Genomic DNA, 46,735 nt, shown 5'->3' with positions numbered 1-46,735 from the left:
CATTGAGACATAATATATAAAGATGTTTGGAAAATGTCTAAAATCTTACTACAAAGTGTAGCAAAATACTCTACATTTTGTCCAAATATGAGTGGCACTTTGATTTTTAAAATATTCCTTATTCTCTCGCACTTTGCTTTATTTGAATGATTTTCAATACACTTTGATTTTAGACAATACTATACAGAATCTTTAGAAAATAGCGACTATAACAAACTTTATAAAGAATATAGGCAAGAGGTGTTAGCTTCTATAAAGGAAGCCAAACAAAGTTTAAAGCTAAAGACAGATGAGAAAAATTTTTGGGAATATTATGATATGTGCAAGTCAAATTGTGGAACATCTGGTATGTATCGTCTCTATGTTTTTGATAATGAGAATCTTCAATCAGTCTATAATAAAATTCGTAATCCTCAAAACTTTATGAGTGAAGAGGAAATTAAGCAGAGGGGCATAGAATCTTTAGTTAGAATTCTACCAAAGATAGATTTTCAAGAGATTATACAAACTTCAATTGATTATGATGGGAGAAGGTGCTACATGTATGACAAACAAGGGACATTGTGGATTAAAAAGGTTGCAAATCCGTGTGGTTGCAATATCGCTTTTTTTCAGAATCCAAAAGGTGTCGAAGTTTTAATGGATTGTAATTGGGGATATGATTTTGATTAGAAGCACTACAAAAAGATAAATATAGTTTAGAATTTTTAGATGATACTTCAATTCAATAGTGTATGTTTGAAAACTGCCAAAAATATGTTCTGTGTCTAAAGGAATAAAACAAACCCTACAACAAAGGCTTAGAAATATACAAAGGATAAAAAATGAAACACATATTCTTACACTCACTCTTTTTGCTCACATTATTAAATGCAAATGAAATCTCATCACAAATACAAAAAGAGATTCAGAGCGACTTAATGACTATATCCACAGATGCCAAAGACAATCAATGTAGCATCTCTATCAATAATAAAATAATTTATCAAAGAACTTGTGAATTTGAATATAATCCAAGCTTGATTTTTTATGCAAGACTTCAAAATTGGAATGATGTTTGGGTGTTCCAAGATACTCCTATGGGAAATGCTTGTGATGGTGGTATTTTGAGAATCTTTGAGCGAAAAAATGGAGAAAAGGAAATCTCATATCGTGGTGAAATTGATTTTTGCGGTGGTCCAAACCCAAGCTTTGAGCTAAAAGGAAATACCCTTAAAATTATTGATGAATATAGTGGTAAATCGCATTATCTTCAAAAAGGTCAATTAGGAAAAATAAATGAAAATGGCACATTGTATCACTTTAAATGATATAAAAGAATCAAATCTAACAGAACAATAAACCTTCTTAATCTTTAATGACTGCGTTATTTATTTGCCTATCTTGTATGTCAAATTGAGAAGTAAAGTTAATGGCAGTGATGATTTTATTTGTATCTATTTGCCTAAGATTCCATTGTCGTCTTTTACCAACAAAAAAGTTACAATAAGTTTGCACGATATAAGAATACTCGTTTAAATCAATGTGAATTATATTTGTTCCTCTTATTTTAAACCATTTTCTAGTCATATTATCTTGAGTTGGAAATGAGGGTTCAAAAAACGTTCTATCTTGCTGATATATTTTATTGCATAAGCTATAAATAAGATTCACATATTCAACAAAAAGATTTTCATTCAAAGGCTCTTTCTCCTTACACACAAGCTTCTCCACTATCCCCATTATCCCTTCTGCATCTGTAATATTTGGCAACTGAAAATACAAATCAGGTCTGTAAATTTTAACAAGTAGAATAAAAATAGCGTGTCGTATATCAAAAATAGATTCTTGATTATTGTCTTGTAATTGTTGTATTTCTAACAGCTTAATTTGAGGGAGAATTTTCTGTAATTCTCTCAAAGTAAAATTATCTGCTATGAAAATATGGGCAAGATTCGTTTGTATTCCTAACTGCTCTTGCAAATATTCACAAAATCTCTGTGGAGAGGGATTAGGTAAAATAAATTCTAAATCAAAAAATCTCCTAAGATAATTCTCTGTATCAATTTGCCCATAAATAGCTTGAATGGATTGAGAGAGCTGCACCTTATCAATAGAAATCACAAAAACAAGATGAGGAATCCCAAAGAGGTGTTTAATATTCTCTAACATTTCAATCGCATAAGTTGGACGGCAGCGATCTATCTCGTCTATAAAAATAATAAAAGGCTGTTTCTCTTTTGCGCCTACAAGTTCAAAGACTTTTGTTAGATTCTCTTTTAACTGCTCTAAACATTTCTTTTCTTGTGAATAATGTTCAATTAATACTTTTGCACTATCCTCTACTAATACTCGTGAGAGTTCTTTAAATGATTCATTATCTATTGCAATTTTATTCAATAAGCCTTTCACACTTACCTTCAATAAAGCAGGTAATGTTCTTTTAAGATTTTTTGCACAGACCCTATTGCTTGATTAAATTCCTTATTTTTAACTTTATTTTCTTTTAGATACTGATTCAATTCTCCTAAAAGAGAAATCAAAGGCTCTTTGGTATAATCTTCCTCCCAAGCACTGAAATAAAGATTGGGAATCTTACAATCCTTATCAAGCATATTTTTCCACATCTTAATAAAAGTTGTTTTGCCATTTCCCCATTGTGCATTGAGTGCAAGAATTAAGCCTTGTGAATTTATCTCTGAATGCCTTAAAATATGAGTTAAATTGATGGCAATATCTTTTCTGTTGAGTTTATCATTTTCAAAAGTGCAATTCTTATTTTCATCAAAAAAAGTATCTTTTACTATCACTTTAAATTCCTTTGAGATTATGATAACTCATTATAACACAAGAGGGAATCAAAGCCATTAAATCCTAATTTACGCTTGTTGATTCTTAGAGCTCAAACACATTCAGGAATTTTTGTGCTCTTTGGCTTTTGGGTGCGGTAAAAAACTCTTGTGGCGTAGATTCTTCTACGAGCTTGCCCTCATCAAAAAAGCAGATTCTATCTGCGACTTTTTGAGCAAAGCGCATTTCGTGGGTTACAATAAGCATTGTCATACCCTCATTTGCAAGCTCTAGTATTACTTCAAGCACTTCTTTTACCATTTCAGGGTCAAGCGAGGCGGTTACTTCATCAAAAAGCATAATTTGTGGATTCATACACAGCGCACGCACGATAGCTACGCGTTGTTTTTGTCCTCCGCTTAACTCTTTGGGCGAAGTCTGTATTTTGTGTCCGAGTCCTACGCGTTCCAAAAGTGTCCGCGCTTGTGCTATTACTTCGTTTTTATTGCGTTTTTGCACTTTTGTGGGACCGAGCAAAATATTTTCCATTACGCTCATATGAGGGAATAAATCATAGCTTTGAAACACCATACCGATGTGTTGGCGGATTTTATTCCATTTTGTTTTTGGCAGATTAATGATTTCATTATTAAATTTAATTTCTCCACCTTGAGTAGATTCTAATCCATTAATGCAGCGCAAAAATGTGCTTTTGCCACACCCACTAGGTCCTAAAATCACGATGACTTCGCCCTTTTGCACTTGCATAGAAATGTCATCAAGCACAAAATGCACTCCATTATAAGTTTTTTTTAGATGAGATATACTTAAAAGTGGTGTGTCTTGTGTTGATTTCATTGATATTTTTTCTCCAGCATTTTACTTAGATATGAAAGTGGGTAACATAGGATAAAATAAGTGCAGAAAATCCCCCCATACACCCAAAAACTTGCATTTGGATTAGATTTGTTCAACTCTATGATTTGCTGTCCGACTTTGAGCAAATCCACAGCTCCGAGTAATGCCACAAGCGAAGTTGTCTTAATCATACGCGTTGAGAGTGAAATGATTGAGGGTAAAAGGCGGCGGAGTGCTTGAGGGAAAATGATATAGCACATAATTTGCCATTGTTTCAAACCAAGTGCTTTGCCACTTTCATTTTGATGTTTGGGCAAAGAAGTGATAGCTCCACGCACCAAATCTCCCACTTCAGCCACGCCCCACAGACTAAAGACGATAATCGCGCTTGTTATGGCACTAAGATTTATGTCAAATTGTTGTGAAATCCCAAAAAACACAATAAAAAGCCACGCGAGGATAGGGATAATACGCACGCATTCAAGATAGAATCTACATATCCCGCGTATAATGAGGCTTCGTCCAGTCATCACAAAACCTAAAATAAGTCCGCCAAATGTAGCAAAGATAATAGAGATAAGAGCAATTTCAAGTGTGAGAAGCACACCTTGCAAAAGCCGAGCGAAGTTTGAGCCAATAAAAAATATTTCCATTATAACACTCGCTTTTTATAGAATCGCTCAAGGAGTGAAAAGCCCACAGAGAGTGGTAAAAGCACGATGAGGTAGCTTAGCACAAGCAGAGTTAGGGCTTCATTTGTTTTGTAATAATGTGTGATAATATCTTTGGTTACAAACATAATATCTGCCAAAGCGATGACGCTTACAACTGAAGTTTCTTTCAAAAGAAAAATGACATTTGCACCCACAGAGGGCAAAGCAACACTAAGGGATTGAGGCAGGATAATATAAAACATCATTTGATGAGATTGCAAGCCTATGCTTTGTGCGCTCTCAATTTGTGAGTACGGAAGAGATTCTAAACCTGTGCGGAAACTCTCGCACATATACCCACCGCCCAAAAATGCTAAACCTGCGATAGCACACACATATTCGTTGAGATTTATGCCTATGACACTATGCAATCCATAGTAGAGAAAAAAGAGCTGGATAAGCAGTGGCGTGTTACGCGCTAACTCCACATAGAGCGCTACAATGGGGCTAAGAAGTCGCACTCTTAAAAAGAGAATCCACGCTGCAATAAAGCCAATGATAAGAGAGAGTGCAATGCCAAAAAATGAGATATATAAAGTCAAAGAGAGAGCTTTGGCAAACATCGGCACACATTGACGCATAAAATCAAAATCTAGCATACTCTTCCTTTGGTATAAAAAGTGGCATTATATAGAGAATTGTTAAATTAGGTTAGAATCATATATCTAAAAAATCAAAGCAGATTTTAAAGAAAATTGAGAGGATAAACATTGCCAACTCATAAGATTCAAATGCAAAAAATGCACCTCATTCACCCCTTTGCACCCGTGTTTAATAAGCATTCGCGTGTGCTGATTTTAGGTTCATTTCCCTCTGTGATTTCACGCGATGAGCAATTTTATTATGCACATTCGCGCAATCGTTTTTGGCGTATTCTTGCTACACTTTTTGCCCCTGAAATTGACATAAACATACAAAATAGAGATGTCAAAAAGCAATTTTTACTCACATATCGTATTGCCCTGTGGGATATTGTGCGTGAGTGCGATATTTATAATTCTAGTGATAACACTTTGAGTAATGCCAAGCCTAATGACATATCAGTGATACTCTCAAGTGCAAAAATCAATGCTATTTTTTGCAATGGACGCAAAGCGTATGAGCTTTTTATGCGATTTTTTAATGCACAGATGTGTGAGCAGATACAAGTCTTTTTGCTTCCCTCATCAAGTCCGGCAAATGCGCGTTATAGCTATGAAAAGCTTGTGGAATCGTGGCAGATTCTGCGAGAATATGCACTTTTAGAGAATCTAGTCCAAAAAATCTAAAAATAAAGTCTTACGCCCAGCATTGAAGTGGGTTGCAATGAAGGAGACATATCATTTTTAAGCATCTGCACTCTTGCAAGAAAGGCGAGATTTTGTTTGAGATTGATACTCAAAGTACTATCAAAGGATTGACTAAAATGCGTGAGCGTGTAGGATTTGAATTTATATTCAAAAGTCGCTTTGAGGCGATTATTATCTGATAAGACAATCCCAAGCACTTGGTTGAGGGCAAAATCAGAGCGATTGAGTATATCAAGGAAAAAAGTCGGCTCAAGCAGATAATATCCATATCCAAATGATGAAAGATTCAAAGATAGTCCCCCGCCAAATGCTGCAAAATAATGCAAGGCATTATCATTGAAGCTCCGATTGAATCCGCTTTCTAGCCGATAAGAAAAGGGTTTGAAAAATTTGCTTATTGGCGCGATTGAGGCGACTGAAAGGATATTAAGTTCATAGAGTTTGAGCTTAGATTCTTTTAAGCTTGTGTCAAAGTAAGCAAGAGTGCGCATTAGCTCAATTTGTGCGCCTTGAAGATAGCCTTTGTCATTATCGGTAATATCGTGGAAAGTGATTCTAAAATCAAGTGCGGGGTGCAACCCTTGTTTGTTGCCAAAGAGCAAAGGAGTGATTCTAAGGCTTTGGTTGCCCTCAAGCGGATTAGATGGAGTAGGTAAAAAAGGTGGCTTGCTCGCACCAAGTGTTGAGCGTGTGGAGGCGAGGTTATGAGCAATTTGCGTGTATTGCTCTTTATCAAGTTTGCCTTTAAGAAAACGATATTCGCTTAACTCAAGGGCAGATTCTAAAATATATTGCTTATTGTGTAAATTTAAGTGAGGATTCTCTACAATATCTTTGGGTTGTTTTGTGCCTTTAGCCAGAGATTTGGCGAGTGAGACTTGTGCATTGCTCATTACTTTTTCATAAGAAAGCAGTTTAGCTCGTTTGCTTGGACGATAGGTGATATGCGTAATGAGATTGGCTTCTTGTAAGGCAAAGAGTGTTTCAGGGGGATTGACTTGATAGATAAATTTATGCCGCAAGGCAAGGCTTGGACGCGCTACTTCAAGTAACCACAAAATATTATAAGAGCAATTACGATGAAAAAAATAATACCAGCTAAATGCATCAGTAAGTTCCCAAATATGATTATAAAGCTGTGTGATTTCCTCTTGAGTGAGATTGAGCTCATATTCCCACATATCGCGGGATTCTGTATTGGAGTATTCTTTGATTTTATCATAATAGGGCAAAATAGAATAACTCCCGGTATGCAATCCAAAAAGCCCCTTGAACGCAAATCCGATAGCATTTTCCTCTCTTGGGTCTGCATCGGCTTGATAGTTTATTGCAAAAGCGAGAAGTCGGGATTGAAAGGTAGAATCTAAAAGTAAAAATGTATGTCCAAACATTGAAGCAGGGGAGTTAATATGAGCTGAAGGAAAGATAATACTTGCCTTTGTAGGCGCGATATAATCACGCATTGCTTGAAATTCGCTACATTGCACTTGTGGGAGGGAAGTAAAGGTAAGATGTTTTGATAAAAAAGCAAACCGCGCAGGAAAGCGACACAGAGCGTGATAATCTTGTTGTTCTATGGAGCGGACAGGAAGTTTAATGTTATTTTCTGCAAAAAAACGAATCTGCTTTTGAGCTTTTTGTAAAATCTCTTGTGGAATCTGCACAGATTCTTTTGATTGATAAAATGCGCGAATAGTTGCTTCAAGCTCATCTTCTGCGAGATTCTTTGAGGGTAGGTGAGTGAGAAAAAAATAAGGTGAGATGATTTCACTTGTTTTTTTATCAATATGCAAAAGGTCTTTCCATTCCTTAGAATCTGCGAGGTTGAGGGATTTAGCTTTTTCAAGGAGAATATCAATAGAAGTATTGTGAGATTCTAATATGGGTGTTGATGAAAGAGTATCTGCTATAAGTGTATGTATGGAGCATACATAAACAGAAGAGATGAGAATAAAAAGCCGCCTAAAAATATGAATCCTTATAACATTCATATCCCCCACACACTTTGAGTGTGGCAGGGAATATCTTAAAGAGTAGCAGCTCCATCAAGCACATCTGCACTTTGAGCATCTTTGCTTGCGTAGAGCTTGTTGTAGTTTTCTTGGAGTGCTATTTTAAAAGCATCTTTGTCCGCTACATTTAATAATTCTACAAGCGTATCAAGGTGTTCGCCTCTGCCTTGAGCTATTTCTTGAGAAAGAGCATCCATATTTGCAGCTACAAATTCTTGAGTGCGGCTATCCATAGCGACCTTACCACTTTTACAGCCAGAAGTCCCTGAAGTGATACCAAAAGTTTGTGTCCCAGAAGTGTGGTTTGTGGTTACTTGAAAAAGATTCCACAAAATACCTTGTTTATCAATAAGATATGAGCCAAGTCCGCACCCTGTATTGCTATTTGCTGCAGCAAAAGCACCACTTACTAGGCTTGCACTAAGAGCTACACTTATAAAAACTTTTTTCATTGCTTGTCCTTTTTTGTGAAGATTGTTTCATTAGAAACGAGTTATTCTATACCCATAAACATTAAATTATGTTGAATAACACGATATAGTTTTTGAAGCAAAAGAAGTCTTAATTGCAAAAGCGTTTGAGGATTTCACTATAAGATTCTATGCGTCTATCGCGTAAAAAGGGCCACATACGGCGTACTTTCTCACTCGCTTGTAAATCAATTTCTACTACAATCATCTCCTCTTTATCTTCGCTTGCTTGCGCTAGAAGTTCCCCTTGTGCCCCAAAGGCAAAGCTATTGCCCCAAAAGCGTATGCCTTTACCTACCTCGCTATCATCTTTTTCAAAGCCTACGCGATTAATGGCAATTGTTGGCAATCCATTTGCAATGCTGTGTCCTCTTTGCACAGCTATCCACGCTTCTTTTTGCCGCATTTTTTCCTCTAAACTATCCTCATCAAACCACCCAATAGCAGTGGGATAAATAAGCATTTGCGCCCCCTTGAGTGTCATAATGCGTGCTGCTTCTGGATACCATTGGTCCCAGCAAATAAGCACACCAAGTTTCCCCAAGCTTGTAGATATGGGTTCAAAGCCTAAATCACCGGGCGTGAAATAGAATTTCTCATAAAATTGTGGGTCATCAGGAATGTGCATTTTGCGATATTTTCCAGCAATAGAACCATCAGTATCAAAAACAACAGCAGTATTGTGGTATAGCCCAGCAGCACGCCTTTCAAAAAGTGAAGTAAGTAGCACAATTTTATACTTTTTGGCTAATGCGCTAAAATAGGCTATATCTTTATCAAAATCTGCTGCATAATCAAAAAATCGTGGATTCTCACTTTGACAAAAATATTCGCGCGTATGAAGTTCTTGCAATGCCACAAGTTGTGCATTAGCATCTGCTGCCTTACTTATCATTGCAGCAGTTGATTCCATCATTGCCTCTCTATTCCCCTTGTAGGCTTGCTGCACAAGTGCTACGCGGAGCACAGAGGGTGTTTTCATTAAGAATCCTTACTCATAATATTCACTATCAGGGTTTTGATAATCGTCATCATCATAGGCATTATATGAATAATCCTCATCATCGTAATCTTCAAAATCCTCATTATCAATGTTTTCGTAGTCATTGTATTCATCATATTCGTTCATTTTTAATACTCCTTAATTATATCTTGGATAATTTCACTTGCAATGATAAGCCCAAAGCTTGCTGTAACTCCACTAAAGCTACCTAATGGACCACATTTTGCACCCTCAGAGCTAAATATTACCTTAATAGCCTTTTGAATATTGACTTTTCTTAAATGAGTGCGCAATTTTCGCGCAAATTTATCGCCGTAGCTTTTCCACACATTATTTACTCGGATAAAAAGAGGATTTACTCTTTTTGCACTTCCTGTGGCAATAATATATTTTCCATAAGGCTTGTTTGAGGCAATTTTGGCAATTTCTACTTTTGCAATAATATCATCAACAGCATCAACAATATAATCAAACTCCATTATGTTAAATCGCTCTAAAAATGCCGCATCTACACATTCTTGAATGGGTGTGATTCCTTGATAAAGTCGTGCAAATACTTCCACTTTTGGCTCACCTATGTGTTCTGCACCAATTTGGCGGTTTTGATTTGTAATATCAAAGCAATCTTTATCTACAATTGTAATATTTTGTAATCCACTTCTATAAAGACAATCCACGACAAAGCCTCCCACGCCACCTACGCCAAATACAACTACTTTGGTATTTTGTATGCGCTCAAAATTTTCACCAAAAATAATGCGCGAACGCGTGTATCTGTCAATTATCATATTTTCATCAATAAGTTCATTCATAATCGTATCCATTCACAAAGAGATGAGCTATCCTCATAGCTTGTCATATCAAGCTTAATAGGCGTAATAGAGACATAATGTTCGTGTGTTGCCTTAAAATCAGAACCGTAACTATGAGGCATATCACTTCTTTCTTCCCATTCTAAAGGGTGTAGCCCTAACCAATAATATTCTTGTCCTCGTGGGTTGCGGTGTAAATGTGCATTATCGGCATAGATTCTATAACCCATTTGTGTGATTTTGTAGCCCTTACATTCTTTGGGTTTAATATGGGGAATATTGATATTAAGGAATTTGCGCTCTCCTAAAGGGAATCCTTTAGTAAAAATAAGTTCAGTAATTTCATAAATACATTCTTTAGCGAGGGAAAAATCAAAATGTTTGGAGCGATTTTTATCTGGCATAAGCTGTGAGATAGCAATGGCAGGCACACCTTGTATGCACGCTTCCATAGCACCCGCTGCAGTGCCTGAATAAGTAATATCTTCTCCCATATTTGAACCAAGATTAATGCCTGAAATAACCAAATCTGGCTTGCACGATGATTGATAAAGTGTATTGAGTGCAAGATACACACAATCACTTGGTGTGCCATCTTCAAGCTTGTAAAAATCATCATCAAGTCGCACAAAACTAAGTGGGCGCGTGAGTGTCAGCCCGTGCCCACAGGCTGATTTTTCGTTTGCAGGAGCGACAACCATTACCTGTGCTATGTCTTTGAGGGCATCTTTGAGCGCAAGAAGTCCGCTTGAATCAAAGCCATCATCATTGGTAAGGAGAATGCGTTTCATTCAATATCCTTAAAATAGTCTTGCAAAAGAGTAGTCAAATGGACACAAACAGCTTTGTCAAATGTTTGGAGTTCCTTTTGAATCTGCTTTTTCATACGAGTAAATTCTGCTTTCGCACCTTCTAAACCAAGTAGATTCACATAGCTATTTTTATGTGTATCATTTTGCGTTGTCTTACCCGCTTGTTGTGTGTCAAAACAAGTATCAATAATATCATCGCGTAGCTGAAAATACACGCCGAGCTTTAGCCCAAACTCATACATTGATGAAGCAAAATATGCTTTTGCATTTGAAATAATAGCACCAAATTGCAAAGAAGTGGCAATGAGTTTGGCAGTTTTATTTGTATGTATAATTTGAAGTTCTTGTAATGAAAGTTTTTTGTCCTCAAAAGCACAATCTAAGCTCTGTCCAAGCACCATACCGCCAATACCAGCATTTTGTGCGAGAGATTCAATAAGGGCGAGTTTAACTTGTGGGTCAAGCCGCGCTTGGCAAAGCAAAGCAAAAGCGTAGGTATTTAGCCCATCACCTACCAAAAGTGCAAGCGTTTCATCATATTTTGTATGCAGTGTAGCGTGTCCGCGTCTTAAAGGCGCATTATCCATACAGGGTAAATCATCGTGTATGAGTGAATATGTATGGATACATTCAATACTTAGGGCGGGCAAAAAAGCATTTTTTATAAGTTGAGGAGCGAGAGCATTAACCACGCAAAATACGAGTGCAGGGCGGAATCTTTTGCCACCATTTTTCATCATTTCCCATAAAGCTGTTTGATAATATGGGTGAAAGCTTGGAATCTGCGGTTCTTGATTGATAAGAAATGCCTCAAAATCATTAAGAATCTGTGCAATGCTCATATTCACCCCTAGACTTTAACGAATATCTCAAGATTATCGCGCACGATAAGTAGCTGTATTTTGCCCTCAAATCTGTCATCAAAATGTGTTTGAGAGAGGAGAAACCTCAAGTGTTCAAAGCGTTTGCTTGCTGTATCGGTGGATTGTGTAATGATAGGTTCTTTATTAATCCACAAGATTCTATCTCCTGCGCGCAATTCATTGAATCTCCCTGCTTTGTCAAGATTGATAGATTGAATAATCATTTGATTGTCTATATCAATGCCAAAGCGCTCAAGAAAGGTATCTTTAAGCAAAAAGCCGCCATAGCGTTGATTGACTTTGACTTTGACTTTGAGAGTTTTACCATTGCGCAAAAGAGCAACTTGAGCAAGGGAATCTTTTTTGAGATTGCTCATTACCCATTCTGCTTCATCGCTGCTTTGCACTTTAGTGCCATTAATAGAGAGAATCTTATCTTGGGGTTTGAAAGGATTTTGAGACATAAAAGGGTCAATGCTTCGCACAATGGCTTCATTATGCTCAAAGCGAATGCCTAAATCGCCATAATAAGGAGATTTTTGTGCGAGAAACCTATCAATATATTTTTTTTCAATAAAACTGCCATTGCCCACGCCCAAACCATAGATTTGATAACAAATGTTACCCAAAACGCCATTGGCTGATGTGGCAGTAGAAAATCGCGCATAATTTAAGAATCCACTTTGACGCTTGGTAATATGCCCTATTTGCACTTGAGGAGATGAAGAGATAAAAGCAAGCCTTTTGTCATTAAGTGTGCGTTTATCAAGTGTGAGGAGAGCATAACTTTGCTTCGTGCGCGGCACATTAAGCAGATAAAGCCCGATAAATGGGTCAGCTTTGAGAATCTTTACATTTTTTGGCGGTATAGGAGAATAGAGAATATGCACTTGTTTTGAACCATTTTTAAGACTAATAGCATTACTTGAACCCACAGGTGTGCTCGCTGCTTTAAAATATTTGATACAATGGGAATAATCATATCCCCAAAGTAAGGGAGAAAAAAAACAAAATATAAAGCCAAGAGTGAGCTTTAAGGAGAAGTTTTTAGCCATTTGGTTTCCCACCAAAGATATTTAAGTCCCCGCCTAATCCATTAAACATATCCATAGCACTTGATTGGCGATTATTTTCTACACTTTTATGGACATCATTGAGTGCGCTCATTAAGAGAATCTGCAAAGATTCTTTATCTTCAAGCAAACTATCATCAATACTAATGTCAATGACTTCACCATTGCCATTGCAGCTTACGCTTACAAGCCCACCACCACTTTTGGCACTAAGAATCGTCTGCTCATTGCGTGCTTGTAAATCTTTGATAGTATCTTGCATAGAGCCAAGCATTGCTCCAAGTTGTTTTGCATCAAACATCGTTACACCTCATTTGTAATAGATAGAATCTGATTGTGTTCATTGACTTGTACGATAGTAGGCTTATAGTGTTCAAGCTCACTTTGAGTGTATGTAGCATAAGCAATGATAATGATAATATCGCCTATTTGAACTTTGCGTGCAGCAGCACCATTGAGGCAAATTTCACCCTTTTTATCGCCATAAATGACATAAGTATTAAAACGTTCGCCATTATTAATATTTACAATCTCTACTTTCATACCCGCTAGAAGATGAGCACTTTGAGCGAGCGTTTTATCAATTGTGATTGAACCGACATAGTTAAGATTCGCATCACTGACTTTAGCGCGATGAATCTTTGAGTAAAGCATTTCAAACTGCATTTAATGCCTTATATTTATATTTTGATATTTAAGATATGTGATTTTATCATACAATATGCAATATAATCATTAAGAGCTTTCAAGTAGTCAATTTTTTATTGATTTTTCCATATAAGAATCCTATTATCAATATGTGTATTTGGGATTTCTTCTAAAATATGTATATCTTTATGAAATTGTAACTGATACTCTTCAAGCGCATAGCTTTTAAGTTCTTTTGGCGATATATTATTATAGGTGATGTAGCCATTGTGTGCATTGGTAATAAGATATTTTGTATATACATCTTGTATGTCTCTGTGCAATTCGCTAAAGGCATAGTTGCTTATGAATACATCATATTCTTTTTCTTTCAAAGTTATATCTTCAAGTGTAAGGAAATTGAGTGTTGAATGTATATCATCATAATGGCTTAAATATTTTTGCGTGAGTTTGAGTGCAGCATTTAAATCTACAAAATCATAAGATTTTGGCGTGAATAAGCTATGAATAACCCTTGCTTGTCCGCCATACCCTACACCTACTTCACAGATTCTTAGATTGTCCAAAGCACCAAAATGAAGCATTAAATCTGATAACACCTTGACATATCGTAATGTGCTTGGAGTTATCTTGCCAATGGGGTTATAATTATATATTGCCCCCCCCCCCGTATAAATCATTCCTTTTGAAGTTCTCAAAATCTTGCATACTAAAACAATTTCTTTGTAACACCACATTGAGATATTGCTGCCCTAACTCTGGGCTTATATGCTCTAAGATAGCAGTATAGATAGGATTTGTCCTAAAATGCTCAAATACTTTAGAATCTTGCGCCGCTAGAGCACAAAATTGAGGATAATCCATTGATGAGGAAATGCTTGAATTTCTCTCACTCTCTAATAATCCTGAATGCTTCTTAGCACTTAAATTTTTTAAAATAAGCTTTAATCTTGCATATAATTGCATTACCACTCCTTTATTTTGTGTGAGGCAATATTAGGAAATTAAAACTTAAATGTATATTAAGATAAAATGCTCATCATTTCTAGCTCTTGGGGTGAAAATCCAGCTTGTAATCGTGCTTCATAGTGAAGAACTTTTGAGATAGGGCGAAATGCCTCAAAATGCTTGAGGATTGCCACAAAATCCTGCGCACTTGCTTGAGTATTGGCAAATCTCCACCACTTATCCCCTTTTTTCACGTGTTCTATTTCATCGTGCAAAATGATTTGAAGAATCTCAAGCACTTTTGGCGTGAGAGAATGCTCAAAAGCTTTTACTTTGTTTGCCACAAAAGGATTTGCATCAAGTCCATTTGCTTCTAGTCCTCTATGAAGCAAAGCCATTCTATTGCTAAAATCAGGCGTTGCCACCTGCGCGTCAAAAAGTTGTGAATGCACAGGAAAATCTCCATATTCATAGCCAAGAATATTGAGACATTCTCGCAAAAGACGAAAATGTAACGATTCTTGCAACGCTACTTCAAGCCAATCATCATAATAGGATAGAGGCAGATTCTTAAAACGTGTAAGCGCATCAAGGGCTAAATCAATCGCACTATATTCAATATGCACAATAGAATGCAGCACCTTGGCAAAAGATTCTATACTTTTAATATGCTTGGGGCGGCGAATTTTAGTTGGGTGGATAATTTTACAAAATCCCGCATAAGAGGGAGATTGCAGTGCAGAAGGGTTATGATGTGATGAGGATAACATTTGCTCACAAAGTAGATGTTTGTGAGAGGTAATGACTTCAAGGTAGGATAGTTTAGATTCTATGCTTGGAGCATTGAGGGCTTCAAGGCTAAGGGCAAAGAGATTCATTACTTGCGCTCAAGCACCTCAAATGCAGGAAGAATCTTCCCTTCAAGCAGCTCTAAACTCGCTCCACCGCCTGTGGAGATAAAGCTCATATTATCTCTCTCTCCTGCTTTATCTATCGCATCAGCAGTATCGCCCCCACCGATAAGACTAAAGGCGTAAGTATCACTCACGGCGTGAGCAAGGTTAAATGTTCCGCGTGAGAAAGCTTGTATTTCATAAATGCCAAGTGGTCCATTCCAAATAATTGTTTGAGAATCTCGCACTACTTCGCTAAAGAGCTTGCTTGTCGCAGGTCCCATATCCACTGCCATAAAACCCTCTGGTATATCTTGTGCAGGTGTGATTTTGATATGACGATGTTCTTTAATATCATCGGTGCTCACGACATCTACGGGCAGATAGATTTTGACTTTTCCCTCCTTTGCTTTATCAAGTATTTTTCGTGCATCACCTACCAAATCATCTTCCACAAGAGATTTTTGCATATCAAAGCCTCGTGCTTTGAGAAAAGTATTGCTCATCGCACCACCTATAATAATTTTATCTACAACATTGAGGATATTGTGCAAAAGTGCGAGTTTTGAGCTTACCTTGCTTCCACCAACGATAAGTAGCACAGGTTTGAGCGGATTTGCCATTGCTTTGGCAAACGAATCAATTTCTTTTTTGAGTAGCAATCCCGCTACACGTTCTTTAGCATATTTAGCAATACCACAAGTGCTTGAATGTGCGCGGTGGCTTGTGCCAAAAGCGTCATTGACATATATATCACAAAGAGAGGCGAGCTTGGTAGAGAGTTCCTCATCATTTTTTTCCTCTCCCTCATAGAATCTAATATTTTCAAGCAAAATGACACTACCCTCGTTTTGTTGTTGGAGATTCTCTACATTTTCTATCGTTTCTGCAAAAGCTATATCGCGTCCCAAAAGTCGCTCTACGCGCTTGAGGACGTGTTTAAGCGAAAACTCTGCACTGCGCCCTTTGGGACGTCCTAAATGGCTTACAAGCACTATATTTTTTGCGTGATTATCAATGCAATAATTGATAGTGGGTAGTGCTTCGCGAATACGCGTATCATCTGAAATATCAAAATCCTCGTCCATTGGCACATTAAAATCCACACGAATAAGCACCCTTTTGTCTTTAATATCAATATCGCGCACACTTTTTGTATTTTTCATTAATTCTATACCGGCTTCTCTCATTCCTTGCTCCTTATATTCTATAAAAATAAATGCAGTATTTTATCATATTTTTATATATGCGTTATGAGTGCTTTGTTATCCTTAATAAACAATGATATACTTTAAAAATGAGAGAAACGATGAAAATTTATCATATTGAACTTTTTGGCATTATACAAGGAGTGGGGTTTCGTCCATTTGTGTATCATCTCGCTCATAAAATGGGTTTAAGAGGCTATGTGCAAAATCGCTATACCAGCCTTTTCATCTGCGTTGAAGTGCCCTCACGCACAATACTTGATGAATTTATCAATCATATTCTTGCCTCTCCTCCCCCAAATGCGCGCCTCACCCAGCATTCTATCACGCTTATAAGCACTCCACATATTTTAGGCGATTGCTTTGAAATTAGAGAATCTCAAAATGATTGCTCACTTTTGCCAACACTTTTGCCGCTTGATACGCGCATATGTGAGCAGTGTTTAGCAGATATGAAAGACAGAGGGCGATTTTTTAATTATGCTTTTACTACCTGCACAGAATGTGGAGCACGATATTCTATTATCCATACTCTGCCTTATGATAGAATCCACACTTCTATGCGCGATTTTGCTTTGTGTGAGCAGTGTCAAGGCGAGTATGATAATCCTTTGAGTAGGCGATTCCACGCTCAACCTAATTCGTGTCATCAATGTGCTATACAAATGCGTGTGATTGATGAATATGGCACGATACATTCTTTTAGGCAATCTCAAGATGACATAAAGCTTTTAGAGCTTGTAGCACAAAAAATCAAAGCAGGTAAGATTGTTGCCATAAAAGGTGTGGGAGGATTTAACTTAGTGGTAAGCGCAACTAATGCCCAAGCAATCAAAACATTAAGGGAACGAAAAAATCGCTCACACAAGCCTTTTGCGGTGATGTTTAAGAATCTCCAAGATATAAGCTCTATTGCTTCTATAAATGAGCAAGAAACAAGGGCATTATTATCCCCTCAAGCACCCATAGTGCTTTTAGAGCGAGATTATCAAAGAGCAGGCATTATCAATGAGGAATGTCTTGAGCTTATTGCGCCACAGATTCAGAGTGTGGGGGCGATTTTACCCTATAATGGCATTATGCACCTACTTTTTACATTCCTTGACACACCTCTTATTTTTACAAGCGCTAATGTGAGCGGTGAGCCAATTATCGCTGATTTAGATGCACTCCAGCAAAAGCTCGGTGGGGAAAATGCAGTGTATGATGTTATACTAGATTATAATCGCAGCATTTCTAATCCCATTGATGATAGCATAGTGCGTTGTATGGCGGGAAAAATACGCCCTTTGCGTTTAGCAAGAGGCTATGCACCTGCATTTTTAGACTTTAAATTGCCCATACACGATTCTATGCAAGAATCTACACAAAAAGATGCTCAAAGCATTATTATGGGCGTGGGTGCGCAACAAAAAGCCACTCTTAGCTTTATACATAAAGGAGCAAATACCCATTATCAAGCTGTGATAAGCCCATATATTGGGGATTTACATAATGTAGATTCGCTTTTGCGTTATAAAGCACATTATGATTTTTTTACTCATCTCTACGCACAGCCCATACGAGCACTAGGTTGTGATTTGCACCCAAACTATGCTTCTACGCATTTTGCCGCAGAGATTGAGAATGTGCAAAAATATCCTCTCTCTCACCATAAAGCTCATTTTTATGCACTTTTGGCAGAATCTAGTGGTTTGGAGGAAAATGGGATTGGCATTATATGGGACGGCACAGGGCTAGGTGAAGATGGGCATATTTGGGGTGGAGAATGTTTTATGTATGAAGCGTATTCACAAAATAATTTTTGCACAATGCGCAGAATCTGCCATTTTGAGGAATTTACACTTTTGGGTGGTGAGAGTGCGATAAAAGAGATTGGTAAATGCGCCTTAAGTCTCCTCTGGCACTATGATGTGGCAAATGTGCAAGAAAAAGTGCATTTTGCTCCCACAGAATTAACACTTTTGCAAAGTGGTTTTAAAAGCGGGATTTATCCGCTTACAAGTTCGGTGGGCAGAATTTTTGATGCGGTGGCTTATTTGCTTGGGCTTTTAGAGGTGCAGAGTTATGAGGGGCAAAGTGGGGCAATGATAGAATCTTGTGCATTGCGCGATTATGTAAAATATGAAAGCGAAGTAGAGCCTTATGAATTTCATATAAATCAGGATATTATTAGCCTTAGGGGCATTATTCAAGGCGTGATTGATGAAAAAAACACACACGGCGTTGATAGGGCAGCTCATCGCTTTTTGCACACACTTGCCCACATTGCACTCTGCCTTGTGCAAAAATATCAGCAACAAAAAAAAGAGCCTTTAAAAGTATATTTGAGCGGTGGTGTGTTTCAAAATAAGTTTCTTTGTGATAGAATCCACACTTTATTTACAAACAACCATATTTCGTTTTTTATGCACGAAAAGATTCCGTGTAATGACGCGAGTATCAGCTTTGGACAAGCCCTCTTTTGTGCATTAATGCAAGAAAAACAAGGAGACAATAATGAATCTAAGCCGCAATGAGCGATTAGAAAATAATCCAAACCTCAATAAAAAATCCATTCAAATAGTCAGCAAGATTCTTTCACAAAATGACCTCAAAGCACAGGAGTTGCGCGAAAAATATAAACAATTAGGAGTGTATGTTATCAATCTTATGAGTTCGCCCGGCAGCGGTAAAACGACACTTTTAGAATCTTTGAGTCGCTTTAAGGACTTTAGATTCTGTGTACTTGAGGGAGATTTACAAACAAATCGTGATGCGCAAAGATTGCAAGAAAAGGGCGTGAGTGCGTATCAGATTACCACAGGAGAGGCGTGTCATTTAGAAGCGGCAATGATAGAATCTGCTCTTTATGAGCTCCAAAAGCAATGTGATGTTTCCACAATGGATTATTTGTTTATTGAAAATGTAGGCAATCTCGTGTGTCCTGCAAGTTATGATGTCGGGGCACATCTTAATATCGTGCTGCTCTCAAGCCCAGAGGGCGATGATAAGATTCTTAAATACCCCACAATGTTTATGTGTGCGGACGCGGTGATTGTGAGCAAAGCAGATATGATGGAGTATTTTAGCTTTCATTTAGAGCGAGTAAAAGATGATTTAGCCCAGCTTAAAGCAGATGTGCCACTTTTTTTGACAAGCGCTCAAGAGATTGAGAGTATCGCAAAAGTGCGGGATTTTATAGTGCAAAAACGCGCACAAAATTATCAATCACAACATCAATTCTAAGGAGTTAAAAATGTGTCTAGCTATCCCCTCTAAAGTTACAGAGTTAAAAGATAATAATATGGCAGTCGTAGATACGCTAGGTGTAAGTCGTGAGGCAAGTTTGGATTTGCTTGGAGAATCTGTGAGCGTAGGTGATTGGGTGTTGTTACATATTGGTTATGTGATGAGTAAGATTGATGAGCAGAGTGCGAGAGAGAGCTTAAGGCTCTATGAACAAATGCTCCAAGCTATGCAAGAAGAAGAAAATGAGCGCATAGAGGCAAATAGATGAAAATTTTTATTGTGAATCTTAAGCGTGCAAGTGAGCGTAAAGCTCTTATGCAAAAGCAGTTTGAAAAAATGAGTGAGCAGCAAAAAGAGCAGTTTGAGATTATATTTTTTGACGCTATTGACGCACAAAATGGAGAGCACCTTGCCTTTAGCCAATATTCTAAAAGGGCAAGTATTGGTTTTCGTGGAAAAGAGATGAGTGATGGAGAGAGGGCGTGTTTTGCAAGTCATTATAGCTTGTGGCAAAAATGTGTGCAGCTCAATGAACCCATAGTAATTTTAGAAGATGATATGGTGATTTTAGAGCATTTTTGGGAGCAGCTTACGCATATAAGTCAGAGTGAATATGTATATGTGCGATTAATGTTTTTAGAGGAGCAAGTCAAAACTTTTGTATTGCCTGAAGGTTTTTATGTAACTTTTGAGACAATAACGGGAACACAGGGGTATTATCTTACACCTATGGGTGCGCAAGCGTTTTTGCATTCTGCTCAAACTTGGTATCGCCCAGTAGATGACTATATGGGTATGTTTTATATTCATCATATTCCTTCTGTTTGTATAAAACCTGTGTTAGAAGAAATGGAGATAGAGACTACAATCGCAGGACGATGGGCTAAGCCACCATTGCCTTTAAAAATTATAAGGGAATGCACAAGATTATATTTTCAATTCAAGCGATTGATGTTTTTGAGTTTTAATAAAAAAAGTCTGCTTATGCCAAAAGAGGCTTTAGAATCTATTACGGGGGGGGGGGGGTATAACTATATGCTTAAACGCCAAAAATCTCATATAGAATCATTTAATCTTATTGAAAATTTCCGCGATAAAGATGTGATTCTCGCTTATGCCAAGTGCATTGGGAATCTCGCACATTCGCTTCGTGAGCCACTTTACATTATGGAAGTATGTGGGGGGCATACGCATACGATTATGCGCTATGGATTGCATCATTTACTCCCTAAAAACATTGAGTTTATACACGGACCGGGCTGCCCTGTGTGCGTAATGCCTAAAAATCGCATTAATCAAGCCTATGAAATTGCCATGCAGCAAGATGTGATTTTACTCACTCTTGGGGATATGATAAAGATTCCCGGCAGCAATGGCTCTCTAGCAGATGCAAGGGCTAAGGGAGCTGATGTACGTTTTTTGTATTCACCTTTTGAAGTGCTAGAAATTGCAAAGGCTAATCCACATAAGCGCGTAGTGTTTTTTGCTATTGGTTTTGAGACAACTACGCCTATGAGTGCTGCTTTGATAGAAAGAGTGCTAGAATCAAAGCTTACTAATGTGTTCTTTCATATTAATCACGTGCTTGTGCCTCCACCTGTAAAGGCGATTTTGGATTCTAAGGAATGTCGTGTCAATGCGTTGATTGCTCCCTCTCATGTAAGCGTGATAAGTGGGGCAAAGATTTATACAGATATTTTGCACTCCTTTAATCTGCCTATTGTAGTAAGCGGATTTGAGCCTGTGGATATGATGGAAAGCATTTATCGTCTTGTAAAGCAAAAAGTAGAAAATAGAGTTGAACTTGAGATTCAATATAAACGCGTAGTTACAATGGAGGGTAATCTCAAGGCTCAAGCAATGATGGAGAAGTATTTTCAAACAAGGCAAAGTTTTGAATGGAGAGGGCTTGGGTGCATAGCGCATTCTGCATTAGAACTTAAAGAGGAATATGCGTTTTTAGACGCTGAAAAGATTTTTGATAGCATCTTATGTAAAGAATCAACCCCGGATAATAAGGCGTGTCGTTGTGGGGATATTTTGCGAGGTGTGGCAAAACCACTTGATTGTAAGGTATTTGGCAAAGCTTGCACACCAAGCAATCCGCTTGGAAGCTGTATGGTTAGCAGTGAGGGGGCGTGTGCAGCGTATTATAAATATGGTGGCGTGATGTAGCCAATGAATACATCTTTGCAAGAAATCCTTATAGAATCTGCACAGCGGTATTATGAGTATTTGGATAATAATGATTTGGGTTTAAGTGAAATTGCTATTGCGCGTTATGAATTGGGCAATGATGAATTAACACTCTGGCTTAAAGGCAATGTAGTAGATATGGATTTAAAGCTTGGTGGTGCTTTGCTTTTGCGTGTAGGAGAGGAGTTTTATAGCATTGCCGAAGGAGAGGAGATAGAATCTCGTTTTTATGATGATAAACAAAAGGTGCTCCATCTCGCTTTATCGCCTCATATTGTGGTAGTTTTTACAAAGGCACAAAAGGAAAACATTACATTTTCACTTTTGAGTGATTTGAAGTTTTTAGTCAAAAATGTAGAGGATTTTTTTAGTAAATACGGACACAAGGTTGCCCTGCCAAAATCTATTGCATTCAACGAAGTGCCACATATTACGCGTTTAAGCAATGAGCAAAATCAAGCTTTGTCTATGGTGCTCACAAGTCCTCTAAGCTATGTGTGGGGACCGCCGGGCACAGGCAAAACTCAAGCGGTGCTTTTTGAGGCACTTTTGTATTATATCAAACAAGGCAAAAGAGTAGCCGTTGTCGCCACTACAAATAATGCGCTAGAGCAGGTTTTGCGCACACTTATTCAACAATTTGATACACTAGGATTGGAGCGTAAGAATATTTTGCGATTGGGCACACCTACATTGCGTTATATGAATGAGTTTTCGCAAACTTGCGATCCGAGTATATTGCAGCAAAAAAATGCAACAACTTTGTTTAATTTCCAAGATACGCTCAAAACTCGCCTTAAAAATGCTTTTGTGGTGGGAGTAACGCTTGATGGATTCATTAAACGATATGAAAGTTTGGAGCTTAAATTTCATCATATTTTTTTAGATGAATGCGCCTATGCACCGCTGATTAAAACCTGTGCATTGTGTATTGATGGCACACCTCTTTCTTTTTTTGGCGACCATAAACAACTCTCTCCTGTGTGTGAAATGCCTCCTCGTGAGCTGAACAAGGCAGAAAATGAGAATGCGTATTTATGGAATCTCTCTGCACTTTTTATAGAATCTCTAGGCACACCTATAAAGGAGACTATCAAAGCATATCAGCAAACCTGCGATATACCAACATTTACTTTTATGCGTATGAGTAAGCTAAGCAGAACACATCGTTATGGCGACAATCTTGCGCATATTCTTGATGAATATATTTATCATATAGGCTTAAAGGGTAATGATGAGCAAATGGAGATTCTCGTGCTTGATAGTGGGAGTAAAAGTGAGCAGGATAAGCATTTGAGCGAGAATGAAGCGCGCGCGTGTGAGCAGCTCTGTGCGAAGCTAAAGGGTGCAGATTATGCAGTGATTACACCTTTTGTTAAGCAAAGGCAGCGGCTTACGCGTCAAATGTCAAGAGAGAGAATCTTCACTATCCATAGCGCGCAAGGGCAGGAATTTGATAATGTCATTTTCTCTCCTGTGAGTTTGCATTATCATCTCACAGATTCGCGTCAAACTCACGCGCTTTATGCGCTCAATGTGGCGATTTCACGCACGAAAAAACGACTTTTTATTGTGTGTGATTATGCTTTTTGGAGTAGGCAGAGGGGGCAGCTGATTTGCTCACTTTTACAAAGTGCTCAAAAAATCAACAATTTTTAGAATCTAAAAAAAGGAGTAACAATGAAAGAGCAATATATTACTCTCTCACAGGGTAGTGGAGGGATAGAATCTAACACACTCATTGAAGAGGTTATGTATAAGATTTTAGGCGAGATTATTGTAGATGGTGGCGAAGACGCTGGAGTGTGTGAGAGCAAAGGAAAAATAGCCCTAAGCACAGATAGCTATGTAGTAAGCCCGATATTTTTCCCCGGAGGCGATATTGGCAAACTTTGTGTGTGTGGCTCAAGTAATGATGTAGCAATGCGTGGCGCAAAACCGCGCTATCTCTCGCTTGGGCTGATTTTAGAAGAGGGTATGAAAAGGGCAGAGTTGGAGCAAATCTTGTATTCTATCAAGGCAGAGGCTCAAAAGACGAGTTTAAAGATTCTCTCTGGAGATACAAAGGTTGTGCCAAAAGGTGCAGCGGATAGAATCTACATTAATACAACAGCCATAGGAGAGTTGTATGCAAATTGGCGTGTGAGTAATTTGCAAGAGGGCGATGAGATTATTGTCAGTGCGCCTATTGGGACGCACGGAGCTGTGATATTTTGCGCAAGAAATGAGATTGCATTGCAAAGTGATTTACAAAGTGATTGCGCACAATTGTATCCAATGATAGAATCTGTGCGAGATTGCCATATACACATACACACAATGCGTGATGCGACAAGGGGAGGATTAGCTGCAGTGCTCAATGAATGGAGTAGGGCAGCAAGTGTGGAAATAATGCTTGCAGAGGAGAGTATTCCTGTATTACCACAAGTTCAGGGTGTATGTGAGATTTTAGGGCTTGAGGCACTAAGCTTGGCAAATGAGGGAGTATGCGTAATGGCTGTGCCACCTAAAGAGAGTAAAAAGATATTAGCATTGCTCAAATCCCACCCGCTTGGCGCGAATGCTTGCATCATTGGGCATATATCGCGTAAAGTGCAAGATATAAATCAAGCACACGTTATTTTGTGTAATGCGTGGGGCGGAAAACGATATGTGGAATATCCACAAGGCGAATTGCTCCCTAGAATCTGCTAGACTTTAGAATACTCACTTAGAATGATTCGCGCGGTCGCGCTTCATTTACACGCAAATTGCGCCCACGAAAATCTTTTTCATTAAGCGCGTCAATGGCTTTAGATGCAGCTTCATCAGCGATTTCTACAAAACCAAACCCCTTTGGTTTGCCACTCTCTCTATCATTAATAAGCTTAACAGAAAAAACTTCACCGAATTGAGAGAAAAGCTCCTTAAGCTCATCGTGTGTAACTGCATAAACTAAATTGCCTACATAAAGTGTTTTCAAAGGAACTCCTAAAAAAAGTAATCAACCCCCCTGATTCCAAGGACATTTGCGTATGCTATATTTTATTTACTTACAAGTTTCTTAAAAAGATGTGATTGTATCATTCGTTGCGTAAAACTTGCAAGGTATCTACTAAAGAAGCTTTTTTCGCAGGATAATAAGAGGAGAGGCACACGATACAAATTGCCCCTAAAATCGCAAGAGAGAAGTCAATCAAGGATAAATCTAGCGGTAGTTTAGAGCTGCCATATACATCTGCGGGAAGTGAGATAATAGGAAAAGTATCAAGCACATACATTGCCACACCCGTGAGAATAATCCCAAGTGCAATGCCACTTAAGCCAATAGTGTTACCTACCCAAAAAAATATGCTCTTAATCTCATTTTTACTTGCTCCAAGCGAGAGAAGTAGTGCAATTTCTTTGCGGCGATTCATTACAACCATAAGCAAAGAACTAATAATATTCAGAGCAGCCATTACGATAATAAGCATAAGCACAATAAAAAGTGCGCGTTTTTCAAGCTCTAGGGCAGAGAAAAAATTGCCATTTTGTTGCCACCAGCCCTCAACTCCAGCACGAGAAGGAAATTGTGTGTTAAGAAAATCAGCAATGCTATGAATATCTTGCATAGGATTTGGCGTGTATATGTGAATCCCATCATATATGCCCTCGTCTAAATGTCGGATTTTTTGCAATGCGCTTAAATTCGTATAAACATAAGCTTCATCATATGCTCTCAAGCCAGATTCAAAAAATCCTGCAACATTAAAACGTTTATTAATGGGCGTATAACTAAATCCAGATGGTTCAAGCTGGGTGAAAAATAAATCAAGTTTATCACCAGATTCTAATCCAAAATTCTCCTCCATACTTTTTCCTACAAGGATGGAAAATTCTTTTTGCATAAAAGATTCAATATTTTTTTCAAATGCTGCATTGGAGTTATTTTGAGATGTAAAAGCTTTTTTGACAACGGCATTGAGTTGAGATTCTGCTTGCATATCTACACCAAAAACCATAGCTGCACTCATTGTATTGCCTATCTTACCCACAGCTTGATAACGCAAATAAGGACTAAAAAGAAATTGAGGAAAATGCGTTTTGAGTGCCTGAAGTATGTTATCATCTACCCCCTCATAAGTAGTAGAATATATGCTAAGAGGATAATTCATTATAGAGAGTTTGCGTTCAAATTCTTTTGTCATACCATTCATAATCGCCATTGCCACACACAGCACCATAACGCCAATGCCTACGCCAAAAAATGCTAATAAGGCTGTGATAGAAATAAAAGGCTGTGTTTTATCAAAGCGCAAATAACGAGGCAAGAGATAAAAAATAAGCGTTTTCATTTATGCAAGCAATCCACTTTTAGGTCCGCTTTTGCCGTGGCATACTTTGTATTTTTTGCCACTACCACAAGGACAAGGGTCATTGCGTGCAATTTTACTTTTTTTCACAGGTGTGGAATCCAAATTAGTATTTAAATCTTGCAAGTTTTCCTCAAGCTCTTCTTGCATATTTTGAATCATCTTTTCTGCTACTTCTTCTTCTTTGTCTCTTAATTGGATAATTTGAAGCATTTTGGTTGTTTCAAATTTAAGATTCTCTACAAATTCCAAGAAAAGATTATAGCTTTCTTTTTTGTATTCAACGAGCGGGTCTTTCTGATTGTATCCGCGAAGCCCTATGCCTGTTTTGAGATTATCCATTGTATAAAGATGCTCTCGCCACGAGCTATCAAGCACTTGCAAGTAAATAATGCGTTCAATTTGAGCGCGTTGTGATGCTTCAAGTTTTGACATTTTTTCCTCATAGGCTGTATTCATTTGTGTAATGAGTTTTTCAAGTAATTCATCATACTCAAGATTCTCACAATTTCCAATATCAAGCCCCAACTCTTCATTGATTTGTGCCTTGAGTGAATCAATATTAAAATTACTGCTTTCATCGCCGGGCAAGATTTGCGCTTTATAAAGCATAGATTGTGCAGTGAGCTCACGATTAGTGCTAATTCGTTCCTGCAAAGAACAATGCTCATCAAGCAACTCGTTGCGTAGTTTATACACAGCTTTGCGTTGCTCATTGGCAACATCATCATATTCAAGCAAATGCTTACGCGATTCAAAATGGAGATTTTCTACCTTTTTTTGCGCACTCTCAACTGAACGCGTAACAAGCCCAGATTCTATGTGTTCGCCCTCTTTGAGCCCAAGACGCTCCATAATGCCTTTAATCTTATCGCTCCCAAAGATTCTAAGCAAAGAATCTTCAAGGCTCAAATAGAATTGACTAATGCCCGGGTCGCCTTGTCGCCCAGCTCTTCCGCGTAGCTGATTATCAATGCGGCGACTTTCGTGTCGCTCTGTGCCAATAATATATAATCCGCCAAGTTCGCGTATTTCATCATTGATTTTAATATCCACACCGCGTCCTGCCATATTTGTAGCGATTGTTACTGCGCCTTTTACCCCAGCGTCTTTGATGATTTCAGCTTCTTTTGTGTGTTGTTTAGCATTTAAGACGGTGTGGGGGATTCTATGTTTTTTAAGAAGTTCGTGGAGAATCTCACTTTTTTCAATGCTTGCAGTTCCTACAAGGACAGGTTGCCCTTTTTTGTAGAGTTCTTGAATCTTATCAATGACGGCATTAAACTTCTCTCTCTCACTTTTATAAATAAGGTCATTGAGGTCTTTGCGTTGCACAGGGACATTTGTAGGGATACTCACCACTTCAAGATTATAAATTTGCAAAAATTCACTTGCTTCTGTTTGTGCTGTGCCCGTCATACCAGAGAGTTTTTCATACAGACGAAAATAGTTTTGAAAAGTAATATCTGCAAGTGTTTGGCTTTCCTCTTTAATATCTACTTTTTCTTTTGCTTCAATCGCTTGATGTAAGCCCTCACTAAAGCGTCTGCCTTCGCTTAAACGCCCAGTAAATTCATCAACAATGACTACTTCATTATTTTGCACGACATAATCTTTGTCTTTGATAAAGAGATAATTTGCCTTGAGCGCTTGGTCAAGATGATGAGAGAGAGCGGCATTTTCAATACTATAAAGATTATCCACTTTGAATAGACTTTCAGCTTTTTTGATACCCTCTTCATTGAGGAGAATGACGCGGTTTTTTTCATCAATGTTAAAATCTTCCTCATTTTTGAGTTTTTGAGCCACGCTGTTAGCAAGTTGATAGTGTTCAAGTGTGCGATTCACAGGTCCAGAGATAATAAGAGGTGTGCGTGCTTCATCAATAAGGATAGAATCTACCTCATCAATAATCGCAAAGTAGTGCTCTCTTTGCACTTTTTGAGAGAGGTCGTATTTCATATTGTCGCGCAGATAATCAAAGCCAAATTCATTGTTTGTGCCATAGACAATATCACACGCATAGGCTTTTAGACGCTCGTTATCATCACGCACTTCGCTTGTGATAATGCCTACTTGAAAGCCCAAAAAATTATAAAGGGGCTCTAATTCTTTTGCATCTCTATTGGCAAGATAATCATTAACGGTTACAACATGCACACCTCTTCCACAGAGCGCATTAAGACATACTGCAAGAGTTGCTACAAGCGTTTTACCCTCACCTGTTTTCATTTCTGCAATACGTCCATCATTAAGTGCCATACCGCCGATGAGTTGCACATCAAAATGTCGCATACCCAGCACTCTTTTACTTGCTTCGCGCGTGATTGCAAAGCTTTTATGCAAGATTGATTGAAGTGAAGTTTCACCATTTTGGATAAGCTTTTTTAATTCATTGAAAGCCTCTTGTAGTTGCGCATCACTTAGGGCACTATAAGTGGATTCTAAAGCATTAATGGCTTGAACTTCTTTAAGATAATGTTTAATGAGTTTATTGTTGCGTGAGCCAAGAATTTTTGAAATAAGAAATTGCAACATAGATAAGCCTTTTTAGCAAAATTGGGTTTATATGGAATAAACCTTAGAAAATTGGGCGTAATTTTAGCATACTTTCGGTAAAATCTTGCTCTTAATTTTAGCTCTAAGGACAAGATAATGAAAGTTTTGAGACGTTATATTTTTGTATTGATTAGCCTGTGTATGACACTTTTTGCGTGGGGTGAGAATTTACACAGCATAGAGGCGGATTTTGAACAATTCGCTGTGAGCGAAGATGGTGTACCTACTCGTTATGAGGGGCATATCATAGGTAAAATGCCAAGCAAAGTTAAATGGGATTATAAAGCACCTTTACAAAAAGAAATTTATATGAATGGCAATGAAGTCATTATATATGAGCCGCGTTTAGAGCAAGTAAGCCATTCGCGTTTAAAGGATAAAACAGATTTTCTCTCTATCCTTAAATCTGCAAAACAGCACAATGATAACACATATCGGACGAAAGTTGATGGCATAGAGTATGTGCTTTTTGTAGATAAACAAAAGCCAGAACGCATTGAGTTTGTGGATTCTATGGGTGTGAAAACAACGCTCAAACTTAAAAATGTTAAACTTAATGGAGCTATCAATGATAAAAAATTTGTTTTTGTAGCACCTCAAGGTGTAGAGATAGTTGAGTTACATTCGCGCTAATCTAAGATGTGAGAGTGTGATGAGAATATAAGGAAAAATGATGTTTGATTTTAGCAATTCGCGTGTAGCCTCAATCGCCCATAAAGAAATATTATGCGATAATCTTACCCCTTTGGCAGTGCTTAACTCGTTGAATGCAAAGGTGCTTTTAGAATCTGCATATAACGAAACAGGTAAAGATAGATTTTCCATTGTGATTTTAAACGAAGCGTTTAGAATCTATAAAGAATGCGGCACACATTTTCTTTATACACGAGGGCAAAAAGTGCCTTTATATGAGGCTTTAGCAGATTATATGCCATCAGATTCTATGTTTTGCGCAGATAAAGCGGGATTTTTAGAATCTCTGGCTCTTGTGCGCACTCTTGCACCAAATCCCAATAATAACATTCCCGCGCATTTGCCTTTACCTCTTGGTGGAGCAGGATATATCGGCTATGAATTTTTTGCAGAGGTTGAGGAGGTAATATTTAAGAATCCCCCCCTTTATAATGCGCCTGAATGTGCGTTTATCTTTGGGCGAGATTTTTTAATTTTTGATCATCTTTTTGATAGAGTGCATATTGTAAGCGTTGGATATGCCCACGAGAAGCAAGAGCATTCAACCACGCAGCAAGTAGAGCATATTGCTCAAAGCCTTGCTTCTTTAGTGCCACAAAATGGATTAGATTCTATGCAAAAATCAGATTTTGAGTGTGTGAATGCCACTTCAGCTCAAGAGTATGAATCTATGGTGGAGACAATCAAAAAGGCAATTTATGCGGGGGATTTGCTCCAATGTGTGCCAAGTCAATATATGCAGATTCGCTCCTCAATCCCACCACTTCAGGCATACAGGAATTTGCGTCATCAAAATCCTAGTCCATATATGTTTTATTATAATTTTGATGATTTTGTGGTGCTTGGGGCTAGTCCGGAGATTATGCTAAGGCTTAAAACTAAGCAGGGACAATCATTTTTTACACTTCGTCCTATTGCAGGCACTCGCCCTAGAGGTGAAAATGTAGCACAAGATTTGGAGCTTGAAGCCGAGCTTTTAAAAGATGAAAAAGAAAATGCCGAACATTTAATGCTTGTTGATTTGGCGCGTAATGACGCGGGTAAAGTAAGTGTAGGTGGGGGCGTAAAGGTAGTAGCGCGTAATAAAATTGAGCGATATTCGCGCGTTATGCACATTGTTTCCGAAGTGCAAGGCGAGTTGGATTCCAAGCATTTTAGCAAAGCTGACGCGTTTAAAGCTGTATTTCCTGCGGGTACATTAAGTGGTGCGCCAAAGATTGCTGCAATTCAAACCATAGAATCTTTAGAATCTCACGCAAGAGGTATATATGGTGGGGCAATAGGCTATTTTACTTATGATGAAGATATGGATTTTGCTATTGCTATTCGCACAGCAGTGTATCAAAATGGTATGTATTATATGCGCTCTGGTGCAGGAGTTGTGCAAGATTCAATTCCTAGTGCGGAGTATATAGAGACGCAAAATAAAGTCCGCTCACAGCTTGATATGCTTGGCATACAAAAGGATAAATGATGATTTTGCTCATTGATAATTATGATTCTTTTACTTATAACATTTATCAGGCATTTTATCGCTTTGGTTTTCCTATAAAGGTCGTGCGCAGTGATAAGATAAGCATTGAGGAGATAAGAGAGATCAATCCTCAATATATCATCATCGGTCCGGGTCCAAAAACACCCAAAGAAGCGGGGATTTCAATCCAAATTGTGCAGGAACTGCAAGGCGTATATCCTATTTTGGGTATTTGTTTGGGACATCAAGCGATTATGGCAGCTTTTGGTATGGAGATTGTCAATGCAAAAAACATTGCACACGGCAAGGTTGAGCCACTTCATCATAATCAAAAAGGGCTTTTTCGTCATATTACCCCGCTTACGCCTATTGTGCGCTACCATTCTTTGGTAGGCAAGGCAAATGAACTACCTGAATGCTTTGAAGTGAGTGCGTGGAGTGAAGATGGCGAAATTATGGCGATTGAGCATAAGATTCATCATCTTATCGGAGTGCAATTCCACCCCGAATCCATTGGCACAATAGAGGGCGAGAAAATGCTTTTAAACTTTTTGCATTATACGCGCGAGATTATTCCTATTAAGCAATATCTTAAAAGCACTATGCAGGGAGAGAATCTGAGCTTTAAACAAGCCTATGATGTGATGGACGAAATTACCGAGGGCAATATGAGCGATGCGCAAATTGGTAGCATTCTCACAAGCCTTGAGATTAAAGGCGTGAATGCAGAGGAGTTGGCAGGGTTTGCGAGTGTGCTAAAGAAAAAGGCTATTGCTTTTCCTGTGCCCTTAAGTGATGAGGTGCGGCTTGATATGGTGGGTACAGGTGGTAGTCCAAATAAGACTTTTAATGTCTCCACTACAAGCGCACTACTTCTTGGAGCTGCAGGAGTAAAAGTGATTAAACACGGCAACAGGGCGATTACTTCAAAGTCTGGCTCGGCAGATTTGCTAAGCGCACTTGGCGTGAATATCAATATGGACATTCACACTTGCGTGAATGTGTATAAAAATATTGGTATTACATTTTTATTTGCTCAAAAGTTTCACGCAGCTATGCGCTTTGCTGCACCTGCAAGGTCTTCGCTTGGTTTTAAGAGCGCCTTTAATCTTATCGGTCCTTTGGCAAATCCTGCAAATGTTACACATCAATTTATTGGTGTGTTTGATAAGGCTTATACGGAGATTATGGCGCGCGCGCTTGATATTTTGGGTATAAAAAGGGCAATGGTTGTGAGTGGATTTGATTATTATGATGAGATTTCGCTCTGTGCGCCTACACAAATTACCGAGCTTGATAATGGCGCGATTAAAAGCTATGTGTTTAATCCAAGTGAGATTGGGCTTAGTTTTGTTCCACATACAGAGCTTTGCGGGGGAGATGTGCAGGAAAATAAGCGCATTAGCCTTGATATTTTTTCTGCTTCACCTCAAGCGCTCCTCTCTCCCAAAACACAGCTTGTTGCACTTAATACTGGTGCAGCATTATACCTTGTGGGTAAAGCAGAAAGTATCAAAGAGGGATATTTTTTAGCAAGGGAGATTATAGAATCCAAACGCGTTTTTGCTGTGCTAGAGGAGTTTGTGAGATTATCAAATCAATAGGAGAATAAATGAGAGATGCATTTAAGTTATTCATATGTTTTTGTTTTAGTTTTTCTTTATGTATAGCAAATGAGAGGGTGGATTCTACATATTTTAAGCTTTTGGAAGGTTGTGATTGGGGGCGGCTTAATGGCAATACACAACTTTGCAAGGGCAATAATGACGCAGGAGGGGATTCTTTTGCGTATTATAAGCTTATAAAGCCTTTGAGCTTAAGTGGAGAGTTTGTTTTTATAAATACATATCCTAGCGAATGTGGTAATCCGGATACAATTTCAAACTTTGTGCCAAGTAAGAGTGGTTTTAATTTTCTAGCCCCAATGCATTTGAGCGTAGAGGATAAGCATATTAAGGAGATAGAGAATCTTTTGCCACAATGGTTTTTAGATGGATTGCTTGGCGAGGTGCGATTCCAAGTGAGTTTTGAAGTGGAAAATAGGCGAGAGCGTATTCTATTTGAAGGGGAAAATCCAGCAGAAAATAAAAATATCGTGCCCAGAAAGGATTTAGTCGCATTGAGATATGCGAGCCATTTGTGTGGTTATGATGAAAGTAAAATCAATGTGGCACATCTCACTCTTAAAAAAATTGCTCAAAAACCAAGTAATAGAGACGCATACGAAAAGCTAGATATGTTAGCACTACAAGGCTATGAGCTTAGCTCAACAGATGAATTTGTGAATCTGCGAGAGAGTCCAAATGGCAAGATTCTTATGCGCCTTTACACAAAGGATAAGGATTCTGTATTGATTGTAAGCCTTAGGGATAAGCGCAAAGAGTGGCGGTATTTGATTGATAAGGAAATTTCCTACAATAACAATGCAGAAAATGATAAATGGATAAAAGTGCTTGTATTCCCGCCTCATATACAAGATGTGCATAAGGCAACTATGGGGTTTATGCATATTTCGCAAATTAAGTCTATGGGCTTTGATGGTGCAGAAAAGAGACTTGGAAGAGTAAGATAAGTGTGCCCAAAAGTGTAAAATGCGCTCGTTAAAAACACTATGGTTATTTGCAATAGATTGAACAAAGCCTTTGGAGCAAGAATGGATAGAATCTTGCGTGTTGGCGTAATTGAGAGCGATAGGCTTTAGCATTTGGGCAGTGGCTTTGCACGAGAAGCCAAAAATCTTGTGAGTGATTCTTAAATTGAGTATGTGCAAGCTCGTGAATAATGACATAATCAATAAGTTCCTTTGGCGCAAAAATAAGTATAAAGGAAAAGAGCAAACGATTATCATAGCTGCAGCTCCCAAAGCGTGTGAGGGCATTTGTGATTTTGATACTTTGATATTGCACACCCATAGTCGCTGCGATTTGAGGCGCACGAGAGCAGATATAATCCAAAAGTGTAGATTTAAGCTGTGCTTTTAGACTCTGTGGTGATGAGAGGAGTAGAGATTGAGCCTGTGGGTGATGTGCATACAAAGAGGCAAGGGGCTGCCAAGTGCCAAAGATAAGAATCTCATCACTATGGGCTTGTAAAATGCTTTGTATGTGTGCGTTAGAATCGTGGCATTTTAAAAGAGTGGATTCTATCCATTTGTGGTGTTTGTGGATAAAGGCTTGTAATTCTTGCATAGAGAATCTAAGTGGCACACGCACAAATAAGGATAAATCGGCTTTGATGATGAGGCGGGGATACCTCATAGCTTTGTGTTCAATATAAATTGAGCGGGCAAGCGGATAGGAATTTTTCAATGCTTTTAACATAATATTGCCACTTTTTGTTTATAATTTGACATCGCAATTATAACGCAATGGAGAAAATATGAAAGTTCTACTTTTGGAAAATGTGCAGGGGCTTGGTAAAAAGGGCGAGATTGTTGAGGTAAAAGATGGCTATGGGCAAAATTTTCTTATTGCCAAAGGCAAAGCTCAACGAGCCACAAATGAAGTTGTCAATAAATATAAAGCCCAGCAACGCAAAGCGGAAGAGATTGCTGCACTTGAGAGGGCTGAAATGCAGCAAATGAAACAAACCATAGAATCTCTCACGCTTACATTACATAAAAAAGTGGGTGCAAATGATACGCTTTTTGGTTCTATCACAAAAGATGAAATTGCCCTTGCCTTGCAAGAACATAAAGTAAGCCTTGATAAGAAACATATTGAGATTGCTCAAGCGATAAAGCACACAGGCACATTTGAGGTGTTAGTAAAGCTTGGGCAGGGCATTAATGCTACGCTTAAACTTGAAATTAAAGCACAATAAAAGGATAGAAAATGTTTGAAGCAACGACTATACTTGGCTATAAAGGCGAATATAATGGCAAAAAATGCGCGATTATCGGCGGAGATGGGCAGGTAACTTTTGGAAATTGTGTGTTAAAAAATAATGCGACAAAAATCCGCACACTCTATAATGAGCAGATTCTAAGCGGTTTTGCTGGCTCTACTGCCGATGCCTTTAGTCTTTTTGATATGTTTGAGCGCATTTTAGAGGGGCGTAAAGGTGATTTGGTGCGAAGTGTATTAGAATTTAGTAAAGAATGGCGTAAAGACAAGTATTTACGCAAACTTGAAGCGATGATGATAGTGCTTAATGCCGAGCATATTTATATTTTAAGTGGCACAGGTGATGTGGTAGAGCCAGAAGATGGCACACTTGCAGCCATTGGTAGCGGAGGGAACTATGCTCTCAGCGCTGCACGCGCTCTTACTTATCACGCTTCTTTGCCTCCGCGTGAAGTTGTGGAGCATTCTTTGCGTATTGCAGGGGAGCTTTGTATCTATACAAACACAAATATCAAAATTTTAGAATTATAATGGAGTGGGTATGAAAGAAAATATGACACCAAAACAGATTGTAGAATATCTTGATGGATATATTATAGGACAAAATGACGCGAAAAAAGCAGTGGCTATCGCACTAAGGAATCGCTATCGCCGAATGAAGCTTGATAAGGAAGTCCAAGATGAGATTACACCTAAAAATATCCTTATGATAGGCTCTACTGGTGTAGGAAAAACAGAAATAGCCCGCCGTATGGCAAAAATGATGGGTTTGCCTTTTGTTAAAGTTGAGGCGAGTAAATATACTGAAGTAGGCTTTGTCGGGCGCGATGTAGAATCTATGGTGCGTGATTTGGTGCTTGCAAGCGTGAATCTCGTAGAAAATGAGCATCGGCAAAGAGCTCAAGCACAAATTAATGACTATATTATTGAAAAAATTACGCAAAAACTCCTCCCACCTTTGCCAAGTGGCGTAAGTGAAGCAAAGAAAAGCGAATATGAAGTAAGCTTTGCTAAGATGAAGCAAAAGGTTATTAAGGGTGAGGTTGATGATTTGATGATTGAAATTGAGATAAGCAAAAAGCCTATGTCGCAGCTTAATGATGAGAGTATGCCCCCTGATATGATAAAAGTGCAAGAATCTATTTTTAAAGTGCTTAATGTGAGCCAAGAGAGAATCAAAAAAGAAATGAGTGTAAAAGAAGCAAAAGAAGCGCTGACTTATGAAGCTACAGAATCTGTTCTTGATGCGGAAAGTATTAGAGCAGAAGGGTTAAGACGCGCTGAATCAAATGGTGTGATTTTCATTGATGAAATTGATAAAGTCGCCGTGGGAAGCAAAGATGGCTCAAGGCAAGACCCGAGCAAGGAAGGAGTGCAAAGAGATTTGCTCCCTATCGTAGAGGGAAGTGTAGTCAATACCAAATATGGGCAGATTAAAACAGATTATATTTTATTCATTGCTGCGGGGGCATTTCATTTGAGTAAGCCAAGTGATTTGATTCCAGAATTGCAAGGGCGATTTCCTTTGCGTGTAGAGCTGAATATGCTTGATGAGGAAAGTTTGTATCAGATTCTTACCCAAACTAAAAGCTCACTTTTGCGCCAATATCAGCTTTTGCTTGATACAGAGGATATTACACTTGAATTTAGCGATGAGGCGATTAGGGAACTTGCGCGTCTTTCACATAATGCTAATCAACGCACAGAGGACATTGGAGCGAGGCGATTGCATACGACTATTGAGCGCGTGTTGGAAGATATTAGCTTTGATGTAGATAGTTATAAGGGTAAAGAAGTAGAAATTACAGGCGAAATGGTGAGAGCGCGACTTGGCGATTTGGTAGAAAATATTGATTTAGCGCGTTATATTCTTTAGTTATAAGAAGTCAAATGCAAATAGCATCTATAAGTAATCCAACATTACCCCCTCGTGCTGGGTTTGTGGCGACACTTGGCAGACCAAATGCGGGAAAATCTACTTTGCTTAATCATCTTTTAGGAGAGCATCTCGCGCTTGTCTCACATAAAGCAAATGCTACGCGTAAGCAACTCCAACTTATTGTGCCCTATAAGCCGCTTAATGCGCAAATAATCTTTGTGGATACGCCGGGCATACATCATCAAGAAAAATTACTCAATCAATATATGCTCTCCCAAGCTCTCAAGGCAATGGGGGATTGTGATTTGGCATTGTATCTTGCGCCAGTGAGTGATGATATAAGACATTATGAGCATTTTTTAGAACTCTATCAAGGCAAACATATTTTGCTTTTAAGCAAAATTGATACTTGCACTAATGAGCAGATTTTGTGCAAAATCACTCAATATCAACGCTTTAGCGATACTTTTTTGGAATTATTGCCTGTAAGTGTGAAAAGAGGATTTGATAAAGAGATGATATTGCGCACCATTGCTTCACATTTGCCTTTTTCACCATTTTTGTATGATGAGGAACTCCTCTGTAATGTTTCGCTCAAAGAGATTTATAAAGAAATGATTCGTCAGAGTTTATTTGAGAATCTAAGCGATGAGATTCCATACGAGGCTGATGTGGTGATTAAAACATTTGAAGAGGGCGCGGAACAAGATAGAATCTTTGCCCATATTATTGTGGAAAAATCAAGCCAAAAAGGTGTAGTCATTGGCAAAGGTGGCAGTGGTATCAAACGCATTAGCAAATGCGCACGCGAAAAAATCCAATCTCTAAGCACTAAAGCGATTTTTTTAAAACTTGATGTTGAGGTATATAAAGGTTGGAGTAAGCAAAGAGAAACATTGAAAAAAATAGGGTATGATTTCACCCTATAATGCGTTAAAGAATGAAAAGGAGCAAAATAATGAGATTGTGCAGGGTGCTTTGGTGTGTATTGGCACTAAGCTTTATGGAGCATATTTATGCTTTAGATATGCAGCTTGTGGGTTTAGTCAATGAATATAAAAAAAATGGTATAGGCGCGGTAGAATCAAAACTTGAGGCTTACTTATCAGATAAAGCGTATTGGGCGGAATATCTCAAAGAAAATGCCACAGAGTATGGGTATTTTGAGGATTTAAAATTTTTGTTTGTATCAAATAAATCTGCTCCATCACTTCAGCTCTATCAACTTAAAGGTTCTAAACTCCAAGAACTTGGCAACTCATCAGCACTTGTCGCAAAGGGTAAGGGCAACAAGAAAAAAGAAGGGGATTTGACAACGCCTATTGGCTCTTATGATTTAAATGCACGCCTTACAGGATTAGACCAATATTATGGACCTTTGGCATTTGCTACAAATTATCCTAATGTGTATGACCAATCTCTGAAAAAGACAGGAGGCGGGATTTGGATTCACGGATTGCCTTTAAATGGTAATAGAGAGGATATTAATACGCGTGGGTGCATTGCTATTGATAATGAATTACTGAAAAAATATGACAAGATGATTGATTGGAAAAAAACTATGCTTATTATTTATGAGGGAGTCTTTAAGCCTGCAAGTGTAGAGGAACTCTCAATCGTGCTTTCTCAACTCTATCAGTGGAAAAGGGCGTGGCAAAAAAGTGATTTGCAAACTTATTTAAACTTTTATGATGAAAAGAATTTTTATCGCCCCGATGGTATGAGTTTCAAATCTTTTAGAGAGCATAAGAAAAATATTTTTGCCAAAAATGAGAGCAAAAACATACGCATTTCCAATATCAATGTGTCTATTTATCCCAATGAATCACATCATAATATGTATCGCATAAGTTTTTTTCAAGATTATAAAGCCTTTCTCAATGGTAAGCCAAGCTTTAGCTCTGCGGGACAAAAAGATATGTATGTGTTCGTAGAAAATGGGAAAATTAAAATACTTAGCGAAAAATAATTCTCTATAAAATAAACACAATATATATTCAATCTAAGGAGTGAGAATGAATAAAATATGGAAGATTAAAGGATTCGTATCTTTTATTCTTGTAGCTTTTATCAATGCCTTTGTAGATTTGGGGCATAAAATTACTATTCAAAATACACTTTATAAAATCTATGATGGAAGCGAATTAACATTGCTTACAAGTGTCATTAATGCTCTTATTTTATTGCCTTTTATTTTGCTTTTTACGCCTTCTGGATTCTTAGCTGATAGATTCCCTAAAAATGTTGTTATGCGTGTAAGTGCGTGGTTTGGTGCGGCTCTTACAGCTCTGATTACAATATGTTATTTTATGGGCTGGTTTTGGGTTGCTTTTGGAGCGACATTACTTATGGCGGTGCAATCAGCGATTTATTCTCCTGCAAAATATGGCTTTATTAAGGATTTAGTCGGTAAAGATATGCTTGCGTGGGGAAATGGAATAATACAAGCAACAGCTATTGTGGCAATTTTGGCAGGAATGAGTGTGTTTTCATTCTTTTTTGAAATAATGTATAATATAAGTGATTTAGGATTCTTAGCACAAAAGAGTGAAATTCTACAAAGTATTGCCCCACTTGGATTTATTTTATTTTTCTGTGCAATGATTGAGCTTTATTTATGCTATCGTTTGCCTACTCTCACAAAAGGCACACAAGAGCATTTTGATAAAAAGGCATATTTGAGCGGTTCTTTGTTGAAAAATAATCTTAAACTCCTTAAGTCTCATCGTAATATCTGGCTTTCTGTTGTAGGCATAGCTGTTTTTTGGTCTATCTCTCAACTGCTTTTGGCGACATTTCCTACTTATGTTAAAGCTGCATTTGAGGAACACAATGCCTTTAGGGTGCAAATGGTTATTGGGTGTTCTGGGCTTGGTATTATCCTTGGTTCTATCATTGCGGGGAGATTCTCAAAGCAATACATTGAAACAGGGCTTATCCCTCTAGGAGCAGCTCTTGTATGCTTGATGAGCTTGCTTCTACTAAGCTTTTCTAGTCTCACATCTTATGTAATTGTGTTTTTTCTTTTCGGTATGGGAGGTGCGCTTTTTGTAATTCCACTCAATGCCCTCATTCAATTTCACGCTAAAGAGGGCGAACTTGGCAAGGTTTTAGCTGGAAATAATTTTATTCAAAATATAGGAATGCTCGGATTCTTAGGCATTGGAACTTTGGCTTCACTCTTTCATCTTGATGTGGTGTATTTATTTTATCTCTGTATGATTGTTGCCTTTTGTGGAATGATTTATGTTGTGCGGCTTTTGCCCTTTTCATTAGTGAGAATGCTTGTTACCCTTGCGTTTTTTCAACGTTATCGCTTGAATGTAGAAGGGTTTGAGAATGTTCCTGCAGAGGGTGGTGTATTGTTGCTTGGGAATCATATATCTTTTATAGATTGGGCAATGGTGCAGTTGGCATTGCCGCGCAAGGTGTATTTTGTAATGGAGAGAAGCTATTATGATAGGTGGTATATACGTATTTTTCTTGATATGTTTGGCGTGATACCTGTCTCAAATGCTGGGAGTAAGAAGGCTTTAGAATCTATTGCAGCAAAACTTGCACAAGGGTATATGGTATGTCTTTTTCCAGAAGGTTCAATTTCAAGACACGGACATCTCAACGAATTTAAAAGTGGCTTTGAGCTTGCTACAAAGCATTTGCAACCTGATGAAGCTGTGATATTACCTTTTTATATTCGCGGCTTATGGGGAAGTGCATTTTCACGCGCACATCAGGGATTCCAAGAGAGGCGTAAAAGCTTTGCTAAACGTAATATTACTATTGCTTTTGGTGAATGTCTTCATATTCATTCAAGCTCACAACAGCTTAAGGCAAAAGTCTTTGAACTCTCCTTTAGTGCGTGGAAATCACAATGTCAATCTTTGCCAACTATTGGTAAGGCGTGGATAGAGAGTGCTAAAAAATGGGGCAATGAAATTGCTATTGTTGATAGTATGAGTGGCTCAATGAGTTATACTAAAATGCTTGTTTTGACGATAATCCTCTCTACATTTTTTAGAAAAAATATCACCAACGAACGCAATATTGGTATTATCTTACCTGCTTCGCTTGCAAGTTCATTATGCAATCTTTCTTTGCTTATGGCTGGGAAAACTATTGTAAATCTTAATTTTACTGCAGGGCAAAGCGCTGTAAATGCAGCGATAGAATCTGCGCAAATTCGCTCAATCTATACTTCAAGGACTTTCATAGAAAAACTTAAAGGCAAGGGTGTGGAATTTACATTTTCTCCTTTAGTGAAGCTTTTTTATATGGAGGATTTAGTGAGCGAAGTGAGAGCAAATAAACTTGATTTTATAGTTAAAATGCTACAAGTAGTGCTATTACCCGCATTTCTCCTCAAATGGCTTTATGTTCAATCCCAAAAGAATACCGATATAGCAGCTATTCTTTTTAGTAGTGGAAGCGAGGGCAAGCCAAAGGGGGTTATGCTCTCGCATCTTAATATTATGAGCAATATTTTGCAAATCTCTGATGTGATTCACGCACGCGATGAGGATTCTATGCTTTCTTCTTTACCGCCATTTCACGCTTTTGGACTTACTGTTACAATGCTTATGCCCTTGCTTGAGGGAATGCTCTCTGTTACACACGCAGATCCAACTGATGCAGTCGGCATTGCTAAAGCGATTGCGAAAAATAAAGTAAGCGTGATGTGCGGGACTTCAACTTTCCTAGGCATTTATGCGCGTAATAGTAAGGTAGATAAGTTGATGTTTGATAGTTTGCGTTTGGTGGTAGCGGGAGCTGAAAAACTCAAAAAAGATGTCAAAGAAGCCTTTGTGATGAAATTCAATAAAGAAATTTATGAGGGTTATGGTGCGACAGAGACTACACCTGTGGCGAGTGTGAATCTCCCTAATGAGTTTGATGTAGAAAATTGGAGCATTCATCGGGCAAGCAAAGAGGGAAGTGTAGGTATGCCTTTGCCCGGAAGTGCGATTAGAATCGTTGAGCCAAATACGATGCAAGAGTTGCCTGTGGGTGAAGACGGATTAATACTCATTGGAGGACATCAAGTAATGGTGGGTTATCTTAACGATGAGCAAAAGACTCAAGAGGTGATTGTAGAAATTGATGGGATTCGGTGGTATAAAAGTGGTGACAAAGGGCATTTAGACGCTGATGGGTTTATTCATATCGTAGATAGGTATTCACGCTTTGCAAAAATAGGTGGGGAAATGGTGAGTCTTGGCGGCATTGAGGAGGAGATACAAAAAATCATTAAAAAAAGCGAGATTGATGAGGAGCTTAGATATGTTGCTGTCGCAGTGGAAGATGGCAAAAAGGGTGAGAGTGTCGTGTTGCTTGCAAGTGGCGAGAAAGATGAAATACAAAGGTTAGAATCTGCACTTAAAGAAGCGCAGATTCCTGCACTTTTTAAGCCGTCTAAAATTTTCATCGTAGAATCTATCCCAACTCTTGGTTCTGGTAAGATTGATTTAAAGGGTGCAAAAAGCATAGCACAAGGGCTTGTTGGTTAAAAAATTTAAGGAGGTGAATATGTGGGAGTATTATTTAAGACGCGTTTATGTGAAGATTCTTTGTTGGTTTGTGCCAAGCAAAAAAGCGCGTTTAGCATTAAGAAGTAGGCTAAGATTTGGTAAAAAGGTGGTGCGTTTAGATAAAGTGGATTCTTATGTGCCTCAATCGGTGCTTTTGGCTATGCAAAAACACACGCCACTTGATTTTTTGAGTGCATACAAGGAGATTTTAAACCCTGTGTCTTTGGCAGAGATTGTAGAATCTAAAAATACTAATAATACTATGCCCCCCCCCCACTGGCAGCTTTAAAACAAAAAGCCAAACAAGCGCATTTGCATATTAAACATAGTGGATATTTTGATGCCGATAGAGAATCTAAAAGCGTGGATTGTGCGCGCAATCCTTGGGCATATATCCGCGTAAAAAACGAAGCTCACACATTACGCGCGTGTTTGTATTCCATACTGCCTGCTATTCAAAGAGGCGTGATAGGCTATAATGATTGTGATGATGGCAGCGAGGAGATAATATTAGAATTTTGTGCGGCATTTCCGAGTTTTGTCCCTGTCAAATATCCTTATCATATAGATTTAGATAATCCTGCAAGTGAGCAAAATAGGCTTTATATGTATTATAATTATGTGCTTAGCGTGATTCCCAAATATCAATGGCTTGTAAAAATTGATACTGATCATATTTATGAGGCAAGGAAGCTGTATAAGAGTTTTTATTTAGCGCACAAAAAATGGGATATGGTGTTACATTCTCGTATTAATTTTTTCTATAATGGTGAGCAAATACTTGTTGATAAGGCTTTTAAAAATGTGTTTGAGGGCGACCATTGGCTTATCAATCACTTTGATTTGAAGTTTGTGCCCTTTCATCATCATTATGAGCAGCTTATCCCTCATAGCAATCATATCATCTCTACGGAATTGCCCTCTTGGCATTTTCCTTACCAAAAGCAATCCCGCAAAAATAATGCAAGTCAATATGAATGGATACCTTTATCAAGCTATCAAAGCGATGAAATAGGCACAAGGATAGATTCTGCAATGCTTGAAAGTCAAATTTTGCACACATTTTTAAAGGAGTTTGAATAAGTAAGATAATGCTTCATAGTTATCCTACTTGTGTGTAGTTTAGAGAAAATAAAGCGCAATATTTCCTTATACTAAGGAAATAAAAATATTAAAAAATATCCAAAAATGGGCAAAATACTTGACTTTTTTTCTCAAAATTGATTATAATCGCGCACTCAAAACATCAAAATTTTGGTGAGTTCTTTACGCAAGGAAACATTATGGAAAGAATACGACTTAGGCTTAAGGCTTATGATCATAGGGTTCTTGATAGGTCGGTTGCATCTATTGTAGAAGCAGTAAAAAGGACAGGTTCAGAGATAAGGGGTCCAGTGCCACTTCCCACTAAAAAGAAGAGATATACTGTACTTCGTTCGCCACATATCAATAAAGATTCTCGTGAGCAGTTTGAAATCAGAGTGCATCATCGTATCATTGATATTATGTCGGCTACTCCTGATACCGTAGATAGCCTTATGAAGCTTGATTTGGCTCCAGAAGTAGATGTAGAAGTTATGTCTATGAGTAAGTAGTTGGGAAAAACTAGCTAGAGAATAGAGAATTTATGTAGAGTTTAGGATTTAAGGATTTGGTCAATGGAATTTATAGTTGAAAAAATCGGTATGAGCCGCACAATAGGCACAAAGAGTGAAGCTGTAACCTTGCTTCGTGTGCTTGGCGCAAAAGTGTGCGAAATATACGATAATGGTAGAGCATTAGTGGCTTATTCTCAAGGAAAAGCTGTAAATAAGGCTATCGCTGGGCAGCAGAAAAAATACAGCTTAAGCAAAGAGTTTAATCGTTTTGCAACACTTAAGGTGAGCAACAAAGAAATTGGCGATATTGATGTCGCTGGTTTGAGTGAAGCTAAGCGAGTTCAGGTGAGCTTTAAAACTAAAGGACGCGGCTTTAGTGGGGCGATGAAACGATGGAACTTTCAAGGTGGTCCGGGTGCGCACGGAAGCAGATTCCATAGGCGCGTAGGTTCAATAGGGAATCGTGAGTGGCCCGGACGTGTTCAGCCGGGTAAAAAAATGGCTGGACATTATGGAAATGAGCTTGTAAGTGCAAAAAATGATATTATGTCCTTTGATAAAGAAAGTGCCATTTTGGTGCTTAAGGGTTCAGTAGCTGGATTTAATGGTGCATTTGGCAGAATCCAAATTATAAAATAAGGCAGGGCAGTATGAGTAAAGCAATTTTATTAGACAAAAAGCTTCAACAAAGCAATGAATTGGCATTGCCCGAGAGATATGCGCAAATCAAGGAACATAATTTGTATTTGTATGTCAAATCTTATCTCTCATCACTTCGTGCAAATTCTGCCTCTGCGAAAAAGAGAGGTGAAGTAAGTGGCGGAGGCAAAAAGCCGTGGAAACAAAAAGGTGGAGGTCGCGCACGCGCTGGGAGCATTACCTCTCCTGTATTTGTGGGCGGTGGTGTTTCTCACGGACCAAGCAATGATAAAAACTATACACTCAAAATCAACAAAAAGCAAAAGCGTTTGGCTCTTGAATACGCACTTTTTCAAAAAGCACAAGAAGGCAGACTTTTTGTAGTAGATTCTTTGGCAATGCCTAGTGGCAAGACAAAAGATGCGTATGCAATGTTTAAGGCATTAAAGCAACGTAGCACATTATTTGTCGCGCAAATGAGCGATGAACCTACATTTTTAGCATTTAGAAATTTACAACAATGTTATTTGGCTGATGCTAATGAGCTTAATGCGTATTTGGTGGCAGCTTTTCGCTCTGTTGTGATTGAAAAAGCTGTTTTTGATGAAATTATTGCAGAAAAGAAGGGGGAATAAATGGCAGATATTACAGATATTAAGTCAATTCTCTATACAGAAAAATCTCTCTCACTTCAAGAAAGTGGTATGTTGGTTGTGCAAACAGCGACAAATGTAAGTAAAAATCAACTCAAAGAGATTTTTAAAGAATATTTTGGCATTACACCTCTAAGAATCAACTCTCTTCGCCAAGAGGGTAAAGTAAAAAGATTCAGAGGTAAAATCGGGCAGAGAGCATCGTTTAAAAAGTTTTATGTAAAGATTCCAGAGGGCGCAAAACTTGATGCGCTATCAGTATAAGGAGTGATGTATGGCAGTTAAGACATATAAGCCTTATACCCCAAGTCGTAGATTTATGAGCAATTTAAGTTCTAGCGACATTACGGGTAAGGCAAGTGTAAAAAGTTTGCTTATTAAATTATCAGTAAGTGCAGGAAGAAATAATAACGGACGCATTACAAGTCGTCATAAAGAGGGTGGAGCAAAGAAGTTTTATAGAATCATTGATTTTAAACGTAATAAATTTAATGTTCCAGGAAAGGTCGCTGCGATTGAATATGACCCATATCGTAATTGTCGCATAGCGCTTATTCATTACGCTGATGGAGAAAAGCGCTATATTATTCAACCCAGTGGTTTAAAAGTGGGCGATGTTGTATTTTCTGCTCCATCTGGGCTTGATATTAAAACAGGCTTTGCAATGAAACTCAAAAGTATGCCTATTGGCACGATTGTGCATAATATTGAAATGCACCCGGGTGCAGGTGGAGCTCTTGCGAGGAGTGCGGGAACAAGTGCGCAAATTATGGGACGCGAGGGTAAATATATTATCCTTAGAATGCCAAGTGGAGAGATGAGATATATTTTAGAAGAATGTATGGCAACCATAGGTGTAGTGGGAAATGAGGATTTTGCAAATATCTCTATTGGTAAAGCAGGACGCAATCGTCATCGTGGTATTCGCCCACAGACACGCGGTAGCGCAATGAATCCAGTAGATCACCCTCACGGCGGTGGTGAAGGTAAAACAGGTTCTAGCGGACACCCTGTATCTCCGTGGGGAACTCCGGCAAAAGGATTTAAAACTCGTAAGAAAAAAGCGAGTGATAAATTAATCATTTCAAGAAAGAAAAAATAAGGTAGGAAGTATGGCAAGGTCAATTAAAAAAGGTCCATTTGTTGATGATTATCTCATCAAAAAGGTTGAGAAAGCAAAAGCGGGCAAAGATAATAAGCCTATCAAAACTTGGTCAAGACGTAGCACGATTTTACCAGATATGATAGGGCTTACCTTTAATGTTCATAATGGCAGAGCATTTATACCTGTTTATATTACTGAAAATCACGTAGGTTATAAGCTTGGTGAGTTTGCTCCAACACGCACCTTTAAAGGACACAAAGGCAGTGTCCAAAAGAAAATTGGTAAGTAAGGGGAGAGAATGAGTAGAGCATTATTAAAATATATCCGATTATCCCCAACAAAAGCGCGTCTTGTAGCTCGTCAAGTGCAAGGTATGAACGCAGAGCTTGCACTTGCAAGTTTAGAATTTACTCCCAATAAGGCTGCACGAGTGATTTCAAAGGTTATTGCATCTGCTGTTGCAAATGGTGGATACGATGCGCAAGATGTGATTATTACTTCTTGTCGTGTTGATGCTGGTCCTGTATTGCGCCGTTTTATGCCACGTGCTAAAGGACGAGCAACACCTATTCGTAAGCCAATGGCACATATTTTGGTAGAAGTTGGCACACAAAAATCTGCTCAACAATCCGC

The 46,735-nt window shown here is 38.3% G+C and carries 50 protein-coding genes and 2 pseudogenes (1 of these 52 cut by a window edge); 29 read left to right on the top strand and 23 right to left on the bottom strand.

The window, feature by feature from the left end; all coding sequences use genetic code 11:
- The first annotated feature begins 240 nt into the window (after window positions 1-240).
- The gene (locus tag OQH61_RS06590) at window positions 241-672 is read left to right on the top strand and encodes a hypothetical protein (RefSeq protein WP_266026577.1); all 432 of its coding nucleotides are present in this window, start codon (window positions 241-243) and stop codon (window positions 670-672) included.
- A gap of 152 nt (window positions 673-824) precedes the next feature.
- Entirely contained in the window at window positions 825-1,310 is a 486-nt protein-coding gene (locus tag OQH61_RS06585) for a hypothetical protein (RefSeq protein ID WP_266026576.1), read from the top strand.
- A gap of 37 nt (window positions 1,311-1,347) precedes the next feature.
- Here the strand turns inward: OQH61_RS06585 and OQH61_RS06580 are convergent, their stop codons facing one another.
- From OQH61_RS06580 to OQH61_RS06560, 5 genes are all read right to left on the bottom strand, one after another.
- A complete protein-coding gene (locus tag OQH61_RS06580) occupies window positions 1,348-2,391 on the bottom strand; it encodes a KAP family P-loop NTPase fold protein (RefSeq protein WP_266026575.1) in 1,044 nt (347 codons plus the stop codon).
- 8 nt (window positions 2,392-2,399) lie between these two features.
- Window positions 2,400-2,789, bottom strand: a complete 390-nt coding sequence (locus OQH61_RS06575; protein ID WP_266026574.1) for a P-loop NTPase fold protein — start codon at window positions 2,787-2,789, stop codon at window positions 2,400-2,402.
- Between the two features lie 85 nt (window positions 2,790-2,874).
- Window positions 2,875-3,627, bottom strand: a complete 753-nt coding sequence (locus OQH61_RS06570) for an amino acid ABC transporter ATP-binding protein (RefSeq protein ID WP_266026573.1) — start codon at window positions 3,625-3,627, stop codon at window positions 2,875-2,877.
- On the bottom strand, window positions 3,624-4,280 hold the full coding sequence (locus OQH61_RS06565) for an amino acid ABC transporter permease (RefSeq protein WP_266026572.1): 657 nt from the start codon (window positions 4,278-4,280) through the stop codon (window positions 3,624-3,626). The genes OQH61_RS06570 and OQH61_RS06565 overlap by 4 nt, the downstream gene beginning before the upstream one ends.
- On the bottom strand, window positions 4,280-4,939 hold the full coding sequence (locus OQH61_RS06560) for an amino acid ABC transporter permease (RefSeq protein WP_266026571.1): 660 nt from the start codon (window positions 4,937-4,939) through the stop codon (window positions 4,280-4,282). The genes OQH61_RS06565 and OQH61_RS06560 overlap by 1 nt, the downstream gene beginning before the upstream one ends.
- Window positions 4,940-5,050: 111 nt before the next feature.
- Between OQH61_RS06560 and OQH61_RS06555 the strand changes: the two genes are divergently transcribed.
- On the top strand, window positions 5,051-5,608 hold the full coding sequence (locus OQH61_RS06555; RefSeq protein WP_266026570.1) for a DNA-deoxyinosine glycosylase: 558 nt from the start codon (window positions 5,051-5,053) through the stop codon (window positions 5,606-5,608).
- On the opposite strand, the gene OQH61_RS06550 is transcribed toward OQH61_RS06555, so the two are convergent.
- The 14 genes from OQH61_RS06550 to OQH61_RS06485 form a co-directional block, all read right to left on the bottom strand.
- Window positions 5,605-7,620: a DUF4105 domain-containing protein gene (locus OQH61_RS06550; RefSeq protein WP_266026569.1), complete on the bottom strand. Its 2,016-nt coding sequence runs from the start codon at window positions 7,618-7,620 to the stop codon at window positions 5,605-5,607. The genes OQH61_RS06555 and OQH61_RS06550 overlap by 4 nt on opposite strands.
- 35 nt (window positions 7,621-7,655) lie before the next feature.
- Window positions 7,656-8,093 carry a DUF3015 family protein gene (locus OQH61_RS06545; protein ID WP_266026568.1) on the bottom strand — a complete coding sequence of 146 codons (438 nt, stop codon included), beginning with the start codon at window positions 8,091-8,093 and terminating at the stop codon, window positions 7,656-7,658.
- A 109-nt stretch (window positions 8,094-8,202) separates the two neighbouring features.
- Complete coding sequence (locus OQH61_RS06540) at window positions 8,203-9,093, bottom strand: carbon-nitrogen hydrolase (protein WP_266026567.1); 891 nt, start codon at window positions 9,091-9,093, stop codon at window positions 8,203-8,205.
- 9 nt (window positions 9,094-9,102) lie between these two features.
- Window positions 9,103-9,240, bottom strand: a complete 138-nt coding sequence (locus OQH61_RS06535; RefSeq protein WP_266026566.1) for a hypothetical protein — start codon at window positions 9,238-9,240, stop codon at window positions 9,103-9,105.
- A 2-nt stretch (window positions 9,241-9,242) separates the two neighbouring features.
- The gene (locus OQH61_RS06530) at window positions 9,243-9,926 is read right to left on the bottom strand and encodes a tRNA threonylcarbamoyladenosine dehydratase (protein ID WP_266026565.1); all 684 of its coding nucleotides are present in this window, start codon (window positions 9,924-9,926) and stop codon (window positions 9,243-9,245) included.
- A complete protein-coding gene (gene surE / locus OQH61_RS06525; protein ID WP_266026564.1) occupies window positions 9,923-10,717 on the bottom strand; it encodes a 5'/3'-nucleotidase SurE in 795 nt (264 codons plus the stop codon). Before surE ends, OQH61_RS06530 begins: the two co-directional genes overlap by 4 nt.
- Entirely contained in the window at window positions 10,714-11,580 is an 867-nt protein-coding gene (locus OQH61_RS06520) for a polyprenyl synthetase family protein (protein WP_266026563.1), read from the bottom strand. Before OQH61_RS06520 ends, surE begins: the two co-directional genes overlap by 4 nt.
- An 8-nt stretch (window positions 11,581-11,588) precedes the next feature.
- Window positions 11,589-12,656, bottom strand: coding sequence for a PDZ domain-containing protein (locus OQH61_RS06515; protein WP_266026562.1), 1,068 nt, complete (start codon window positions 12,654-12,656; stop codon window positions 11,589-11,591).
- Window positions 12,649-12,975 (bottom strand): YbaB/EbfC family nucleoid-associated protein, encoded by a 327-nt coding sequence (locus tag OQH61_RS06510; protein ID WP_266026560.1) that lies wholly within the window; start codon window positions 12,973-12,975, stop codon window positions 12,649-12,651. The genes OQH61_RS06515 and OQH61_RS06510 overlap by 8 nt, the downstream gene beginning before the upstream one ends.
- 2 nt (window positions 12,976-12,977) lie before the next feature.
- Window positions 12,978-13,340 carry an aspartate 1-decarboxylase gene (panD, locus tag OQH61_RS06505; protein ID WP_266026559.1) on the bottom strand — a complete coding sequence of 121 codons (363 nt, stop codon included), beginning with the start codon at window positions 13,338-13,340 and terminating at the stop codon, window positions 12,978-12,980.
- 95 nt (window positions 13,341-13,435) lie between these two features.
- The gene (locus OQH61_RS06500) at window positions 13,436-14,020 is read right to left on the bottom strand and encodes a putative sugar O-methyltransferase (protein WP_266026558.1); all 585 of its coding nucleotides are present in this window, start codon (window positions 14,018-14,020) and stop codon (window positions 13,436-13,438) included.
- A complete protein-coding gene (locus OQH61_RS06495; RefSeq protein ID WP_266026557.1) occupies window positions 13,971-14,288 on the bottom strand; it encodes a hypothetical protein in 318 nt (105 codons plus the stop codon). Before OQH61_RS06495 ends, OQH61_RS06500 begins: the two co-directional genes overlap by 50 nt.
- A gap of 56 nt (window positions 14,289-14,344) precedes the next feature.
- Complete coding sequence (locus tag OQH61_RS06490) at window positions 14,345-15,148, bottom strand: ferritin-like domain-containing protein (protein WP_266026556.1); 804 nt, start codon at window positions 15,146-15,148, stop codon at window positions 14,345-14,347.
- Entirely contained in the window at window positions 15,148-16,353 is a 1,206-nt protein-coding gene (locus OQH61_RS06485; RefSeq protein WP_266026555.1) for a phosphoglycerate kinase, read from the bottom strand. Before OQH61_RS06485 ends, OQH61_RS06490 begins: the two co-directional genes overlap by 1 nt.
- A 119-nt stretch (window positions 16,354-16,472) precedes the next feature.
- Between OQH61_RS06485 and hypF the strand changes: the two genes are divergently transcribed.
- From hypF to hypE, 7 genes and pseudogenes are all read left to right on the top strand, one after another.
- Entirely contained in the window at window positions 16,473-18,890 is a 2,418-nt protein-coding gene (hypF, locus tag OQH61_RS06480; protein ID WP_266026554.1) for a carbamoyltransferase HypF, read from the top strand.
- A complete protein-coding gene (hypB, locus tag OQH61_RS06475; RefSeq protein ID WP_266026553.1) occupies window positions 18,871-19,599 on the top strand; it encodes a hydrogenase nickel incorporation protein HypB in 729 nt (242 codons plus the stop codon). The genes hypF and hypB overlap by 20 nt, the downstream gene beginning before the upstream one ends.
- A 10-nt stretch (window positions 19,600-19,609) precedes the next feature.
- The gene (locus OQH61_RS06470; protein WP_266026552.1) at window positions 19,610-19,870 is read left to right on the top strand and encodes a HypC/HybG/HupF family hydrogenase formation chaperone; all 261 of its coding nucleotides are present in this window, start codon (window positions 19,610-19,612) and stop codon (window positions 19,868-19,870) included.
- Window positions 19,867-20,382, top strand: a pseudogene (locus OQH61_RS09555) (glycosyltransferase family 25 protein); the annotation flags it as partial. The gene OQH61_RS06470 and the pseudogene OQH61_RS09555, both read left to right, overlap by 4 nt.
- 255 nt (window positions 20,383-20,637) lie before the next feature.
- Window positions 20,638-21,777 (top strand): hydrogenase formation protein HypD, encoded by a 1,140-nt coding sequence (hypD, locus tag OQH61_RS09550; RefSeq protein WP_416232495.1) that lies wholly within the window; start codon window positions 20,638-20,640, stop codon window positions 21,775-21,777.
- 3 nt (window positions 21,778-21,780) lie between these two features.
- Complete coding sequence (locus tag OQH61_RS06455) at window positions 21,781-23,457, top strand: AAA domain-containing protein (protein ID WP_266026551.1); 1,677 nt, start codon at window positions 21,781-21,783, stop codon at window positions 23,455-23,457.
- 21 nt (window positions 23,458-23,478) lie between these two features.
- Window positions 23,479-24,492: a hydrogenase expression/formation protein HypE gene (gene hypE / locus OQH61_RS06450; protein ID WP_266026550.1), complete on the top strand. Its 1,014-nt coding sequence runs from the start codon at window positions 23,479-23,481 to the stop codon at window positions 24,490-24,492.
- Window positions 24,493-24,508: 16 nt separating this feature from the next.
- Here hypE and OQH61_RS06445 read toward each other — a convergent pair whose 3' ends face one another.
- The 3 genes from OQH61_RS06445 to secA form a co-directional block, all read right to left on the bottom strand.
- The gene (locus tag OQH61_RS06445) at window positions 24,509-24,760 is read right to left on the bottom strand and encodes an RNA recognition motif domain-containing protein (protein ID WP_266026549.1); all 252 of its coding nucleotides are present in this window, start codon (window positions 24,758-24,760) and stop codon (window positions 24,509-24,511) included.
- 100 nt (window positions 24,761-24,860) lie between these two features.
- Window positions 24,861-26,114 (bottom strand): ABC transporter permease, encoded by a 1,254-nt coding sequence (locus tag OQH61_RS06440; RefSeq protein ID WP_266026548.1) that lies wholly within the window; start codon window positions 26,112-26,114, stop codon window positions 24,861-24,863.
- On the bottom strand, window positions 26,115-28,670 hold the full coding sequence (secA, locus tag OQH61_RS06435) for a preprotein translocase subunit SecA (RefSeq protein ID WP_266026547.1): 2,556 nt from the start codon (window positions 28,668-28,670) through the stop codon (window positions 26,115-26,117).
- A gap of 117 nt (window positions 28,671-28,787) precedes the next feature.
- On the opposite strand from secA, the gene lolA reads away from it, so the two are divergent.
- From lolA to OQH61_RS06415, 4 genes are read left to right on the top strand one after another with little or no spacing between them, the layout of a single operon-like run.
- Window positions 28,788-29,324: a LolA-like outer membrane lipoprotein chaperone gene (gene lolA, locus OQH61_RS06430; protein WP_266026546.1), complete on the top strand. Its 537-nt coding sequence runs from the start codon at window positions 28,788-28,790 to the stop codon at window positions 29,322-29,324.
- Between the two features lie 40 nt (window positions 29,325-29,364).
- Window positions 29,365-30,858, top strand: a complete 1,494-nt coding sequence (locus OQH61_RS06425) for an anthranilate synthase component I family protein (RefSeq protein WP_266026545.1) — start codon at window positions 29,365-29,367, stop codon at window positions 30,856-30,858.
- A complete protein-coding gene (locus OQH61_RS06420) occupies window positions 30,858-32,462 on the top strand; it encodes a bifunctional anthranilate synthase component II/anthranilate phosphoribosyltransferase (RefSeq protein ID WP_266026544.1) in 1,605 nt (534 codons plus the stop codon). The genes OQH61_RS06425 and OQH61_RS06420 overlap by 1 nt, the downstream gene beginning before the upstream one ends.
- An 8-nt stretch (window positions 32,463-32,470) precedes the next feature.
- Complete coding sequence (locus OQH61_RS06415; RefSeq protein ID WP_266026543.1) at window positions 32,471-33,430, top strand: hypothetical protein; 960 nt, start codon at window positions 32,471-32,473, stop codon at window positions 33,428-33,430.
- A 43-nt stretch (window positions 33,431-33,473) separates the two neighbouring features.
- Here the strand turns inward: OQH61_RS06415 and OQH61_RS06410 are convergent, their stop codons facing one another.
- Window positions 33,474-34,178, bottom strand: coding sequence for a SprT family zinc-dependent metalloprotease (locus tag OQH61_RS06410; protein ID WP_266026542.1), 705 nt, complete (start codon window positions 34,176-34,178; stop codon window positions 33,474-33,476).
- A gap of 58 nt (window positions 34,179-34,236) precedes the next feature.
- Between OQH61_RS06410 and rplI the strand changes: the two genes are divergently transcribed.
- From rplI to rplV, 15 genes and pseudogenes are all read left to right on the top strand, one after another.
- Window positions 34,237-34,680, top strand: coding sequence for a 50S ribosomal protein L9 (gene rplI / locus OQH61_RS06405; protein ID WP_266026541.1), 444 nt, complete (start codon window positions 34,237-34,239; stop codon window positions 34,678-34,680).
- Between the two features lie 11 nt (window positions 34,681-34,691).
- The gene (gene hslV, locus OQH61_RS06400) at window positions 34,692-35,234 is read left to right on the top strand and encodes an ATP-dependent protease subunit HslV (RefSeq protein WP_266026540.1); all 543 of its coding nucleotides are present in this window, start codon (window positions 34,692-34,694) and stop codon (window positions 35,232-35,234) included.
- A 10-nt stretch (window positions 35,235-35,244) separates the two neighbouring features.
- Window positions 35,245-36,579: an HslU--HslV peptidase ATPase subunit gene (gene hslU, locus OQH61_RS06395; RefSeq protein ID WP_266026539.1), complete on the top strand. Its 1,335-nt coding sequence runs from the start codon at window positions 35,245-35,247 to the stop codon at window positions 36,577-36,579.
- Between the two features lie 14 nt (window positions 36,580-36,593).
- The gene (gene era, locus OQH61_RS06390) at window positions 36,594-37,511 is read left to right on the top strand and encodes a GTPase Era (protein WP_266026538.1); all 918 of its coding nucleotides are present in this window, start codon (window positions 36,594-36,596) and stop codon (window positions 37,509-37,511) included.
- A gap of 29 nt (window positions 37,512-37,540) precedes the next feature.
- A complete protein-coding gene (locus OQH61_RS06385; RefSeq protein ID WP_266026537.1) occupies window positions 37,541-38,551 on the top strand; it encodes a L,D-transpeptidase family protein in 1,011 nt (336 codons plus the stop codon).
- Between the two features lie 40 nt (window positions 38,552-38,591).
- The gene (locus tag OQH61_RS06380; protein ID WP_416232494.1) at window positions 38,592-42,086 is read left to right on the top strand and encodes an acyl-[ACP]--phospholipid O-acyltransferase; all 3,495 of its coding nucleotides are present in this window, start codon (window positions 38,592-38,594) and stop codon (window positions 42,084-42,086) included.
- Window positions 42,087-42,105: 19 nt separating this feature from the next.
- The gene (locus OQH61_RS06375) at window positions 42,106-42,396 is read left to right on the top strand and encodes a hypothetical protein (RefSeq protein ID WP_266026535.1); all 291 of its coding nucleotides are present in this window, start codon (window positions 42,106-42,108) and stop codon (window positions 42,394-42,396) included.
- Window positions 42,397-42,419: 23 nt separating this feature from the next.
- A complete protein-coding gene (locus OQH61_RS06370; RefSeq protein WP_266026534.1) occupies window positions 42,420-43,190 on the top strand; it encodes a hypothetical protein in 771 nt (256 codons plus the stop codon).
- A gap of 200 nt (window positions 43,191-43,390) precedes the next feature.
- The gene (gene rpsJ / locus OQH61_RS06365) at window positions 43,391-43,702 is read left to right on the top strand and encodes a 30S ribosomal protein S10 (protein ID WP_011116217.1); all 312 of its coding nucleotides are present in this window, start codon (window positions 43,391-43,393) and stop codon (window positions 43,700-43,702) included.
- Window positions 43,703-43,765: 63 nt separating this feature from the next.
- Window positions 43,766-44,344: a 50S ribosomal protein L3 gene (rplC, locus tag OQH61_RS06360; protein WP_266026533.1), complete on the top strand. Its 579-nt coding sequence runs from the start codon at window positions 43,766-43,768 to the stop codon at window positions 44,342-44,344.
- Between the two features lie 11 nt (window positions 44,345-44,355).
- A complete protein-coding gene (gene rplD, locus OQH61_RS06355; protein ID WP_266026532.1) occupies window positions 44,356-44,979 on the top strand; it encodes a 50S ribosomal protein L4 in 624 nt (207 codons plus the stop codon).
- Window positions 44,980-45,261, top strand: a complete 282-nt coding sequence (locus OQH61_RS06350; protein WP_266026531.1) for a 50S ribosomal protein L23 — start codon at window positions 44,980-44,982, stop codon at window positions 45,259-45,261.
- Window positions 45,262-45,271: 10 nt separating this feature from the next.
- Complete coding sequence (gene rplB / locus OQH61_RS06345) at window positions 45,272-46,099, top strand: 50S ribosomal protein L2 (protein WP_266026530.1); 828 nt, start codon at window positions 45,272-45,274, stop codon at window positions 46,097-46,099.
- Window positions 46,100-46,109: 10 nt separating this feature from the next.
- Window positions 46,110-46,391 carry a 30S ribosomal protein S19 gene (gene rpsS / locus OQH61_RS06340; RefSeq protein WP_266026529.1) on the top strand — a complete coding sequence of 94 codons (282 nt, stop codon included), beginning with the start codon at window positions 46,110-46,112 and terminating at the stop codon, window positions 46,389-46,391.
- Window positions 46,392-46,400: 9 nt separating this feature from the next.
- Window positions 46,401-46,735, top strand: a pseudogene (gene rplV, locus OQH61_RS09545) (50S ribosomal protein L22) (its annotated part continues 34 nt past the right edge of the window); the annotation flags it as partial.

The sequence above is a fragment of the Helicobacter sp. MIT 21-1697 genome (assembly GCF_026241255.1).
Classification (GTDB): Bacteria; Campylobacterota; Campylobacteria; order Campylobacterales; family Helicobacteraceae; genus Helicobacter_C.
The sequence above is the reverse complement of the archived record's forward strand: the minus strand, read 5'-3'. Positions and strand labels throughout refer to the sequence as shown.

Excerpts from the sequence above, each read along its gene's own strand:
- OQH61_RS06585 (WP_266026576.1), top strand. The coding sequence starts at position 825 with ATGAAACACATATTCTTACACTCACTCTTTTTGCTCACATTATTAAAT.
- OQH61_RS06570 (WP_266026573.1), bottom strand. The coding sequence starts at position 3,627 with ATGAAATCAACACAAGACACACCACTTTTAAGTATATCTCATCTAAAA.
- OQH61_RS06565 (WP_266026572.1), bottom strand. The coding sequence starts at position 4,280 with ATGGAAATATTTTTTATTGGCTCAAACTTCGCTCGGCTTTTGCAAGGT.
- OQH61_RS06560 (WP_266026571.1), bottom strand. The coding sequence starts at position 4,939 with ATGCTAGATTTTGATTTTATGCGTCAATGTGTGCCGATGTTTGCCAAA.
- OQH61_RS06550 (WP_266026569.1), bottom strand. The coding sequence starts at position 7,620 with ATGAATGTTATAAGGATTCATATTTTTAGGCGGCTTTTTATTCTCATC.
- OQH61_RS06545 (WP_266026568.1), bottom strand. The coding sequence starts at position 8,093 with ATGAAAAAAGTTTTTATAAGTGTAGCTCTTAGTGCAAGCCTAGTAAGT.
- OQH61_RS06540 (WP_266026567.1), bottom strand. The coding sequence starts at position 9,093 with ATGAAAACACCCTCTGTGCTCCGCGTAGCACTTGTGCAGCAAGCCTAC.
- OQH61_RS06535 (WP_266026566.1), bottom strand. The coding sequence starts at position 9,240 with ATGAACGAATATGATGAATACAATGACTACGAAAACATTGATAATGAG.
- OQH61_RS06530 (WP_266026565.1), bottom strand. The coding sequence starts at position 9,926 with ATGAATGAACTTATTGATGAAAATATGATAATTGACAGATACACGCGT.
- surE (WP_266026564.1), bottom strand. The coding sequence starts at position 10,717 with ATGAAACGCATTCTCCTTACCAATGATGATGGCTTTGATTCAAGCGGA.
- OQH61_RS06520 (WP_266026563.1), bottom strand. The coding sequence starts at position 11,580 with ATGAGCATTGCACAGATTCTTAATGATTTTGAGGCATTTCTTATCAAT.
- OQH61_RS06515 (WP_266026562.1), bottom strand. The coding sequence starts at position 12,656 with ATGGCTAAAAACTTCTCCTTAAAGCTCACTCTTGGCTTTATATTTTGT.
- OQH61_RS06510 (WP_266026560.1), bottom strand. The coding sequence starts at position 12,975 with ATGTTTGATGCAAAACAACTTGGAGCAATGCTTGGCTCTATGCAAGAT.
- panD (WP_266026559.1), bottom strand. The coding sequence starts at position 13,340 with ATGCAGTTTGAAATGCTTTACTCAAAGATTCATCGCGCTAAAGTCAGT.
- OQH61_RS06495 (WP_266026557.1), bottom strand. The coding sequence starts at position 14,288 with ATGCAATTATATGCAAGATTAAAGCTTATTTTAAAAAATTTAAGTGCT.
- OQH61_RS06490 (WP_266026556.1), bottom strand. The coding sequence starts at position 15,148 with ATGAATCTCTTTGCCCTTAGCCTTGAAGCCCTCAATGCTCCAAGCATA.
- OQH61_RS06485 (WP_266026555.1), bottom strand. The coding sequence starts at position 16,353 with ATGAGAGAAGCCGGTATAGAATTAATGAAAAATACAAAAAGTGTGCGC.
- hypF (WP_266026554.1), top strand. The coding sequence starts at position 16,473 with ATGAAAATTTATCATATTGAACTTTTTGGCATTATACAAGGAGTGGGG.
- hypB (WP_266026553.1), top strand. The coding sequence starts at position 18,871 with ATGAATCTAAGCCGCAATGAGCGATTAGAAAATAATCCAAACCTCAAT.
- OQH61_RS06470 (WP_266026552.1), top strand. The coding sequence starts at position 19,610 with ATGTGTCTAGCTATCCCCTCTAAAGTTACAGAGTTAAAAGATAATAAT.
- hypD (WP_416232495.1), top strand. The coding sequence starts at position 20,638 with ATGCTTAAACGCCAAAAATCTCATATAGAATCATTTAATCTTATTGAA.
- OQH61_RS06455 (WP_266026551.1), top strand. The coding sequence starts at position 21,781 with ATGAATACATCTTTGCAAGAAATCCTTATAGAATCTGCACAGCGGTAT.
- hypE (WP_266026550.1), top strand. The coding sequence starts at position 23,479 with ATGAAAGAGCAATATATTACTCTCTCACAGGGTAGTGGAGGGATAGAA.
- OQH61_RS06440 (WP_266026548.1), bottom strand. The coding sequence starts at position 26,114 with ATGAAAACGCTTATTTTTTATCTCTTGCCTCGTTATTTGCGCTTTGAT.
- secA (WP_266026547.1), bottom strand. The coding sequence starts at position 28,670 with ATGTTGCAATTTCTTATTTCAAAAATTCTTGGCTCACGCAACAATAAA.
- lolA (WP_266026546.1), top strand. The coding sequence starts at position 28,788 with ATGAAAGTTTTGAGACGTTATATTTTTGTATTGATTAGCCTGTGTATG.
- OQH61_RS06425 (WP_266026545.1), top strand. The coding sequence starts at position 29,365 with ATGTTTGATTTTAGCAATTCGCGTGTAGCCTCAATCGCCCATAAAGAA.
- OQH61_RS06420 (WP_266026544.1), top strand. The coding sequence starts at position 30,858 with ATGATTTTGCTCATTGATAATTATGATTCTTTTACTTATAACATTTAT.
- OQH61_RS06415 (WP_266026543.1), top strand. The coding sequence starts at position 32,471 with ATGAGAGATGCATTTAAGTTATTCATATGTTTTTGTTTTAGTTTTTCT.
- OQH61_RS06410 (WP_266026542.1), bottom strand. The coding sequence starts at position 34,178 with ATGTTAAAAGCATTGAAAAATTCCTATCCGCTTGCCCGCTCAATTTAT.
- rplI (WP_266026541.1), top strand. The coding sequence starts at position 34,237 with ATGAAAGTTCTACTTTTGGAAAATGTGCAGGGGCTTGGTAAAAAGGGC.
- hslV (WP_266026540.1), top strand. The coding sequence starts at position 34,692 with ATGTTTGAAGCAACGACTATACTTGGCTATAAAGGCGAATATAATGGC.
- hslU (WP_266026539.1), top strand. The coding sequence starts at position 35,245 with ATGAAAGAAAATATGACACCAAAACAGATTGTAGAATATCTTGATGGA.
- era (WP_266026538.1), top strand. The coding sequence starts at position 36,594 with ATGCAAATAGCATCTATAAGTAATCCAACATTACCCCCTCGTGCTGGG.
- OQH61_RS06385 (WP_266026537.1), top strand. The coding sequence starts at position 37,541 with ATGAGATTGTGCAGGGTGCTTTGGTGTGTATTGGCACTAAGCTTTATG.
- OQH61_RS06375 (WP_266026535.1), top strand. The coding sequence starts at position 42,106 with ATGTGGGAGTATTATTTAAGACGCGTTTATGTGAAGATTCTTTGTTGG.
- rpsJ (WP_011116217.1), top strand. The coding sequence starts at position 43,391 with ATGGAAAGAATACGACTTAGGCTTAAGGCTTATGATCATAGGGTTCTT.
- rplC (WP_266026533.1), top strand. The coding sequence starts at position 43,766 with ATGGAATTTATAGTTGAAAAAATCGGTATGAGCCGCACAATAGGCACA.
- rplD (WP_266026532.1), top strand. The coding sequence starts at position 44,356 with ATGAGTAAAGCAATTTTATTAGACAAAAAGCTTCAACAAAGCAATGAA.
- OQH61_RS06350 (WP_266026531.1), top strand. The coding sequence starts at position 44,980 with ATGGCAGATATTACAGATATTAAGTCAATTCTCTATACAGAAAAATCT.
- rplB (WP_266026530.1), top strand. The coding sequence starts at position 45,272 with ATGGCAGTTAAGACATATAAGCCTTATACCCCAAGTCGTAGATTTATG.
- rpsS (WP_266026529.1), top strand. The coding sequence starts at position 46,110 with ATGGCAAGGTCAATTAAAAAAGGTCCATTTGTTGATGATTATCTCATC.